Origin of the sequence: Acetobacter sp. AC2005 (genome assembly GCF_037901235.1) — a bacterium.
Classification (GTDB): Bacteria; Pseudomonadota; Alphaproteobacteria; order Acetobacterales; family Acetobacteraceae; genus Acetobacter; species Acetobacter oryzoeni.
Window position 1 is genome coordinate 1 of record NZ_CP149625.1, and the last position, 56570, is coordinate 56570.

Genomic DNA, 56570 nt, shown 5'->3' on the forward strand with positions numbered 1-56570 from the left:
ATGACAATCGGAGTGGACGATGACGAAAGCGCCTTTTCCCGGCTTGAAGACGGCAAGGGGCTTGAGGAATCGTGGCTGCGTATCTGCGCCCGCCTGAAGGGCGAAGTTGGCGAAGTTGAATACCGCACCTGGCTGACCAAAATTGCGCTGGGCCCGATTGATGGCGATGAAATCACCCTGCTTTTACCCACACGCTTTTTGCGCGATTGGGTGCGAAGCCAGTATGGTGACCGCCTGAGTGAACTGTGGAACCAGGAAATACCCAGTATCCGCCGGGTAGAGTTGCAGGTTGCCCGCGCTGGTGATCCTGCCCCCATACCGTTGGAAGATATTCCCACCGCCAGTGCTGCAACACCCGCGCAGGAAGAGGCAACCCCAGCAGCACGCACCGCGCCAGAAGTGCGGAGTGATTTGGTAACCGCACTGGATAGCCGCTTTACGTTTGATACGTTTGTGGTGGGCAAGCCAAACGAATTTGCTTATGCCTGCGCCCGCCGTGTTGCAGAAAAGCCCTCCAGTGTTGGCTTCAACCCGCTGTTTCTTTATGGCGGCGTTGGGCTGGGTAAAACACACCTGATGCACGCCATCGGGGCCGAGCTGATCCAGAGCGGTAACGTGTCTGTGGCCTACATGTCCGCCGAAAAGTTCATGTATCGGTTTATTGCGGCCATTCGCTCTCAGTCCACCATCGAGTTCAAGGAACAACTGCGCTCCGTCGATGTACTGATGATTGACGATTTGCAGTTCCTGATCGGCAAGGACAACACGCAGGAAGAGTTTTTCCATACCTTTAATGCGCTGGTGGATGCCGGGCGGCAGATTGTGGTTTCAGCTGATAAATCTCCATCCGATCTATCGGGGCTGGAAGATCGGCTGCGCACGCGTTTGGGCTGCGGCATGGTGGCAGATATTCACGCCACCACGTTTGAACTGCGTATTTCCATTCTGGAATCAAAAGCTGCTGCGTCTGGCGTTGTGGTGCCCGGTAAGGTTCTAGAGTTTCTGGCACACAAAATCACGTCCAACGTGCGTGAACTGGAAGGCGCGCTTAACCGCCTAATTGCTCATGCCAACCTGTTTGGGCGCCCCGTTACGCTGGAAGCTACGCAGGAAGTGCTGCACGATATCCTTAAAGCACACGACCGGCGTGTGACGATTGAGGAAATCCAGAAAAAAGTGGCAGAGCACTGGAATATCCGCCTCACAGACATGTCATCCGCCCGTAGGGCGCGCAATGTTGCGCGGCCCCGGCAGGTTGCCATGTATCTGGCCAAGCAGCTTACAAGCCGCTCGCTGCCAGAAATTGGGCGCAAGTTCGGTAATCGTGACCACACAACCGTTATGCATGCGGTAAATCGCGTTACGGAACTTATGGGGCTGGATGCAGCTTTTGCAGAAGATGTGGAACTCCTGCGGCGGATGCTGGAAAGCTGAAAACGTAGAGATTCCAAAGGGATTGACTGATAACGCCCACCTGTTACTTTTCGAGGTGGAAAAAGCGGATGCCTCTTGCAAAACAGAGGCCCTGTCTTGCAGGAAAGAGGGTTAGATGAAGTTTTCGGCGGAACGCGCAACACTGCTTAAGGCGTTGGCCCATATCCAGAGTGTTGCGGAAAAGCGTAACACCATACCCATTCTAGCCAATGTTCTTATTCAGGCAGCTAACGGACAGCTCAGCCTGAAAGCCACAGATATGGAAATTGAAGTGGTTGAGGAAGTTCCCGCCAAAATCACGCGGGAAGGGGCTACAACGGCCCCCGCAGCAGTTTTGTATGAAATTGTGCGCAAGTTGCCCGATGGCGTGGATGTAGAACTGGATCAGGCCGATAGCGAAGGCCCACTTCTGCTGCGTGCCGGCCGCTATGCCACCCGCCTGAACGTGCTGAGCGTGGATGATTTTCCATCCATGGGCGCAGGGGATTTCCCGCATCGGTTCAAACTGCCTGCCACCACACTGCATTCGCTCATAGACCGCACACGGTTTGCTATCTCCACCGAAGAAACCCGCTATTACCTGAACGGTATCTTCCTGCATGGCACGGAAGTAGATGGAGAACCGAAACTGCGCGCCGTGGCAACTGACGGGCACCGTCTGGCCCGCGTGGAAGCTGATTTGCCTGCGGGCGCTTCCGGGATGCCGGGCGTTATTGTCCCGCGCAAAACAGTGGCCGAAGTGCGCAAGCTGATTGATGAAGCGCCCGAAGAAGTGGAAATTGCACTTTCTGAAACGCGTATTCAGTTCACGGCAGGGCCTGTTACACTCACATCCAAGCTGATTGACGGCACGTTCCCTGAATATGAACGCGTTATCCCGCGCAACAACACACGCATCCTGCGGGTTGGTAAAAAAGACTTTGCCGATGCCGTGGCCCGTGTTGCTGCCATTAGTCAGGAACGCTCCCGCCCGGTAAAGCTAACGCTCGAGCCTGGCTTGCTCACGCTGTCTGCCAGCAGTGCCGAGCAAGGGGTAGCCAAGGAAGAACTGGACGACAACCGCATTTCCTACGATGCAGAAGGGTTGGAAATCGGCTTTCAGGCCCGCTACCTCAACGACATTACAGATCAGGTAGAAAAAGAGGTGGAATTTGCGTTTGCTGATAGCGCATCCCCCACCATTGTGCGCGATGTAGATAGCCCATCCGCACTGTATGTTCTCATGCCGATGCGCGTGTGATCCGCTTTTTTGCTTTAACACTTACAGCCTGCCAGCATTGCCCAAATGCAGGCAGGCCAGCAGAAGCAGCGTGGCATGCCCCGGCTTCTTAAACTTACGCTTTCCAATTTTCGCAATTACGAACGGCTTGTATGGTCTCCCGATTCAAGCCTGTTGGTGCTAACGGGCGAAAACGGCAGCGGCAAAACCAATTTGCTGGAAGCGGTTTCTCTTCTCTCTCCGGGTAGAGGCCTGCGGGCAGCACCCCTTACACAATTCGGCCGCATGGGTGCAACCAACTGGGGTATTTCGGCGCGCATTGAAACAGAAGATGAGTTTCTTGAACTGAGCACCGGCACACAGGGTGGGCAGGAGAGGCCACGCCGCGTTTTTTTACTAAATGGGCGGCAGATCCGGGGGCAGGAGGCGTGGGAAGACACCCTCGCCACTGTGTGGATCACCCCGCAGATGGACCGGTTGTTTAGTGAGGGCGCATCCGGCAGACGGCGCTTTCTGGACCGTCTGGTTATGGCAGTTACGCCCCACCATGCGCGGGAACTGGCAGCGTATGATCGCGCCATGACACAACGTAACAAACTGCTGCAAACACGCTTTTCCGAACACTCATGGCTATCCGGGCTAGAGGCCTCCATGGCGCGGCATGCTGTGGCTGTTGCCGCGGCTAGGCAAGAGACCGTGCGCCAGATTTGCCATTACGCCCAAAATGGTCTGGGGGCTTTTCCTGCTGCCATTGCAACATTGGAATGCGCTGTAGCCCAAAAACTGGAAACATCTCCAGCACTGGCCGTAGAGGACTGGCTGCGCGAAAAACTCGCTGATCTGCGCGAAGATGATGCGGCACGTGGTCGGGCCACATTTGGCACGCATCGCAGTGATTTTCTGCTGGAAGATCTTTCGTCCAGACAACCCGCTGCACTAGCAAGCACCGGGCAGCAAAAATCCTTGCTTATTGGTGTTGTGCTAGCACATGCCCGGCTTGTAACAGATTATCGTGGGCAGCCCCCCATCTTGCTCTTGGATGAACCTTTGGTGCATCTGGATGCCGCGCGCCGGGCCTCATTACTGGAAATTGTGCAGGATTTTCGCACAACCGTGTTGCTTACCGGCACAGATCAGGCGCCTTTTGCCCCCCTTAAGCAGACTGCCCAGTTTGAAACCCTGAAAAACGGAGCTTTTTTGCTCTCAGGGTCATAAAACATGCTGCTCAATCTGGCCCCAGAGGTTTGATCAGGGTATAAGAATAAAAGGTTTTTTGTTCTTTCCTGTACGGAGCGTACCGTTCTTATGACCGACCTCTCTCAGCCCACGCCATCTGCCGTTTCCGAAGAGTATGATGCCGCGTCGATCTCTGTGCTGAAGGGGCTGGATGCTGTCCGTAAACGGCCCGGCATGTATATTGGTGATACGGATGATGGTTCCGGCCTGCACCACATGGCGTTTGAAATTATTGATAACGCGGTGGATGAGGCTCAGGCTGGTTTTGCATCTCGCTGCGTTGTCACTTTTAATGCAGATGGCAGTGTGAGCGTGCGTGATAACGGGCGCGGCATTCCTACAGATATGCATGCTGAAGAAGGCATTAGCGCCGCTGAAGTGGTGCTGACGCGCCTGCATGCTGGTGGCAAATTCAACCAGAACTCCTACAAGGTTTCTGGCGGTTTGCACGGCGTGGGTGCCGCTGTGGTGAATGCGCTGTCCGAATGGATGGAAGTACGCATCTGGCGTAACGGTAAGGAACATTTCATTCGCTTCCAGCACGGTGAGCGTGATGCCCCGCTGGAAGTGGTTGGCCCTTCTTCCGAACCCTCTGGCACGGAAGTCACTTTCAAACCCAGCAGCGAAACATTCCCCAAAACGGATTTTGATTTCACCATTCTGGAGCGCCGCCTGCGTGAACTGGCCTTCCTGAACTCCGGGCTGGAAATTGTGCTGCGTGATGCACGCGTTACCCCCGTGCGGGAAGAAAAATTCTTTTACGAGGGCGGGCTGGAAGCTTTTGTAAACTGGTTGGATCGGTCTCGTACCTCGCTGTTTGCACCGCCCATTACCGGCAGTCTGGAAAACCCGGATAACGGCATTAAGGTAGAGTTTGCTCTGACATGGAACGATAGCTTCCATGAAACCATGCTGTGCTTCACCAACAACATTCCGCAGCGCGATGGTGGGGCGCATCTGGCAGGTTTCCGTCAGGCGCTTACCCGTGTTGTTGGTAAATATGCAGAAAGCATTGCCAAAAAAGATGCGCTCTCCCTGCAAGGGGAAGATATGCGTGAAGGGTTGACGGCTGTTCTGTCCGTTAAAGTTCCAGACCCCAAGTTCTCATCCCAGACCAAGGACAAGCTGGTTTCTTCCGAAGTGCAGCCCGTTGTGCATGCGGCGGCGGCAGACATTATCAGCCACTGGTTTGAAACCCACCCCAAAGAAGCAAAAATTGTTATCTCCAAGGTGCTGGATGCTGCCTCTGCGCGTGAAGCTGCCCGTAAGGCGCGTGAGCTAACACGCCGCAAGGGTGTGCTGGATGTTTCCTCGCTTCCCGGTAAGCTGGCAGACTGTCAGGCGCGTGACCCCGCCAAAGCTGAACTGTTTATTGTGGAGGGTGATTCCGCAGGCGGCACCGCCAAGCAGGGACGTGACAGACGCTTTCAGGCCATTCTGCCGCTTAAAGGTAAGATCCTGAACGTAGAGCGTGCACGGTTTGACCGTATGCTGGGTTCTGCCGAAATTGGCACGCTTATTACCGCATTGGGCACTGGCATTGGCCGTGGTGAGCCAGAGCAGGGTGGTTTTTCTATTGAGAAACTCCGCTACCACCGCATTGTCATCATGACTGACGCTGACGTGGACGGCTCTCATATCCGCACACTGCTGCTGACCTTCTTCTTCCGCCAGATGCCGGAACTGATTGAGCGCGGTTACCTCTATATCGCCCAGCCACCGCTTTACCGTGCCAAACGCGGGAATGAAGAAACCTATCTGAAAGACGATGCAGCACTTGAGCAGTATCTGCTCAACAAGGCCCTGAGCAACGCCAGCTTTGTTTACACGGATAAACGCGTTGTAAGTGGTGAAGAACTGGCAGCAGACCTTCCGTTCATTCGGCAAGCGGCGCAGGCTATTAACCGTCTTTCCAACCGCATTCCTTCCTGGATTATTGAGCAGGTAGCCTTGGCTGGCGCGCTGACAACGGATGTGGAGCTGCTCCAGCAGCGGATGCCCGCACTGCAGCAGCGCCTTGATGCCGCATCTGCTGAAAATGAAAAAAGCTGGAAAGCCGTTGCCAGCACCGATGGTGTGGAACTGGCCCGCAATGTGCGTGGAGTAGGGGAAGTGTACCGCATTGACCCAGCCATGTTGGCCAGTAACGACGCCCGCTGGCTGACCATGCAGGCAAACCGCCTGCAAAAAGACTTTGCAGAGGGCGTGGCGTTGAAAAACGATACCACCGAGCACCAGCTGAGCGGTCCGGCTGATCTTTACGCTCGACTTCTGGCTCAGGGCCGCCGTGGGCTGACCATCAACCGCTTTAAAGGTCTGGGCGAAATGAATGATGCCCAGCTTTGGGAAACCACGCTGGATCCGGCCATGCGCACACTGCTGCAGGTGCGTGTAGGTGATGTGGAAGAAGCGGGCGATGTTTTCACTACCCTGATGGGCGATATTGTTGAACCGCGCCGTGACTTCATTGTCGGCAACGCACTCAAGGTTGCCAACCTGGACGTCTAATACCCGCACAAACAAGGGAGAGAATTTATCTCTCCCTTGCAGAAGCTACAAAAAAAGCCGCAGCCTGAATAATCAGGTTGCGGCTTTTTGCTGGAAAGCAAGCTGGCTGCTTACCCCTTAATGAGAGCATCAATCTGTTTAAACTGCTCCAGCAAGGCAGGCAGGCTTTTAATTGGCAGCATGTTGGGGCCATCACTCGGTGCTTGGTCCGGGTTCTCATGCGTTTCAATAAACAGAGATGCCACACCAATTGCCAAAGCTGCACGAGAGAGCACAGGGGCAAACTCTCGCTGGCCACCAGATGCGCCGCCCAAACCACCGGGCTGCTGCACAGAATGCGTGGCATCAAACACAACTGGGTAACCGGTTTGAGCCATAATGGGCAGGCCACGCATATCGTTTACCAGCGTATTATAGCCAAAGCTGGTGCCGCGTTCGCACAGCATGATGCGATTATTACCGGTGGAAGCAATTTTGGCTGCCACGTGCTTCATATCCCACGGAGCAAGAAACTGGCCTTTTTTTACATTTACTGCGGCGCCAGTTTTACCAGCAGCTAACAGCAAATCCGTCTGGCGGCACAGAAAAGCGGGAATTTGCAACACATCTACAGCTTCAGCCACAGGGGCACACTGTTCTGGTGCGTGCACGTCTGTCAGCACCGGAATATCCAGCGTGTTGCGCACATTTGCCAGAATATCCAACCCTTCTGCCATGCCAATGCCACGTGCGCTGGAAATGCTGGTACGGTTAGCTTTATCGAACGAGCTTTTATAGATCAGCCCGATACCAGCCTTCTGGCAAATTTCCTTCAGCGCTGTGGCTGTTTCCATGGCATGAGCCGCAGATTCAATCTGGCACGGCCCGGCGATCAACACAAAAGGCTGATCGTTCCCGATGTACAAAGACCCAAGCTGGAAATCTGAACCCAATGCCTGCGTCATGCTTTTTTAGCCTTTTCCAGCGCAGCTCCCACAAAACCGGCAAACAGCGGATGCGGTGCAAACGGGCGAGACTTCAGTTCCGGGTGATACTGCACAGCAATGAACCACGGGTGATCTGGGTATTCCACCACTTCTGGCAAAATGCCATCTGGTGAAAGACCAGAAAACTTCATCCCGGCTTTTTCAAGCTGATCCTTGTAATGAATATTCACTTCATACCGGTGGCGATGCCGCTCACGGATGGAAGTTGCGTTATACACTTCTGCTGCACGGGAGCCTTCAATCAGCTTGGCAGGGTAGGACCCAAGGCGCATGGTGCCGCCCAGTTCTCCGCCTTCGCTCCGGCGCAGGCGTTCGTTACCACGTGCCCATTCCGTCATCAGGCCCACCAGAGGCTCTTCCGTATAGCCAAATTCGGTAGAAGACGCATTGGGCAGGTCTGCCAGATTGCGGGCGCATTCAATAACCGCCATCTGCATGCCAAAGCATATCCCAAGGAATGGAATACCTTTTTCACGCGCAAAGCGAATGGCCTCAATCTTGCCCTGAGAGCCACGCTCACCAAATCCGCCGGGCACCAGAATGGCATCTACATCACCCAGCTTGGCTTCCAGTGATGCAGGATCTTTTTCAAAAACCTCGGCATCCACCCAGTCCAGAACAACCTTGGTGCGGTGGGCAATGCCACCATGCAGCAGGGCTTCGTTCAGAGATTTGTAGCTATCCAGCAGGGCTGTGTATTTGCCAACCACGGCAATACGCACCTCGTTATCCGGGTGGCGGATGGCATCTACAATCTTTTCCCACCCTGTCAGATCAGGTTCTTCTGCATGTGGCAGACCGAAGTAACGGAGCACTTCGGTATCCATACCTTCTGCGTGGTAGGAGAGGGGGCAGGAGTAAATGGTATCCACATCCCGCGCGGCAATAACGGCTTCTGGCCGCACGTTACAGAAGTTGGCAATCTTGCGCCGCTCTGTTGGCGGAATGGGGCGATCACACCGGCACAGCAGAATCTGCGGCTGAATACCCACATTCTGCAATTCCTTAACGGAATGCTGGGTCGGCTTGGTTTTCAGCTCACCCGCAGAAGGGATCCACGGCAGCAGCGTAAGGTGCACAACCATGGTCTGATCCGGACCCAGATCATTGCGCAGCTGACGGATCGCTTCCAGAAACGGCAGGCTTTCAATATCGCCAACTGTGCCGCCAATTTCCACCAATACGAAATCCAGATCATCCGTATTGGCCACAACAATATCTTTAATGGCATCCGTAATATGCGGGATAACCTGCACGGTTGCGCCCAGATAATCACCACGCCGTTCACGCGCGATAACGTCTGAATAAATCTTACCTGTTGTGGTGTTGTCTTCCTTGGAAGCATTCACCCCTGTGAAGCGTTCGTAATGGCCAAGATCAAGATCTGTCTCGGCACCATCCTCAGTCACAAACACTTCCCCATGCTGGTAGGGGCTCATGGTGCCGGGATCAACGTTCAGGTAGGGATCAAGCTTGCGTAGGCGCACTTTGTAGCCACGCGCCTGCAACAGGGCAGCAAGGGCAGCAGATGCAATGCCTTTGCCAAGAGAGGATACCACACCACCGGTGATAAAAACAAAGCGGGTCATGAGCAGACTTCCTACACGGACATGGCCGGGCGGGTAAAGATGGACAAACGCAAACTACCGCATGCCACAGGACATGCGGAGCTGAAGGGATAAAAGGGCTCTCTCCTCACACATGGCGGAAAGGAGAGAGTAACCTGCATTTTACGGATGCGCCGGAGCAGCTGGCTGCGGAGCCGGAGCCGTTGTTGCCGGAGCAGCAGGCGCGGGCGTGGTGGCTACCGGGGGCTGGGCCAGAATATCGTGCCCTTCACCCGTAACAGAGCCTTTGTAAAGCACGGCCAGCAACAGGGAAAGCAGCATGAACACACCAGCCAGCACAGCCGTTGTGCGCGTAAGCAGGTTGGCTGTTCCACGGCCGGACATGAAAGCCCCCATGCCCTGGCTGCTGCCAATTCCAAGGCCACCGCCTTCACTCCGCTGAATTAGCACAACGCCAATCAGAGCTATGGTCACACAGAAATGCAGGATCAGCAGGGCTGTGGTCATGTCAGATTCCAGATCAGAACAGCAAATCAGGCAGCAGATGCTGCGCTGACGATGGAAAGAAACGCGTCCGCCTTAAGGCTGGCGCCGCCAACAAGCGCACCCGCCACTTCAGGAATGGGCAGGATGGTGGCCGCATTCCCGGCGTTTACGGACCCTCCATACAGGATTTTGATGACTTTTCCAGCCTCTCCAAACTGCCGCACCAATTCTTCACGCAGGAATTTCATGGTTTCGGCTATCTGATCGGTGGTGGCAGCAAGACCTGTACCAATTGCCCAGATGGGCTCATACGCCAAAATACCGTTGAAACCATCGGGCAGGGAACCCTTGATCTGCCAACCCAGCGCATCAAAGTGCTCACCGGTTTCGCGCTGATCTTCTGTTTCACCAATACAGACAATAGGGGTAAGCCCGGCTTTGGCAGCGGCCATGGCTTTTTCACGCACCGTTTCGTCCAGCTCACCATGTTCCTGACGGCGTTCTGAATGGCCCAGAACAACATAAGACACGCCCAGATCGGCCAGCATAGGGGCAGAAATATCACCCGTATGCGCGCCAGAAACTTCCTGATGGCAATCCTGCGCACCCAGCTTTACCGATGTGGGCTTAAGCATATCTGTTAGCAGCCCAAGTTGGGTAAAGGGCGGGCATACCACAACATCTGCGCTGTTGGCGGGCAGGCCGCTGGTAATAGCCTTGACCAGTTCCTGCGAATCACGGCTTAGGCCATTCATTTTCCAGTTGCCGACAATAATCTGTCTGGTCATGCCCTGCTCCTTGCCTGTAGCGCGCCATGCCAACGGGCACGCGCGTTTTACAATATGGTTCTTCCATGAAGGCTAAACCATAGACGCACCCTTTGGGGCAAGAGAGCAGGCGCCTTATTCTTGCCTGTCTGGCGTGCAGGCACGGTTATGTCTGGTCAAGCACCGCAGCTACCCTTATGGTGCCGCGCCTGTGCATACCCTTTTGTGGTATGGTTTTTTTAAAGCATAGCTGTGGATCCATCGGGTCATGATTTCCTATCTACGTCGCGTTTTTGTTGAGTCCTGGCTGGGCCGGGTGACTGCAATTGTCATTTTTCTGGCGTTTGTCGGCTGGGGAATAGGCGATGTTATGGGCTATATGGGGGAAGAAACAGATGTTGTTGCCAAAGTGGGGCAACAGCAGGTTTCTGCCGATGATCTGGCCACAGCCCTGCAATCTGAACTACCAACTATTGCGCGCCAGATGGGGGTGACGGACCCATCGCAAATTCCTCTGGCCATGCAGCGGCAGGTTGCCTACCAGATTCTGCACCGCCTGATTGGGCAGGCAGAACTGCTGAACACTGCACAGAAACTGAAAGTGGCCGTACCTGATTCGGCCGTGCGGGATGAAGTATTCTCGCTCCCTTATTTCAAAGGGGCCAATGGCCAGTTTGACCGCGCCAGCTTTAATCAGAAACTGCGTGACCGCGGGCTGACCGAGCAGCGTTTTCTGGATATGGTGCGAAATGATCTGACAACCCGCACCATTCTGCAGCCTTTGGCTCAGGCTGGCAGCGTTTCCGATACAATGCTTCAGCGTTTTCTCACCTACGGTGCAAAAACGCGCGTGGTAGATTTTGTAAGCATTCCGTTTGACGCACAGCCCACACCCAAAGCGCCAGACGATGCTGTGCTCCAGCGCTATTACAACAACCATCCGTGGATGTTCCGCACGCCGGAGCTGCGCCATGCCAAAATTGTGGTGCTTTCCCCCCAAACAGTGGCAGACAGCATCACCTTGGATGAAGCTGACATCAAACGCATTTATGATGAGCAGAAATCCCGCTACAACGTGCCAGAAACGCGCGATATTCAGCTGATAACCCTGCAAAATCAGGCGCAGGCAACCGCCATTGCCAATGCATGGAAAGTAGGTGGCAACTGGCAGGCTATCCAGAACAGCGCAAAAGATGCTGCAGCGGTAGAAATGCCAAATGCGCGCCCATCCACCATTCCTTCCACCACATTGCGGCAGGCGGTTTTTCAGGCACCTGAAGGGCAGGTGAGTGATCCGCTTAAAACAGAAGGGGGATGGGCTGTTTTTCGCGTCACCAAAATAACGGCTCCGCATACCACGCCGTATGAGGATGCCAAAAAAGACATTCTCTCACAGTATCGGGCCGCTGTTGCGCCATCAGTTGCAGGTGAACGCAAACGCAAACTGCAAGATGCCCTTGCAGGTAAAGGGCTGGATGCCATTCCGGCTGATCTGGGTGCTGTTGCTGCCGCAGGCACACTGGATGCACAGGGCCTGACTGCAGATAAGGAACCCGCACCGCTGCCTGCATCGGGCAAGCTGCGTGAAGCCATTATCCACCAGATTTTCACACAAAAACCCGGCGCTCGCGCAACGCTTGTTGATGGGCCAGACAACAGCAGCTTTGCTGTGGAAGTAGATACCGCAACGCCAGCAGCGCCACGCACCTTTGAACAGGCACACGCAGACGTTCTGGCCGCATGGCAGGCCGAAGCCCGCAAACATGCCGCAAATGAGCAGGCAACAAACCTGTATCTGGCAGCCAAAAACAAGCAGGCTTTGGCAGCAACAAACGCACCGGGCGCACAGATGACGCGGGATGCGGCATTCTCCTACGCCAAGCCCAACAAAAACATACCAGACGCACTGATGGACTATCTGCCGCGCATGCAGCCGGGGCAGGCAGTTATGGCGGAAGATGATGGCCACTTCCTTGTGGCGATTGTTACAAAACTGTTCGTACCCAACCCGCCAGCGCCTGCCGATGGCGTGCAGCGCCTGAAAGATTCTCTGGCGCAGGCCGATAGTGATGATCTGGTTGCCAGTTACGTTGAAGCATTAAGCAAACGCACGCCGCCCCACATTAATGAACGCGCCGTTATGGCCACACTATCTGCAGCCGGATTTGGAGGAGCAGCCACGCCATGAGCATTACCGCACGCATTGCGCCTTCACCCTCTCGGCAGGAATGTGAGGCCGCTTGGGCACAAGGTCTGCCTTCTGTCGTGTTCTCTGTAGAAGCCGCGGATCTGCTTACGCCGGTTTCGGCCTATCTGCGCCTTGCACGCTTTGATGGTGGCACAGGCAAAAATACGCTGCTGCTAGAAAGTGTAGAAGGCGGCACATCCCGCGGGCGGTATTCTGTTATCGCCCTCAAACCGGATATCATCTGGACCTGCCATAACGGGCAGATCACCTTGGATGAGAACCCGGAAAACCCGGATAGCGCCCCGCGCATTCTTACAGAAAAGCCGCTGGAAAGCCTACGTGCGCTCATCCACGCCACGCGTCTGGAGCTGCCCGAGGGTGTGCCCCCTATGGTGGCGGGCCTGTTTGGGTATCTGGGTTATGACATGGTGCGCCAGATGGAGCATCTGCCAGATGCCCCACCGGATGACCTGAACCTACCTGAATCCATTCTGATGCGTCCCGGTCTTTTTGCTGTGTTTGACACGGTGAGTGACGAACTCATTCTGGCCGCACCCGTTCGCCCGCAAAAAGATGAAACCGCAGGGCAAGCTTGGGATAAAGCGCAGGACCTGCTCCGCCGTGCGCGGGAATGTCTGGCAGGGGCGCTTCCGCCTTTACCCAAACCGCCAGAAAACCTGCCCGAACCTGCCGAGCCGCGTTCCTCATTCAGCAAGGATGAGTTCTGTCAGGCTGTTGAACGTATTCAGGATTATATTGCCGCCGGCGATGCCTTTCAGGTTGTGCCCAGCCAGCGTTTTTCCACACCGTTTCCGCTGCCATCTCTGGCGCTGTATCGTACGCTGCGGCGCATCAATCCGGCGCCATTCCTGTTCCATCTGGATTTTGGTGAGTTCTCGCTTGTCGGCTCCTCGCCCGAAATTCTGGTGCGTTTGCAGGATGGCACCATGACGGTACGCCCACTTGCGGGCACGCGCCCACGCGGCAAAACGGCCGAGGAAGATCTGCGGCTTGAAAAAGACCTTCTGGCTGATCAGAAAGAATTAGCAGAACACCTGATGCTGATAGACCTTGGCCGTAATGATGTAGGCCGTGTCAGCATTCCCGGCACGGTGAAAGTAACGGAACGATTCGTCATTGAGCGTTTCAGCCACGTCATGCACATCTCTTCTAACGTGCAGGGCACGCTCAAGCCGGAACTGGAAGCGCTGGATGCTCTTGTGGCCGCTTTTCCCGCAGGCACACTTACGGGCGCGCCTAAAATCCGTGCCATGGAAATTATTGATGAAGTCGAGCGCACCCGCCGCGCCACCTATGCCGGGTGCATTGGCTATTTTGGTGCTGGCGGCAACATGGATACCTGTATCGGGCTGCGTATGGCCGTTGTAAAAGACGGGCAAATGCATGTGCAGGCAGGCTGTGGCGTGGTGGCAGACAGTGTGCCCGAAACAGAATATGAAGAAACACGCCATAAAGCGCGCGCCGTATTCCGCGCCGCAGAAGCTGCGCTGGAACAGGCAAGGGCAGGGCGCTCCTAATGCCGCTTCTGTTTCATTCTTATTTGACCCCAACAGCACATAAGGTCATCATTCGGCCATGATCCTTCTGATCGACAATTATGATAGCTTCACCTTCAACCTCGTTCACTACTTGGGTGAACTGGGTGTGCAGTGTGACGTACGCCGCAATGATACCCTGAGTGTGGAAGATGCGCTGGCCCTTAAGCCAGAAGCCATCGTGCTTTCTCCCGGCCCATGCTCCCCCAATGAAGCAGGGATCTGCTGTGATCTGATATCTGCCGCGGCCGGTAAGGTGCCGGTTTTTGGGGTGTGCTTGGGGCATCAGGCCATTGGGCAGGTATTTGGCGCAGAAGTAGTGCGTGCACCTACGCCCATGCACGGCAAGGTGAGCCCCGTTTTCCATAACGGGCAAGATGTTTTTGCAGGGCTACCCAACCCATTCAATGCCACACGCTACCATAGCCTCACGCTTGAACCCGCCAGCATTCCTGATGCTCTGGAAGTTACGGCGTGGACGGAAGACGGCGTGATTATGGGTGTGCGCCACCGGCAATATCCTATTTCGGGCGTGCAGTTCCATCCAGAAAGCATTGCCTCGGAATACGGTCATGATCTGATGAAAAACTTTCTTTCCATCGCTGCTGCCTGGAAAGAAAAACAGGCCGTTGCCTGATGTCTGCTCCCACTCAGGACACCACGCCTCAACAGGCTGGTGAACAGTTTTTTTCCTCCATTCTGGCACGTGTCGCTGAAGGACAGACACTCAGCGCAGCCGAAGCAGAAGCCGCTTTTGGCGTGATTATGGATGGCCTGATTGCGCCAGAGCGTATTGCGGCTTTTCTTATGGCCTTACGCGTGCGTGGAGAAACACAGGAAGAACTGCTGGGCGGTGTAACAGCCTTGCGCGCCCGTATGCACAGCGTACCCGCCATGCCAGCCGATACAATAGACGTATGCGGCACGGGCGGAGACAATTACGGCACGCTGAATGTATCCACCGCCGTGGCGTTTGTAATGGGTGCGCTGGGCGTGCCTGTTGCCAAGCATGGCAACAGGGCTATTTCCTCCCGATCAGGCGCTTCCGATGTGCTGGCCGCGCTGAGTGTACCGCTTTCTGCACAGGCTGAAGTGCTGGCGGAACAGATGCAGGCGCATAAGGCTGTCTTTTTATCTGCCCCGCACCATCACCCCGCCATGCGTTTTGCTGCCCCGGTACGTAAAGCCTTGGGTGTGCGTACGCTGTTTAACTTGATGGGCCCTTTGGTAAATCCAGCAGGTGTTAAGCGGCAACTGGTGGGCGTGTTCTCACCCGCATGGCTAGAGCCGATGGTCAATGTGCTCAAAAATTTGGGCTCCCAGAAAGTCTGGGCCGTGTGCGGGCTGCCATCAGACGGGCAGGGCGGCATTGATGAAATCACGCTGGCAGGCCCCACGCAGGTTATGGCGCTGGAAGATGGTGCCATCTGCCCGTTTTCCATTACGCCGGAAATGGCTGGCCTTGCCTATGCCCCCGTTAGCGCCATATTGGGGGGAGATGCCCAATATAACGCACAAGCTCTGGAAGCTTTGTTGCATGGCGCACCGGGGGCATATCGTGATACAGTGGTTTTGAACGCCGCCTGCGCACTCCACGTGGCAGGGCGGCTAACGCTCCTGCGGGACGGACGCATTGATCCGCAGGCCTTGCGGGAAAGTGTGGCTCTGGCTGCACGCCCACTGGATGATGGCACGGCTCTGGCAGTGCTGAATGGTTTGCGTGCTTCCACCCCGGATGCACGCGCCTGAGACATGACTGGATAATCATGAACGATACACCACTCGCGTCCTCGGCAGGTTCTGCTCCGGACATTCTTGCCAGCAAGATTGACGAACTGCCGGATGTTCTCTCCCGCATCTGCGCACGCACCAAGCTGGAAGTTGAACATCGCTCCACCCTGATGTCCCTTAAGGAAATCACGGCCAAAGCGCAGGAAACCAAAGAGGCCCCACGCGGGTTTGGTCGGGCCCTGAAGGAAAAAGCTGCGGACCGTGCCGTTGGCCTGATTGCAGAAATCAAGAAGGCTTCTCCTTCTGCCGGTATCCTGCGTGAAACCTATGATCCCGCAGAAATTGCCGCAGAATACGAGCAAGCCGGCGCAGCCTGTATTTCCGTGCTGACGGAAAGCTCCTGCTTCCATGGTGATAATGAAGATCTGGGCAAGGTGCGGGCGGCATGCTCCCTTCCTGTTCTGCGCAAGGATTTTATCCTTGATCCATGGCAGGTTTATGAAAGCCGCATGATCGGGGCAGATTGCATTCTGCTGATTATGTCCATCCTGTCCGATGAAATGGCGCTGGAACTGGTTGACCACGCCAAAGGGCTGGACATGGATGTGCTGGTGGAAGTGCATGATGAGGAAGAACTCAACCGCGCCCTTGCGCTGGATACCTTCCTGATCGGTATCAACAACCGCAATCTCAAAACACTTCAGACCAGTCTGGATACCACGCGGGAACTTTCTCCGCTTGTGCCGCCGGATCGGATTATTGTGTCTGAAAGCGGTATCAAAACGCATGAAGATATCGTTCAGCTTTCTGGCATCGGTGTAACGGGCTTTCTGGTAGGTGAATCCCTGCTGCGTAATCCGCACCCGGGCGATGCAGCCAAAAAACTTCTGGGGCTGGCCTAACGTGGCCTCCTCTCCAGCACTCACACATCTGGATGCGGCGGGACATGCGCATATGGTGGATGTTTCCGCCAAGGCTGCCACACGCCGCAAGGCTGTTGCCACCGGGGCTATTATTATGCAGCCCCAAACACTGGAAATGATCCTTTCAGGCGCAGCGCCAAAAGGTGATGTTCTGGCAACAGCCCGTATTGCTGGCATTATGGCCGCAAAAAAAACAGCTGATATTATTCCGCTCTGCCATCCACTTAGCTTGAGCAGTGTAACAGTGGATCTGGCGCCGAACGATAACAGGATCGAGATTACCGCAACTGTTACAACAACCGGCGCAACCGGGGTGGAAATGGAAGCGTTAACCGCCGTGTCTGCTGCAGCCCTTACGCTTTATGATATGTGCAAAGCAGTTGACCGCGGCATGCAGATAGAAAATATAAAGCTCCTTCACAAAAGTGGAGGACGCTCAGGAGACTACAACGCTGCATAATGAATCACGCGAAACACCATGCGGTTTTACTGGGTCTTTAGGAAATACCTGAAGATCTGGAAACGGATGCCGCTGTTACGCACCATTTATTACGAACTGTTTACATATCGCAGAAGGTTCATCACGCATGGGAACGAACGCCAAACAGGTCGGTAAGGCAGGGAATAATGGTCCTTCCTTAACACGAGACCAGTTTCTTAAAGCCTACTATGACATGCTTCTGATCCGCCGCTTTGAAGAAAAAGCCGGGCAACTTTACGGCATGGGTCTGATTGGCGGTTTCTGCCACCTGTATATCGGGCAAGAAGCTGTGGTGGTTGGTATCCAGATGAGCCTGAAAGAAGGCGATAAGCTGATTACATCTTACCGAGACCACGGCCAGATGCTGGTGGCCGGTATGACCCCCCGCGGCGTGATGGCAGAACTGACGGGCCGCTCTACCGGGTATTCCCACGGCAAGGGTGGCTCTATGCACATGTTCTCCCGCGAGAAGAACTTTTACGGTGGCCACGGCATTGTTGGCGCGCAGGTTTCTCTGGGCATCGGGCTGGCATTTGCTAACAAATACCGTGATACGGATGAAGTTTCCGTAGCTTATTTTGGGGATGGCGCAGCCAATCAGGGCCAGGTTTACGAAAGTTTCAATCTGGCTGCTCTGCTCAAGCTCCCCTGTATTTTTGTTATTGAAAACAACCGTTACGGTATGGGCACCGCTGTTGAGCGGGCGTCAGCATCGCACGAACTCTACAAAAATGGCGAGCCGTGGGGCATTCCCGGCAAGCGGGTGGATGGCATGGATGTTGCCGCCGTATATGCCGCAGCAGAAGAAGCCGTAAAGCATTGCCGCGCAGGAAAGGGGCCTTACCTGCTGGAGATGATGACATACCGCTATCGTGGCCATTCCATGTCTGACCCGGCAAAATACCGCACGCGAGATGAGGTGGATGAAGTCCGCAAAACGCGTGATCCCATTGAACACGTTAAACACATCCTGCTGGATTCTGGCGTGACAGAAGCAGAACTGAAAACCATGGAAACCGAGATCAAGGGCATCGTGAACGACTCTGCGGAATTTGCGCAGACCAGCCCGGAACCAGATCCGGCCGAACTTTATACGGATGTTGTTCTGGAGGCTTGAGCATAAACATGGCGACTGAAATTTTAATGCCCGCCCTTTCTCCTACCATGACAGAGGGCAAACTGGCCCGCTGGCTGAAAAAGGAAGGGGACGCCGTAAATAGCGGTGACGTTCTGGCCGAGATTGAAACCGACAAAGCCACAATGGAAGTAGAAGCTATTGAAGAAGGTATTCTAGGCCGTATTCTCACAGCAGAAGGCACTGAAGGTGTGGCTGTGAACACACCTATCGCCATTCTGGTGGAAGAAGGTGAGGCGGTGCCAGATAATATCGACACACCTAAAAGCATTGCGCCTGCAAAAGCCGCGCCCGCAGCACAGCCAGCCGCATCTGCTCCCGTAAGCGCACCAGTATCTGCCCCTGTTGAAGAAGAAAAAGACTGGGGCGAGACGCAAGAAATTACTGTGCGTGAAGCACTGCGCGATGCACTGGCTGCCGAATTGCGGCGTGATCCAGACGTGTTCCTAATGGGTGAAGAAGTTGCTCAGTATCAGGGCGCTTATAAAATCTCCCAAGGCCTGTTGCAGGAATTTGGCGAGAAGCGCGTAATTGACATGCCTATTGCCGAACACGGCTTTACAGGCATGGCCGTGGGCGCTGCCCTTACTGGCCTCAAGCCCGTTGTAGAGTTCATGACCATGAACTTCTCCATGCAGGCTATTGACCATATCATCAATTCCGCAGCCAAAACGCTGTATATGTCTGGCGGCCAGATGGGGTGCCCCATTGTGTTCCGTGGGCCAAACGGCCCTGCATCCCGCGTGGGTGCGCAGCATTCTCAGTGTTACGGTAGCTGGTACGCCCATGTGCCGGGCCTGAAAGTGGTTGTGCCTTGGTCTTCCGCTGATGCCAAAGGCCTGTTGCGCGCCGCTATCCGTGACCCCAACCCCGTTGTGGTGCTGGAAAACGAAATTCTTTACGGGCGCAAATTCCCTTGCCCGATTGATGAAGACTTCATTGTGCCCATCGGCAAGGCCAAGATCGAACGCGCTGGCTCGGATGTCACTATTGTTGCGTTCTCCATTGCTGTTACCACGGCGCTGGATGCTGCGGCTGAGCTGGCCAAGCAAGGCATTGAGGCTGAAGTGATCAACCTGCGCAGCCTGCGCCCGCTGGATACAGATACAATTGTAGAAAGCGTAAAGAAAACCAGCCGTCTGGTTACGGTAGAAGAAGGCTGGCCGTTTGCAGGTATTGGCGCAGAAGTTGCCATGCAGGTGATCGAACACGCGTTTGATTGGCTGGATGCCCCACCGGCCCGTGTAACGGGTGTGGATGTGCCCATGCCGTTTGCCGCCAATCTGGAAAAATTGGCCCTGCCACAGCCTGAAGATGTGGTTAAAGCCGCACTTGGCCTGATGTGAGGGAATGACAGATGGCGACTGAAATTTTAATGCCCGCCCTTTCTCCTACCATGACAGAGGGCAAACTGGCCCGCTGGCTGAAAAAGGAAGGGGACGCCGTAAATAGCGGTGACGTTCTGGCCGAGATTGAAACCGATAAAGCCACAATGGAAGTAGAAGCCATTGAGGAAGGTATTCTGGGCCGTATCCTTATTCAGGAAGGTGCAGAAGGTGTTGCGGTCAACACACCTATCGCCATTCTGGTGGAAGAAGGCGAGGCGGTGCCCGATAACATCGACACACCTCAAAACGCGGCATCTGCTGAGCCAGCCCCTGTGCCGCACCCTATCGCTTCAGCAGCACCAGTAGCAACGCAGGCAGCACCTGCACAACGGGCAGATAAACCTGTTGGCCGGGTTGTGGCATCTCCGCTTGCGCGACGCATTGCACGCCAGAAGAATATTGATCTGGCAGCCATTAAAGGCACTGGCCCAAATGGCCGCATTGTCAAACGGGATGTGGAAGCAGCTCTTAACAAAGCCCCGAGTGCAGGGCAGGTGGCTTCTACCTTGCCTGCATCTGGTGGCAGCAGCGCAGTACCGCACACCACCATGCGCAAGGTTATTGCCCGCCGCCTGAGTGAATCCAAAGCCACCATTCCGCACTTCTATGTTTCCATAGATGTAGAACTGGATGCACTTCTGGCTTTGCGTGCGCAGCTTAATGCCATGTCTCCGGCAGAAGGGGTGAATGCTTTCAAGCTGTCTGTAAACGACATGCTTATTAAGGCTTCTGCCGTTGCCCTCAAGCAGGTGCCGGAAGTGAACGCGTCTTACACCGAAGAGGCCATGATCCTGCACGAAGATGCAGATATCTCGGTTGCCGTTTCTCTCGATGATGGGCTGATCACGCCTATCGTCAAACAGGCAGACCGCAAGAGCCTGAAAGATATCAGTCAGGAAGCCAAGGATCTGATTGCCCGCGCCCGCGCCGGCAAGCTGAAGCCAGAAGAGTTTCAGGGTGGTACGTTCTCCATCTCCAACATGGGGATGTACGGCGTGAAAGACTTTGCCGCCATTGTTAACCCGCCGCAGGCTGCCATTCTGGCTATTGCAGCAGGTAAAAAACAGGCTGTGGTGAAAGGGAATGAACTGGCTATTGCCACAGTCATGACCGTTACCCTCTCGGTGGATCATCGCGTGGTAGATGGCGCTGCGGCAGCCCGTTGGCTTTCTGCTTTCCGTGCAGCGGTTGAATCTCCGCTTTCACTCGTTCTCTAACCGCACGGCTTTCTGAGGATCAGGCATATTATGAGCCAGACTGATTTTGATATCATCGTTATTGGCGGTGGGCCGGGCGGTTATGTGGCGGCACTTCGGGCAGCACAACTCAAGCTTTCCGTTGCTGTGGTGGAAGCCAACCATCTTGGGGGTATCTGCCTGAACTGGGGCTGTATTCCCACCAAGGCATTGCTGCGTGCTTCCGAGATCAACCACCTGCTGCATGATCTGGGCACATATGGCTTTAAAGCTGATGGCGTAAGCTTTGATTTTAAAGCAATTGTTGCACGCTCTCGTGCTGTTTCCAAACAGCTTGCTTCTGGTGTGCAGCACCTGCTGAAAAAGGCCAAAGTTCCTGTTTTTAAAGGCTTTGGCAAGCTGGACGGTGTTGCCACTGGTGGCAAGCGCAAGGTGCTTGTGCAGCCGGAAAGTGGCGCACCGCAAACCCTTACCGCCAAACACGTTATTCTGGCCACAGGCGCACGTGCGCGTGCATTACCGGGGCTGGAAGCAGACGGCAAACTTGTCTGGTCTTACCGGGAAGCCTTGGTGCCAGATGAACTCCCCAAACGGCTGCTCGTCATTGGATCTGGCGCTATCGGCACGGAATTTGCCTCCTTCTATCGCAACATGGGGTCTGAAGTTACGCTGGTGGAAGTTGCGCCGCGTATTCTGCCCGTGGAAGACGAAGAAATCAGCGCCTTGGCCCGCAAGGAATTTGAAAAACAGGGCATGCGCGTTCTTACCAGCGCCAAGGTTGGGGCGCTGAAAAAGGGCAAGAATGATGTGACTGTGCCGGTAGAAGTAGGCGGCAAAACGGAAACCATTACCGTAGACCGCGTTATTTCTGCCGTGGGCATTGTCGGCAATGTTGAAAATATCGGGCTGGAAGGCACCAAGATCAAAGTAGACCGCACACATGTGGTTACCGATGATCTGTGCCGTACGGGTGAACCGGGCGTTTACGCTATTGGTGACTTGGCAGGGGCCCCGTGGCTTGCACACAAAGCCAGCCATGAAGCTGTGATGTGCGTTGAAGCCATTGCTGGCAAAACCGTGCATCCTATTGATGTTACAAAAATTCCGGGCTGCACATATTGCCGGCCTCAGGTGGCTTCTGTTGGGTATACAGAAGCGCGTGCCAAGGAAGCCGGTTACAAAGTGCGCGTTGGCAAATTCCCGCTTATGGCTAACGGCAAAGCGCTTGCCATGGGTGAGCCTGAGGGCATGGTGAAAACCGTATTTGATGCCCAGACAGGCGAACTGTTGGGCGCGCATATGATTGGCGCGGAAGTTACGGAAATGATTCAGGGCTTTGTTATTGCTCGCACGGCAGAGCTGACTGAAGCCGAGCTGATGGAAACCATTTTCCCTCATCCCACCATTTCTGAATCCATGCACGAAGCCGTTCTGGCCGCTTATGGCGGGGCGCTTCACTTCTAGTTTTGGTGTATCATCTCAAGGGTTTGATGTTGCCAAAGCACTATCTGGAGCGTTCCTGCCTTGACGCCACGGCAGGAGCGTTCCAGTTCTGTGGTAACCCTTGGCAAAAGCGGGCAAAGATATGTCTATTCGCGTTGTGATTGATCATCGAACAGGAGGCAGCAGCCCCAACAAGCTGCGTCATCCAGAAAAAGCACACCGGCCAGACAACCCCATAGCCCGCAAACCGGACTGGATACGCGTTAAGGCACCCAACCACCCAGTTTACCACGAAACACGCGCGTTGATGCGCAGCAACAAACTGGTAACCGTGTGTGAGGAAGCTGCGTGCCCCAACATTGGGGAATGCTGGTCTCAGCGCCATGCCACCATGATGATCATGGGGGAAATCTGCACCCGGGCCTGTGCATTCTGCAATGTGACTACCGGCCTGCCGCATGCGTTGGATGAAGATGAACCCACCCGCGTGGCAGAAGCCGTAGCGCGCCTTGGGCTGCGGCATGTTGTGATTACATCCGTAGATCGGGATGATCTGGAAGATGGGGGCGCGCACCATTTTGCCCGCGTTATTCATGCCATCCGTGCAGCGGCACCAGAAACAACCATTGAAATCCTGACACCAGATTTTTTACGCAAAAAGAACGCGTTAGAAGTGGTTGTTGAAGCACGGCCTGATGTTTTCAACCACAATCTGGAAACCGTGCCACGCCTGTATCCGACCATTCGGCCGGGGGCTCGTTATTACCAGTCCTTGCGGTTATTGGATCGGGTCAAACAGCTTGATGCATCCATTTTTACCAAATCCGGGCTGATGCTTGGATTGGGGGAAGAAAAAATGGAACTCGCTCAGGTCATGGATGATCTGCGCGTGGCAGATGTAGATTTTATTACAATGGGCCAGTATCTCCAGCCTACAGTCAAACATGCCCCAGTTGCACGTTTTGTTACCCCGGCAGAGTTTGAGGATTACGGCACAATGGCACGCGTAAAAGGCTTTTTACAGGTTAGCTCCAGCCCGCTTACGCGCTCCTCCTACCATGCCGATGCCGACTTTGCCGCACTGCGTGATGCACGCAATGCCCGCCTGAAGGAGGATCAGTAATGCCACAGCACGCAGAAAAGCGTGTTTTACCTTATCGCCCGGATCAGATTTTTGATCTTGTTGCCGATGTTGGCCAGTATCCCAAGTTTCTGCCTTGGTGTGTTGCCGCCAAAGTGCGCACTCGCACTGCCACAGAACTTGTTGCGGACTTAACCATTGGTTTTGGCCCGTTCCGGGAAAGTTTTACATCGCGCGTGACCTTGGACCGTCCATCATCCATTACCGTTCGGTATGAGCGCGGGCCTTTTAGGTATTTGCGCAATATCTGGAAATTCACTGCAACACCTGAAGGCTGCCTTGTAGAGTTTTTTGTGGATTTTGAGTTCCGTTCGCGCATTTTGCAGGCGGCTATTGGTGTTGTGTTTACAGAAGCCACAAGGCTGATGGTTTCTGCCTTTATTAAACGTGCGCGGGAAGTATATGGGCCGCCACAAACGCCAAGCACCAACACAGCAACAGCCTGTACCAGTGAACACCCCGCTACCTGAAAGCAGCGCGGATATTTTCTTTGGTTTATTCCTTTGTTTCGGTTGAAACCCTGCTTATGATACGCGCAGGCAATTTTCTGTAACCTATTGTGGAATATGGGAATTGCCTGTGAAAAGGCGATTCAACCTTATTGAAGGAATATATCCATATGAAAAAACTTTTTGCGGCAGCTCTGCTGGCATCTTCTGCAACTCTGGCTGTTGTGCCAGCTATGGCTGCTGAAACCGCAACGCATCATGGTATGCATGCGCACCATCACCATGAACATTGCCTAAAAGGCAAATGTGCCGCAGGTGAAAAAGCTGCACAGAACAACGGTGATGCTGAAACAGCAGATCTGAACGCCAAAAGCCTGGCAGCAGCACAGAGCAATCAAGTTCCTGCCATTGCTGGCGCAGCACCTGCCGTAACAGCTCCAGCTGCACCAACTCTTACCGCACCAAGCGTATCTGCTCCTGGCATTCCGGCCCCGGTAGCTGCTGGCACAGGCGTAAAAGCGCCAGCTCTGCCTACAGCGCCTACCGCTACGGCGCCAACAAATGCTCCGCTGCCGGCTCCTGTTCCGGCTCAGTAATCTGAGTGACGTGCTGCTGTCGGACCTGTTTCGGCAGCAGCATTTTATTGGTGTTTTTAGCTCAAACGCTGTAAAATCAGTTCAAACGCATGTAATGCCGCTTGCGCTCTTATATCTTCCCGCCCGCCTGAAAAAATCTGCTTGTCCGAGATAACAGCACCATCTTTCTGGGCTGTGGCAAACCATACAAGCCCTACGGGTTTTTCCTCTGATCCGCCACCCGGCCCAGCAATACCAGAAATAGCGACAGAAATAGTTGCGAGTGGAGAGGCTGCTAACGCACCTTCAGCCATTTTTTCCACGGTTTGTGCACTTACGGCCCCGTGCTTTTCCAATACTTTAGCCGGAACGCCCAGCACCTTTTGCTTCATGATGTTGGAATACGTGACAAACCCGCCTTCCGTAACATCGGAAGAACCGGGAAAATGCGTCAACATGGCCGCAGCCAAACCACCTGTGCAGCTTTCTGCTGTTACCACGTGTCCATCTATCTGCCGTAAACGGGCCAGCACACGCTCAGCTGCTGCCAACACAGAGAGCTCTGAAAAAGATGCATCAGCCGCAGACATGGCCCAAACCTTCCGCTTAGTGTGATGAGCGCCCCACAACCGTGCGCACGCCTTTTACACATAACGCTGCCATAACGCCTGCAACTACATCGTCCCCCATCACACCTGTGGCATCATGCCGTTTATCCAGCACACCAACGGGGCCGGGCTTTGTAATGTCAAACAAACGGAAAAAGGCAAACGAGAGCAGAGGGTACATCCAGAACCATTTTTCACGGGCCTGTTCCTCTGTTTTGGGCAGGCACGCCAGTAGGGCTATCCACATACCGGCCACTTCATCAATCACAATCCAGCTATGATCTTCGCCTTTGCCACTGCGTTTTGTGGCCCACCAACCCACCACGGTGACAACAGCAATACCAGCCACCAAAAGCCGAGGGCGCTTTAACAAAGGCAACCCCACCACCAGTGCCGCCAAGGAACCAACCGTACCCGGCGCGCGGGGTGAAAGCCCACACCCACCAAATGTTGCTATCAGCCGTGCCATATCCATTTTATTAGTTCCCCAATGCCACATAGATGGTCATGTTTTCCCACACACGCTGCACGTAATTCCGCGTTTCGGAATAGGGAATACTCTCAATCCAGTCGATCATCTCTTCGGCCGAAGCGCCGTTCTGGGCTGGGTTGCCAGCTGTGCTCAACCAGCGTGCCAAACGGGTAGGGCCTCCATTATACGCTGCGGCCATATACGGCACCACAGCCCCAAAGCGGGATTGAATATGCTCCAGATAAGCTGTGCCCAAACGCATGTTGTTTTCTGGGTCATGCAGCCCGGCAGCCGTTGCCGCTGAGGCCGGCAGGCCCGTTACACGCAGCATATCTCCTGCAGTGGAAGGCTTAAGCTGCATAAGCCCAATAGCGTTAGAGGGGCTAACGGCATCAAGGTTAAAGTTACTTTCCTGCCGCATCAAACCGAGTGCCACGCCCGCAGGCAACGTGCTGGATGGCGGCGTATAAGGTAGCGGCCAACCAGAGCGCAGCAAAAATACGCCATCTCGGCCCGCATGGCGGGAGACTGTTACCGCAATATCCGGCAAGCCCAACTGCGCAGACAAAGAAGACAGTGCCAGACGCTGCGGCGTACTTGTAACCTGCTGTTCCAACATGTTCATAAAATCTCGCGCATGGGGGCGATCTCCCCACGAAACAAGAATTTGCGCTGCCTGCGCCAGTTCACTGCCAGAAACGTAAACATCTTCTGATGTAGTTGTTTCCGGGTCACGCTCAGCTTTTAGGCGCGTGCGGGTTTCTTCTGGCACATTTGCGGGGTCCAGCAGCACATTGTTGCGGCCTTCCAGTGCTGCGGCTGCCATTTGCCCATAAAATGTACCGGGCAGGGCCGCTGCCTGCTGCCAATTTGCGTGGGCCGAAGCGGAATCTCCTGCCGCAGCACGCGCCCGCCCAAGCCAATAAAAGCCGCGGCTACGCGTAATAAGGGCTGAAGACTGCGCAAGCGGGCGGAAAAAAGTTTCTGCTGTTGCCGGATCATGCTGCAGGCGCAGGGCAATCCAACCGGAAAGAAACTGTGCATCCAGCCTGTTGGTTGGTGTGGTCGCAGTATCATTTGCCACAGCAAAAGCATCTGCAGCACGACCTGCCTGAATCAATTCCCGCGCCAGCGTATCTCGTTCCCGCCAGAATGAGGCACCATGTGTGCTGCGTTCGGCATCTACACCAGCGCTTTTCCATAGCGCCACGGCTTCATCATAACGCTGCTGTTTGCGCAGCCAGCGCGCATGATCAAGAATAAGATAAGGGTCAGACCGCTGGTTAGCGGGTAGGGCGGCTAGCAGTGTTTCTGCGGCCGGATCATCGGCACGGAAAGCCAGGCGGGCCTGCGCCAGCGGCTGCTTTTGGGCCGAAAGAGTGGGCAGGGTTTGCTTGGCTGCCGCGACCAGCCCATTTTTTTCTTCACGATCAAACCGCAACCAAGAACGTTCTGGCGTGATGGCAGATGCAAAGTTGCTTTGCAGGGCTGCGGCGGCGGAGCTGGTATCATTCCCATTTACCCAAGCCTGTGCGGCTTCTGCATTCAAGCGTTTGCTTAAATCCGCCGAGGCCGGAACCTGCGTGGCACATTGCGCAAGGGCTGGGCCATATGTCAGATTTTGTGTGGCGCACAGCCGGGCCAGCACTGCCGGATCTGTTTCCTTGGCCAATGCCAGTTGCATGCGTGATGTCAGCAACTGCCAACGGGGCCATACCGGACGTGTTTGCAGGAAATCAGCATAAGCCTGCGCACTGTTCTGCGAGGATTTCACCAACCCCAGCCAGACCGTCAACCGGCTAGCCACATCACTTGTAGGGGGTGTGCCTTGGGCGGCCTGCTGCTCCGTTGGCCATGCCAAACGGTTTTCAGAGGCTCCCTGCTGTTCTGGCGAGGAGGACGAGCAGGCGCTCAGCCCCATGCACGCCAGAGAAACAGCCGCCACAAGGCGGTATCGGTACGAAATCGCAAAACGTCTCATACCGCAGAATCAGCGCGTTTCCCGCGCCTTGGCAAGTGCTTTCCGCACCAGCCTCCAATCAGTGGGGCAAATGCCCCCAAACTTCGCCGCCACCTTTCACAATCAGCTCAATGGCAACGGCCAGAACAATCAGCAGGCCAACCCAGGAAATCCATTTATATTTATCCAGCAGCCGCGCAATAACAGACGCCGCCAGCCCCATAAGCAGCACGGAAAGCGCCAGACCGGCTATAAGAATACCCGGATGCTCCCGCGCGGCACCGGCAACAGCCAGCACGTTGTCCAAGCTCATGGACAAATCAGCTATCAGGATACGGAAAATCGCTTTTCCCAAGCTGGCTGGTGGAGCAGGGCCTGCATCAGCATCGGCATGGCTTTCCCGCATTTCGCGGTACATGCGCCAGCATACCCAAAGCAGCAAAAAGCCGCCAGCCAGCGTAAGGCCCACTATTTCCAGCAGCCGCACCGCCACCAACGCCAGCAAAATACGGATAACAGCCGCCAGCCCTACACCGGCAAAAATGGCTTTCCGCCGCTGCGCGCCAGAAAGAGACCGCACCGCCATACCAATAACAACGGCGTTATCCCCCGCCAGTGTCACATCAATCAGCACAACCTGCAAAAAGGCGACAAATGCTGTCAGGCTGAAGGAATCCAGAAAGCCGTTCACGTGAGCTCCGATTCGAAAAACAGGGCGCAAAATGCGCCCGAAAAGGCGGCAGTTTCGGGAAGGAACACAAAAAGTCAAAGTTTTCCGCTTTGCGGGCAGACGAAAGGCACGAAATCCGCTAGAGAGACGCCACCTGTTGGCTTTATTGTTTTGGTTAAGGAATTCTGCGTTATGGTGCCGCGTTATACTCGCCCCGTCATGGCCGCCATCTGGTCTCCCACAAACCGCTATCGCATCTGGTTTGAAATTGAAGCGCTGGCGTGTGAAGCCATGGCTGAATATGGCACCGTGCCAAAGGAAGCCGCCAAGGTTGTGCGCGAAAAAGGCGATGCCGCAATGGCTGCCTTCTCTGATGCCGATCTGGCCCGCATTGATGAAATTGAAGCCGAAACCCGGCACGACGTCATTGCCTTCCTGACATGGCTGGCAGAAAAGGTTGGCCCGGAAAGCCGCTTTGTGCATTTGGGCATGACATCATCCGATGTGCTGGATACCTGTTTGGCCGTGCAGCTTGTGCAGGCAACAGACCTGCTGCTGAAAGATCTGGATGGTGTTCTGGATGCGCTGAAAACACGCGCTTTCGAACACAAACATACCCTCACCATTGGCCGCAGCCACGGTATTCATGCCGAACCCACATCTTTCGGGCTGAAGCTGGCTGGCCATTACGCAGAATTCGCCCGCAACAAAGAACGGCTTGAAACTGCGCGCGCTGAAATTGCTACCTGTGCCATTTCTGGTGCTGTGGGCACCTATGCGCATCTGGACCCGCGCGTTGAATCCTATGTGGCAGAACGTCTGGGCCTGAAGCCGGAAACCGTTTCCACGCAGGTTATCCCGCGTGATCGGCATGCCGCTTACTTCTGTGCTCTGGCTGTGATTGCCAGCGGCATTGAACGTCTGGCCATTGAAGTGCGCCATCTCCAGCGTTCTGAAGTGCGTGAAGCCGAAGAATTCTTCCATAAGGGCCAGAAGGGCTCTTCCGCCATGCCGCACAAGCGCAACCCGGTGCTGACAGAAAACCTGACAGGTCTGGCCCGTTTGGTACGTGCGGCCGTTATTCCGGCGCTGGAAGACGTAGCCCTGTGGCATGAACGCGATATCAGCCATTCTTCTGTAGAACGGAACATCTGCCCAGATGCCACTATCGGGCTGGATTTTGCCCTTGTGCGCCTGTCTGGCATGATCTCCAAAATGCTGGTATATCCAGACCGCATGGCCGCCAACATTGAAAGCCTTGGCGGTGTTGTACATTCCGGCGAAGTGCTGCTGGCACTGGCCAAAGCTGGTCTTTCACGCGAGGATGCCTACCGGATCGTGCAGCGTAACGCCATGGAAACATGGACCAAACTGGGCACGCCGGAATGCAAGACCTTCCGTGAAAATCTGGATGCAGATCCGGAAATTTCTGGCCGTATCTCCCCCGACGTTCTGGATGCGGCAATGGATAGCCGCCAGCACCTGAAGGCGCTGGATACGCAGTACGAAAAAATCTTTGGTGAAACAGGGCCCCGCCAGTAAGCAGGCTCCCCTGTCATAGCAGGATATATCTTCCTACCCAGAAGCCTGCTATGAACCATATCCTAGCATGTAAGGGGCCATACTGGCTGGCCCCTTGAACAACAGCCAGTTCTGCCCGAACTGGCTTTACCCTTTTTCGACAGGTAAGGATCATCATGGCCCGTCGGCGTCAGCTTTATGAAGGTAAAGCCAAAATCCTTTTTGAAGGCCCCGAACCTGGCACCCTTGTGCAATATTTCAAGGACGATGCCACAGCAGGGAACGGCGCAAAAAGCGGCGTAATTACCGGGAAAGGCGTTCTGAACAACCGTATCAGTGAATTTCTGATGCTGCGGTTGCAGGAAATCGGCATTCCCACGCACTTTATCCGCCGCATCAACATGCGTGAGCAGTTGGTCAAGGAAGTGGAAATTATTCCGCTAGAAGTGGTTGTGCGCAATATTGCCGCTGGCAGCATTTCCAAGCGCTTTGATATTCCCGAAGGGGAGCGCCTGCCGCGCCCGATTGTGGAATTCTATTACAAGAATGACGCGCTGGGTGATCCTCTGGTTTCAGAAGACCACATCATCGCCTTCGGCTGGGCCTGCCCGCACGATATGGAAGAAATTACCGGCATGGCCATGCGGGTAAATGATTTTCTGTGCGGCCTGTTCAGCGGTATCGGCATCCAGTTGGTAGACTTCAAACTGGAGTTTGGCCGTATCTGGGAAGGCGAAGATATGCAGATTGTGCTGGCAGATGAAATCTCGCCAGATAACTGCCGCCTGTGGGATATGCACACAAACGAAAAACTGGATAAAGACCGGTTCCGCCGCGATATGGGCAACGTAAAAGAAGCCTATCAGGAAGTGGCGCGCCGCATGGGCATCCTGCCAGAAAACGGGGCAGGCGGAGATATGAAGGGGCCGGAAACGGTCCAGTAACCACGCTGGTGGCAACGGGAGCTTGAAAATGAAGGTACGTGTAACCGTCATGCTGAAGGACGGTGTTCTGGATCCGCAGGGCAAGGCCATTAGCCACGCATTGCAGACACTTGGCTTTGAAGGCGTGCAGGATGTGCGCGTGGGCAAGGTGATTGAGCTGGATCTGCCCGGCGCAAAAGCCGCGGAAGCCCAGAAAAAGGCCGATGCCATGGCGCGTGATCTGCTGGCCAATCTGGTAATTGAAGATTACTCTGTAGAGGTGGTGGAATGAAGCGCACCCTCCTTGTAACTTTGGCTTTGGCATGCGCGGCACCGGGCTTTGCCCATGCCCAGCGCATTGCGCCCATGAAGGCAGGCAACTTTGCCCGCCTTTGCACGCGCGCCACCAGCGCTGGCATTTGCGATGCCTATATTGGCGGCCTGACGGATGGTGTCTCTCTTTCCAAGATCAATGATCGGAACGAGGGTGATCCATCTGCACCTGCTGGTTTTTGTGTGCCTACCACAGAAACCATGCCCGTTATGCGTTCCAAGGTTCTCGCCTGGCTGAAAGCGCATTCTGAAACACTGGACAAGCCGGTTGGTGAAAGCGTTTTTGCCGCCCTGCATGCCTCTTATCCGTGCAGTGTGAAAAAATGAAAGCAGCAATTATCGTATTCCCCGGCACGAACCGGGAGCGCGATATGGCCATTGCCCTCAAGCGTGTTACAGGGCAGGCCCCGCGCATGATCTGGCACCATGAAACAGATCTGGGAGATACCGATCTGGTCGTGCTGCCAGGTGGTTTTAGCTATGGCGATTATCTGCGCTGTGGTGCCATGGCCGCGCATTCTCCCATTATGGGGGCTATCAAAGCGTTTGCCCAAAAGGGCGGCCATATTCTGGGTGTATGCAACGGCTTCCAGATTTTAACGGAAACAGGGCTTCTGCCCGGTGCACTGTTGCGCAACGCCAACCTGCGCTTTCTCTCTCAGGATTGCTACCTGAAGGTGGAAGCAGAAAACACGCCTTTCACCCATAAGTGGAAAAAGGGCGATGTTTTCCGCACCCCGCTGGCGCATGGTGATGGCAATTACACGGCAGACATCGCCACGCTGGAACGGCTTGAAGGCGAAGGCCTTGTGGCGTTCCGCTATGCCGATGCCAAGGGCAACGTGCAGGCGGATGATGCCGCCAGCAACCCCAATGGCAGCGTTAACAGCATTGCGGGCATCCTAAGCGAAAACAAACGCATTTGCGGCATGATGCCTCATCCGGAAGATCTGGTTGATCCTCTGATGGGTGGTGAAGATGGTCTGCCGTTGTTCCAAGGTCTGGTGGAGGCTGTAGTCCGGTGAATAAGCCTGTAACCGTTGATGAATCTCTCGCCCGTGAATTCGGGCTGACATCTGAGGAATACGGCCGCGTGCTGTCCATTATGGGTCGCACCCCCAGCCTGACAGAACTGGGCGTGTTCTCTGTGATGTGGTCGGAACACTGCTCCTACAAATCTTCCCGCAAGTGGCTGCGCACGCTGCCCACCAAGGCGCCGTGGGTTATTCATGGTCCCGGTGAAAATGCTGGTGTGGTGGATATTGGGCAGGGCTATGCCGCCATCTTCAAGATGGAAAGCCATAACCACCCCTCCTTTATCGAGCCCTATCAGGGTGCGGCCACGGGTGTTGGCGGTATTCTGCGCGATGTGTTCACCATGGGCGCACGCCCCATTGCCAACCTGAACGCCCTGCGTTTTGGCAGCCCGGAAAACCCCGTAACCCGCCGCGTGATTGATGGCGTGGTGCGTGGCATTGGCGGCTATGGCAACTGCGTGGGCGTGCCCACCGTAGGCGGGGAAATCAACTTCCACCCGGCCTATGATGGCAACCCGCTGGTAAATGCCATGACGGTTGGTTTGGCCCGTAAGGACCGTATCTTCCTTTCCGCTGCGGCAGGCGTTGGCAACCCGGTTGTTTACGTGGGCTCCCGCACAGGGCGTGATGGTATCCATGGTGCCACCATGTCTTCCGCCGAGTTTGATGAAGATGCACTTTCCAAGCGCCCCACGGTGCAGGTGGGTGACCCCTTCATTGAAAAGCTGCTGATTGAAGCCTGTCTGGAACTGATGGCAACAGATGCCATTGTGGCTATTCAGGACATGGGCGCTGCAGGGCTGACATCTTCTTCCGTGGAAATGGCAGGCAAGGGCGGCGTAGGTATCGAGCTTGATCTGGATGCCGTGCCACAGCGTGAGCCGAATATGACGGCTTATGAAATGATGCTGTCTGAAAGCCAGGAACGCATGCTGATGGTGCTGCGCCCTGACCGGACAGACGTGGCCCGCAAGATCTTTGAAAAATGGGAACTGGATTTTGCCATTATCGGGCATCTGACAGATACCGGCCACATCGTCGTCAAGCACAAAGGGCAGTTGGAAGCCGATATTCCGCTGGACCCATTGGCAGAACAGGCCCCCATTTACGATCGCCCAGCAACACCACCCAAGGCGCCGGCTCCGCTGGAAGGCGTGCATGCACCGCTTTCTTTGGATGCCACATTGCTGAAGCTGGTTGGTTCGCCAGATCTGGCCTCCCGCGCATGGGTATGGAACCAATATGACAGCACCGTAGGGGGGCAGACAGTCCGCCGCCCGGGTGCTGCTGATGCTGCTATTGTGAAGGTGGAAGATACAGACATTGGTCTGGCCATCACCACAGATTGCACCCCGCGCTACTGTCAAGCAGACCCAAAAACGGGTGGTGCACAGGCTGTTGCAGAAGCATGGCGTAACCTTACAGCTACTGGCGCACGCCCACTGGCCGTAACGGATAACCTGAACTTCGCCAACCCGGAAAAGCCCGAAATCATGGGCCAGTTTGTGGCCGCGGTTGAAGGGATGGGGGAAGCCTGTACAGCGCTGGATTTCCCGGTCGTGAGCGGCAACGTGTCTCTTTATAACGAAACACGAAACCCAGATGGCTCCACCACCGCCATTCTGCCCACACCTGCCATTGGCGCTTTGGGCGTTCTGGATGATGTGAACAAGGCTGTTGGCCTTGGCATGCAGCCAGAATCTGACGTGGTGCTGATTGGTGAAACCAAGGGTGAACTCGGCCAGACCATCTGGCTGCGTGAAATCCTTGGTCAGGAAGCTGGTGCACCACCGCCGGTCGATCTGGCTGCTGAAAAACGCAATGGTGACTTTGTGCGCAGCGCCATTCTGGATGGCACCATTACCGCATGTCATGACATTGCTGACGGTGGCATTATGGTTGCCGCCGCAGAAATGGTGATGGCAAGCGGCATTGGATGTGAGCTGGAAAGCCCAGATTCCGGCATCCGGCCAGAAGCCTTCTGGTTTGGTGAAGATCAGGCCCGCTATCTGGCTTGTGTGGCAAACGGCAAAGCCCTGTGCGAACGCGCTCAGGCAGCTGGTGTGCCAGCACGCATTATTGCCCGCTCAGGCGGAAATGATTTGATTCTGCCCAGCGGCGTCACCATATCCGCAGCACGCCTAAAAACGGCCCATGAAGCGTTTTTCCCGACGCTGATGGGCAACTAACAAACAAGCGGGAAGGAAGCAGACCGATGGCAATGTCCGCCACAGAACTCGAAACCTATATCCGGCAGGCTTTTCCAGATGCCCAGATCAAGATTGATGATCTGGCAGGGGATGGTGATCATTATGCCTGTTCCGTGGTGAGCGAAGCCTTCCGGGGCCTTTCACGCGTGCGGCAGCATCAGCTTGTCTATCAGGCCCTGCAGGGCCACATGGGCGGCAAGCTGCATGCGCTGGCGCTTACAACTTCTGCTCCCTAATCACTTAGCTTTAAGGATATCAGACCATGACAGATACAGCACAGCAGCGCATCAAGCAGGACATTGAAGCCAACCCCGTCATGCTGTTCATGAAAGGGGATGCCGATTTCCCTCAGTGCGGTTTTTCTGCTCGCGTTGTGCAGATTCTCCAGCACCTTGGCGTGCCTTTCAAAACCGAAAACGTGCTGGCTGATCCGGCCATCCGTCAGGGCATTAAGGATTTCTCAAACTGGCCGACAATTCCCCAGCTTTACGTAAAAGGGGAATTCATTGGTGGGTGCGATATTGTCACCGAAATGTATCAGTCTGGTGAACTGCAAAACCTGTTCAAGGAAAAAAACATTCCTTGTAACGCCCCAGCCTGATTTTTGGGTTGTCAAGTGGGGGTGGGACTGTATAGTTCCTAAAGAAAAGAGAAACAGGTTGGGATCAGATTAATGAAACGAGTTGCGGTTGTACGTGGCGCTCTTGCTCTTACAGCACTTGGCGTAGGGTTAGTCACCACTTCTTCCTCTGCTCGGGCAGAACGCATTATTTCTGATCTGGAAGCCAGCAAGCTGACTTTCGCGGCGCTTACAGCAGCGCCGCCGCCGGTTGTGCATCATGTCCGGCATGTTGCTGTGGCCAAGTCCTCACACCGTGTTGTTCTGGCTGCAGCCCAGCATGGCAAGGCCCATAGCATGGTGCGGCTTGTAAGCTACCACCCAGCGCATGCGGTTTCTGCACATAGTGTCAAACGCCGCCATCGCACCTGATTTTTTCTCTTTTACACCCACGCATGTTTTAAAGGCGCTCCTGTTGCAGAAGCGCCTTTTTTACATTTGGCGGATAACATCCTCCAACCGCTCCATCCTGCCTGCATCATCAAACACAAATAGATCAAAACGCATTTCTTCATATTGCCAATAAGGGTGCTTTTGCAGCAGACATTCCGCCGCACGGAACAAGCGCCGCTGTTGTGCTGGCTGTAAACTTACCAAGGCTTCTTCTATAGAACGCCGTTTTTTTACTTCCACAAAACACAGAACTGCTGCTTTACTGGCCACAATATCAATTTCACCGCGGTGGGTGCGGGCTCGGCGCAAAAGCACGGTCCATCCGTCCTGTTCCAGCCAGTCACAGGCTTGCTGTTCGGCTGCCACACCTTGCGTGTAGGCAACACTGCCGCGTCTTTGTTTCTGCAAAAATGCTGGCCCCTGTTTTGCAGCTACTTTGTTCGGTATCTTATAGCCCAGCCCATTTTGTGTGAGCATTTTACCTATCATGTTGCCAGACTTGTCCATTTCACCTTTTACGCTTGTGCTTACAGTTATCAGGTTTGTGCTGGTTGTTTCTGTCGGATTGCACATTCTGCTTACAAAACGCAACACGGCATCTGCTATCGGGTGGATAGGCGCGTGTGTGTTTATGCCTATACTGGGTACAACCCTTTATCTGATGTTCGGCATCAACCGCGTAACCCGCTTGGCCAAAAAGCTGGTTGGAGATCGCTCCCCCCGCCGGTTGGAAATAGATCAACCTTCATCTTGGAACAGGGAGCTGGAAGGGCAGTTTGCGCCATTAGCCCTTATGGTGGGTAAGCTGAGCAGTCGCGCTCTGGTCGGTGGTAATTCCATCATTCCATTGCATGATGGAGATGGCGCATACCCGCATATGCTGGATGCCATAGAAAAAGCCAGCAAAAGTATTCTGCTGTGTTCCTATATTTTCAGAGATGACAAAGTTGGTGGCCTGTTTGCAGATAAACTGGTTGCTGCCCATAAACGTGGCGTGCAGGTGCGTGTGCTGGTTGATGGCATAGGTAGCGGTTATTTTCTTTCTCCCCTTTACCATCGGTTGCGGCGGGCAGGGGTGCCGTGTGCGCGCTTTATGCATTCTTTGCTGCCGTGGCGGATGCCTTTCATCAATTTGCGCGATCACCGCAAAATTCTGGTGGTAGATGGGCGTATTGGCTTTTTAGGCGGGCTGAATATTGCGGATGAAAACATGGTTTCCCGCAAACCCAAGCACCCGGTATCGGACACGCATTTTAAAGTGGAAGGTCCGGTTGTCCGCCAGTTGGCCGAAGCCGCTGCGTGGGATTGGTATTTTACCACGCAGGAGCGCCTGCATGGTGATCTGTATTTTCAGGAACACAAAAGCACAGGCGAATCACTGGCACGTATTGTCACGGCTGGGCCGGATACAGATCTGGAAAAAATAGAATACACCATGTTGCAGGCCATTACGCTGGCCCGCAAAAACGTAAGGTTGATGACGCCTTATTTTCTGCCGGGGCAACGCCTGATGTCCGAGCTGGGGCTGGCGGCCCTTCGCGGTGTGCAGGTTGATCTTGTTATCCCTCACCAGAGCAATCATCTCCCGCTGGATTGGGCGTGTGCTGCCAATATTGCACCTTTGCTCAATGCCGGGGTGCGTGTCTGGCTGGCAAATCCACCCTTTAACCATTCCAAGTTAATGGTGGTGGATAGAGCTTGGTCTTGTGTGGGAAGTTCCAATCTTGATATTCGCAGCCTCAGGCTGAATTTTGAAATCAATATGGAAATCTACGATACCGTATTGGCCGAAATGCTGGATGATTTTATCATCAAACACCGTAACAAACGGCTCACACATTATGATCTGGATAACCGTAACAAGATCATCCAGATCCGAGATGCGTTTGCCAGATTGTTTATGCCCTATTTGTAAAAATTACAGCCCAATCAAAGGCCGTAAAGTGACCGCAATAGGCCGGTGATCCGAGGCAAAAACCGGCAGAACACGTGCGCTTAAACACTGCATGCCTTCCACCAGGCACCGGTCAATTCTAATAGGCAGCAAATCTACCATCCGATGCGTGGGGGCCTTAGGCCCAACATCCTTAAAACCGGGCACCAATGTTGGGCCCAACAGGTTGAAATCCCCCAAAATGGCACATGGGGGAGAAAGCAGGGTAGCCAAACGCCGCAACTGCTTACGGTTTAACATCTGCCCATGAGACAGATGCACATTGGCCAGAGAAAACTTATCATACTCAATAATCTGGGCATGGCGCTTAAACAGCGGGCCAGAAGGAATGGTGCAGGCTCTGGGCGCGCGTGCGAATGGAATACGGCTCCAACATGCCACACCATGAATACGCCCCGGCTGCGGGTTACGCGCATAGTGGCCACCAATTACATCTGGCAGCACGTCTATTTCTACCGTGGCCTCCTGCATCAGCAGCACATCGGGCTTTTCGGCCTCAATAAGGGCGGCAATATCATGCACGGTTGCCCCCGTGCGGCGCAACAGGTTCCAGCTAATAACCCGCACGCCCTCCATATCGCAGGCAACAAAGGAATGGGCTGACTTGCGACGCGCAAACTCAACCAGCCGAGAGAGTGGACGCCTCATGATGTCAGAGTCCTTTTTTCATCCTGCGTAAGAGGTTGCGCGGCTTCATCTGCTGCAAATTCAGTTGTGAGCGTAAAGCCAATAGCCAGCAGAATAGGCCCCAGAAAAATGCCTACACCGCCAAAAGCCAGAAGGCCGCCAATAACGCCCAGCACTGTCAGCAAATAGGGAAGCTTACTGCCCCGCGCAATAAACAGCGGGCGGATAAGATGATCTGCCCCCGAGATAACCAAAACACCATAAAGCAGCAGTAAAATGCCTTTTCCCGGATGGTGCATACCAAACAGCCATAGGGCGGCAGGTATCCACACCAACGGAGCACCTATGGGAAAAACCGCCAGAAATGCCGCCAGCACACCTAAAATAACAGCTTCTCCAACCCCTAACAGCCACAGGCCCAAACCTGTGAGAATACCCTGTATGATCGCGGTGCCTAAAATGCCATATACTGTCCCGCGTACTGTACTGCCGACAATATGCAGGTGCCGCCCGGCCTGATGGCCTGCAATACGCACCATAACGGCTTGCACCGTATCCCATAACATGGGGCCGCTGAGCCAAAAAAAGAAGGCAATAAACAGCGCCATAACCAGATGCAGGGCGCCATTGGCCATGCGCATCAACACTTCAAGGAGAGATTGAATGATCTCACCCGCATAGGGGCGCAGTTCATCCCCCACAGAGCTGATGTTACGGCTCCAGCGCTCCCAATGGTGGCTGATATCTGGCCCAAACGCCGGCAGTGATGCAATCCAATGGGGCAGGGGTGGCAGTTCATGAATAGTTCCAACAAACGCCATAACCTGACGCGCCCAGCGTGGGCCGGATGATACACAGGCAGATGCCAGAAATGCCAGCGGCAACACCACGCCAACGGCGCATAGCAATGTCATGGTCAAACTGGCAGCGTTTGGCCCCATGCGGCGGCGCAAATGCTGGAACAATGGCCACGTTGTATAAGCCAGCACGCCCGCCCACAGCAGAGCGGAAGAAAAGGGTGCAAGCACCAGAACGCACCCATACGTAATGCCGCCCAAAAGCAGCAGCCGCATGATGCGTTCGGTAGAAGCGGGCTGACCAGTTGCCATTCAGCTATTAAATCATGAAATCTGGATTTTGTCTGGTGTGAAAACAAAACTTCTCCATGCACACTCAACATGCCGCACCATGATGTTTTGTTTGCCAGCCAGACGGGGCTGTGTGATCTTTGCGGTAGAATATTCAGAATAACAATGGGTCAGACAGCCGATATGTCACCTCTTATTTCCACACAAAAACTGGCCGAAATGCTTGGCTCCTCCGGCGTGCATGTGCTGGATGCAACTGCCCTCCTGCCCGGAGAAACCTTTAACCCGCAGCAAAGTTTTGCCGCAGCGCATATTCCCGGTAGCCGGTATTTTGATATCGAACTGTTTTCTGACCCAGAAAGCGCGTTGCCACATACTGCCCCCTCCGCCGCGCGGTTTAGCCACCTGTTTGGCAGGCTGGGCATAACGGCACAGGATACCGTGGTTTTTTATGATCAGGGCAATGTGGCATCGGCTTGCCGCGGGTGGTGGTTAACGCGCCTGTTTGGGCATGAACACAGCTTTATTCTGGATGGCGGATTGCCCGCATGGGTGCGTGATGGACACCCAACAGAAGCAGCAGCCCCAACCGCGGCGTTACCGGCACCTTATCAGCCACGCACATGTTATACGCATATTGTGGGGCTGGGGGACATGCTGGATATTGTAAAACACGGCTCACGCCCCATTCTGGATGCCCGCAGCGCTGCCCGTTTTTATGGGGAAACTCCAGAACCTCGGCCCCATGTCGCTTCAGGCCACATGCCGGGTGTGCGCAATATGCCTTATAAAAACTTGCTGAATACAAAAGGGCAGTTTTTACCTCCTGAACAGTTGCATACTCTATTTGCGCAAGCAGGCATTACGGAAACTGATACCCCCGTAACCACCTGCGGCTCCGGCATGACCGCCGCCGTGCTGACAGCAGGTTTGGCTATTGCCGGGCTTAATATGGGTGCCTTGTATGATGGATCCTGGGCCGAATGGGGCAGCTTCCCCAATGCGCCCGTAACAGTGGAACGCACAGCATGACAGACGAAAACAGAGTTTCCGCCGGCTGGCTTAAACTTGCATCTTCCCTCAGCCATGTTGCCCGCCCACAAGCAACAGAGGCAGGTACTTATGTAAACCTGCCACTGGAACGTGGCTCTACCGTTGTGTTTCCATCCTTGGATGCCATGCAGCAGACCGGCCGCAAACGGTATGAGCATGTCAGCATTTATGGGGCCATGGGCTCGCCCACCCAGCATGAACTGGAAAAAGCCATTGCTACCATAGAAGGCGGCTCGGACACGCAAGTGGTCTGTTCTGGTCTGGCAGCTTGCACCACGCCGCTTCTGGCTTTCCTCAAAGCCGGAGATCATTGCCTGCTGGCAGATAACGTATATGGCCCAACGCGGCGCTTTGCAGAAAATATGCTCAAACGCTTTGGGGTGGAAATTTCTTATTTTCCACCCTGTGCGGATGCCGCAACCATAACGGCCCTTATGCGCCCCAATACGCGTGTGGTGTTTACAGAAAGCCCCGGTAGCCACACGTTTGAGGTGCAGGATGTTGCCATGCTGGCAGAAGTTGCCCACGCGCATGGTGCCTTGTTGTTTTTAGATAATACATGGGGCTTTGGCATTTTTACGCCATTTAAACACGGCGTGGATGTGTCTATTCAGGCACTTACAAAATACCCGGCTGGCCATTCTGATGTGATTGCTGGTGCCATTACTGTTGCCGATACACGCCTGTGGCATACATTGCGTGATGCCGCCATTCAGATGGGACAGGTAGCTGGGCCGGATGAGTGCTGGCTTACGTTACGCGGCCTGCGCACCATGGGTGTGCGGTTGGCTCAGCAGGCAAAATCTGCCCTGCACATTGCCAAATGGCTGCAAACGCGGCCGGAAGTGGCCCGCGTATTACACCCCGCATTACCAGAATGCCCCGGCCACACATATTGGAAGCGTGATTTTACCGGAGCAGGCAGCCTGTTTGGTGTTGTGTTGAAGGCCGATTACACAGTACAGGACATGCAGCGCATGATTGATGCCCTGAAGATGTATGGCATTGGCGCATCTTGGGGAGGATATGAAAGCCTTATTCTTCCTACCACGGGTGGCATTACCCGCAGCGGTGAATCCCCTGTACAGGCTGGCCCAGCTTTTCGCCTTCAGATTGGTCTGGAAAACCCGGATGATCTGATTGCTGATCTGGAACAGGGCTTGCAGGTTCTTAAAAGCACCTGACCAATTTTCTACCAGCCGGGGTTAGTTAGCAGAGCTCCGGCTGCGATAGGTGGCTGCTTCTGCCACATGCTGGGGCTGAATATCTAGATCTCCCGCCAGATCAGCAATGCTGCGTGCTACGCGTAACATGCGTGTATAGCCGCGAGCAGAAAACCGAAATCTGGCCGCTATGGCTTGCGCCATGTTCTGCGCTTCTGCTGATACGCATAAATCTTCCAACGCGGCTTCTGCGTTCTTGCGCGCACCTTGTCGCTCTGCCTGCATCTGGCGCGCGCACCGCACACGCTCTGCCACTGTTGCGCTGTTTTCTCCCGGTGGGCCTGCCATATAGCCCAAGGGTTCATAGGGCTGCATGGCAAGATGCATGTCTATTCTGTCCAGCAATGGGCCAGAAAGACGGTTCATGTAATCCTCACCACAGCGCGGGGCTTTTCTACATTCTCGGCTAGCATCGCCCAGATACCCACAACGGCACGGGTTCATGGCCGCAATAAGCTGAAAGCGGGCAGGGTAGGTTACATGCACGGCAGCACGCGCAATGCTGATCTGGCCGGTTTCTAACGGTTGCCGTAGCGCCTCCAAAGCGGAGCGGGAAAATTCTGGCAATTCATCTAAAAACAACACACCCCGATGCGCCAGACTGATTTCACCCGGCCGCGCACGGGCACCTCCGCCCACTAAAGCGGGCAGACTGGCCGAATGGTGCGGGTCACGAAAAGGGGGGCGCCTTATGGGCCGGCCACCAAGCAATAAACCCGCCGCACTATAAATACGCGAAACATCCAGACTCTCTGCCACAGAAAGATCTGGCAACAAGCTCGGCAAACGCGCAGCCAGCATGGATTTACCCGCACCCGGCGGCCCACTGAGCAATAGGGAATGCCCACCTGCCGCTGCAATTTCCAGCGCACGGCGGCCTGTTTCCATCCCGCGTATATCCGCCAGATCGGGTTCAGACACCGGTTCATCTTCCTGCGCAGAAAACGCTGGAGGAGACAAAACCTGCAATCCGTTAAAATGATTGATAAGTGCTAGCAAATCTGGTGCGGCCAGAATGGAAATATCCCCACCACACAAGGCTTCCTGCCCTTGTGCCGCAGGGCATACCAAACCCAAATTCATGGACGCTGCTTCCAGAGAAGCAGAAAGCACACCCGCAACCGGGTTGAGCCGCCCATCTAGGGAAAGTTCGCCCAAAGCGGCATACCGCGCCACTTCCTCACCCGGTATCACCCCCATGGCCGTTAGCAACGCCAAGGCTATGGGAAGATCGAAATGCGATCCTTCCTTGGGAATGTCCGCGGGAACAAGATTAACCAGAATACGCTTGGCAGGCAGGGCAAGCCCGATGGAAGTGAGCGCCGCACGCACACGCTCACGCGCTTCTGCTACGGCTTTATCCGGCAGGCCAACCATTAAAAAGGCAGGCAAACCGCTGGAAATCTGCACTTCCACCCAAACGGGGCGGGCTTCTATGCCGCAAAAGGCAAAGCTACGGATGCGGGAATTGAGTATTCCCGCCCCGATAGACACGCTTATTTACCTTTGTAAATCAGGCGTGCGCGGATTGTGCCTTCCAGACCGCGCAGAGCCTGAAGAAGACGATCATCCAGTTCCGTGTTGCCGCCGGTATCGGCTTCAATCACCACGTAACCGATTTCTCCATCCGTCTGCAGGAACTGCGCCGTAACGTTGCAATCTGCGTTCATGAAGATTTCGTTCAGGCGCATCATCATGCCCGGCACATTGCGGTGCGCGTGCATAAAGCGCGTGCCACGTGGGCTTTGCGGCAGCTGAACGCCGGGGAAGTTCACGGAACCGAATGTGGACCCCACATCGGAATATTCCACCAGCTTGCGCGCCACTTCCACGCCAATGCGTTCCTGCGCTTCCACGGTAGAGCCACCAACATGTGGGGAGAGGATAACGTTATCCAGCCCCTGCACGGGTGTTTCCAGCTTGTCGTTCGGGCCTTTGGGTTCCTTGGGGTACACGTCAATAGCTGCACCCAGCAGATGGCCGCTTTTCAGTGCTTCTGCCAGCGCATCCAGATCAACCACGTTGCCACGTGCGTTGTTGATGAGGAAAGAGCCTTTCTTCATCGCCTTGATCTGGGCTTCACCCATCAGGTTCTTGGTTGTGGGCAACTGCGGAACATGCAGGCTAACAACATCGCTTTGTGCCAGCAGGTCTTCCAGCGTTTCTACTGGCAGCGCATTCCCGTGGCCCAGCTTGTCCACCACATCATAATACACAACGCGCATGCCAAAGGCTTCTGCCAGCACGGAAAGCTGGGAACCAATAGAACCATAGCCGACAATACCCAGCGTTTTACCGCGTACTTCCCAGCTATTATGGGCGGATTTGGACCACTTACCTTCATGGCATTCCACAGAGCGTGGGAAAATACGGCGCATGAGCATGACAATTTCGCCCATCACCAGTTCCGCCACGGAACGTGTGTTGCTGTAAGGTGCGTTAAAAACGGGAATACCGTTCATACGCGCAGCTTCAAGATCAACCTGATTGGTGCCGATGCAGAAGCAGCCAATGGCCATAAGCCGGTCTGCGCCATCCAGCACTTCCTTGGTCAGCTGCGTGCGGGAACGGATGCCAACAATATGCACACCTTCCAGCGCCTCTTTGAGGGCATCGCCCTCCAGCGCGCCTTTATGACGCACAACGTTTTCATAACCGCTGGCTTTAAGAAGGGCGACGGCACTATCGTGGATACCCTCCAGCAGCAGAATGCGGATCTTGTCCTTGGGGAGAGACAGGTGCGTGCTTGTGCTCATGTGGAACCGACCAAATAGCTGTTGTGCCGAGCGGCAGACCTATCTCAAAAACTACAAAATTGATAGGGCCGCCGCATGAGAGATAAAGAAAAGATACCGAAATCTAGCGATCTGCCTGCAAGGTTGCCACGGCCTGCTGATGTAAAGATGCCGAACCAGCCGCCAGCACTGTACGGTCTCCATCCATCCGCAAGGGTGTGCCATCCCATGCTGTTATCACGCCACCTGCGCCTTCAATAACGGGCACAAGGGCAGCCCAATCCCACGGATTCATGTCACATTCCGCAATCAGATCAATCTGCCCCAGAGCCAGCAGGCCATAGGCGTAGCAATCTCCACCCCATGTCATGCGCTTGGCGCAGGCTTTCAGGGTTTTCCAGCCGGTGTGCGGGGCCAGTTCCAGCATTTCGGGGGATGTGCAGGACATTTCCGCAGCTTCCAGCGCCACGTTCTGGCGTGTAGCAGGCCGACCGCCCAGCGGTGATGAAAACTGCGTAGGCTGGCCTTTCACACCCAGCCAGCGTTCATTCAGCACCGGCTGATCCAACAGCCCCAGTACCGGCACACCATGATGGCAAAGGGCAATAAGCGTTCCAAACATGGGGCGACCCGTTACAAAAGCCCGCGTGCCATCCACCGGGTCCAGCAACCATTGCCACGGAGCCTCTGCGTTTTCATGGCCGAACTCTTCACCGAATACACCGTGATCGGGCAGGCGTTCAGCCAGAATGGCACGCATCACCCGTTCTGCGCTGCGGTCTGCAATGGTTACGGGGCTTGCATCCTTTTTATCATCTACCGCCACATCTCGTCGGAACCACGGACGCACAACCGTGCGGGCGGCATCTGCCATCATGGTGGCAACATCAGTAAAAAGACCGAGTTCTTCCGAATGTGTCATGGTGTGCATCCTGCCTGCGCGGGCGCAGCCTGCCCGCCGAGAGTGTGAAGAAATGCAATAACATCCGCCCGTTGGGCGGGATCTGGTATACCGGTGAGAGACATACGCGTGCCGGGCGCAAAGCGGGCAGGAGCCATAAGCCAATCTGCCAGCATCTGGTCTGTCCAGTGCTGGCCTGCATGCTGCCGCAACGCTGCAGAATAGGTGTACCCTGTGCATGAGGCCACACCACGCCCGGCAACACCGGCCAGCGGTGGCCCGGCATTTTCCGCAGCCCCTCCAGCCAAGGCGTGGCACTGCGCGCAAACCTGCCTTACGGTTGCACCACCACGCTGCGCATTGGCCTGCACCATTAACGGAGCAATAGGTACGGGCTCTAACCCCGGCAGAGAAAAAGCAGGGCGGACAGGGGCTGTATCTGGCACGGCACTACGTGCGGCAAACACACATGTTGCCAGCACTGCCGCACTGAGTACGGTGGAAACCGCTATTCTGTTCAGAAACCTGCCATCCATGCCCGGGAGGCACCTCGTTTTCTGCCGGTTGCGTTTACCGTGCAGCTTTCATAAACTGCGCGCCGCTTTCAACCGGCTATAGGACGAGCCGCCTTTCGGAGCAAGCTGATGGTTTCTTCTCTTGTTGTCATACCTGCCCGGCTTGCTTCCACTCGCCTGCCAGGAAAACCGCTGGCAGACATTGCTGGCCGCCCCATGGTGCTGCGTGTGTGGGATGCAGCCATAGCCGCCAATATTGGCCCGGTTGTGGTGGCCGCGGCGGATCAGGAAATTTATGATGCCGTAACCGCAGCAGGTGGCACCGCGATTCTAACAGACCCCAACTTACCTTCCGGGTCAGACAGAGTATGGCAGGCCACCCAAGCGTTTGATCCTGACGGCAAATATGACGTGCTGCTGAACCTGCAGGGAGACCTGCCAACATTTGAGCCACAGGCCTTACGTGCAGTTATGGATGTTATGGCCAACCCAGCGTATGATGTTGGCACACTGGTTGCGCCCGTAACATCGGATGCTGAAAAAAACGCACCCTCTGTGGTGAAAGTGGCCTGTGATTTTTCAGAGGATACGCAAACAGCGCCCGCGCTTTATTTTTCCCGCCAGCCTATTCCGTGGGGCAATGGGCCACTATGGCACCATATTGGTGTGTATGGATGGCGCCGGGCTGCGTTGGAGCGGTTTGTAGCTCTGCCACCATCTGGCTTGGAAAAGCGTGAAAGTCTGGAACAGCTTCGGGCACTGGAAGCTGGCATGCGTATTGGCTGCACACGCCTTGCATCAGCGCCATTTGGGGTGGATACACCAGAAGATCTGGAACGCGCACGCCGTGCATTTGGAGCATAATTGAGGCATGACACAAAAGGTTATCGCCTTTCAGGGCACACCGGGCGCGTATTCAGATCTGGCCTGCCGTAACGCCAAACCGGGGTGGAAAACCCTGCCATGCCGTACTTTTGCTGATGCTATTGATGCTGTGCATCAGGGCCGGGCAGATCTGGCCATGCTGGCGTGCGAAAACAGCTTGGCCGGGCGCGTGCCAGATATTCACTCCCTGTTGCCAGCTTCTGGCCTGCAAATTGTGGGAGAGCACTTTCAACGGGTGGAACACTGCCTGCTGGTTGTGCCCGGCACCCGTATGGAACAGGTGCGGCGCGTGCATACGCACCCTGTAGCCTTGGGGCAGATCAGAAACCTGATCCGTGATTACAATCTGGAACCCGTGGCCGAGTTTGATACGGCGGGTGCCGCGGAGTTGGTAGCTTTATGGAAAAAGCCGGCAGAAGCCGCTGTGGCTTCTGCTCTGGCAGCAGAACTCTATGGGCTGGAAATTCTTAAAAAGAACGTGGAAGACGCAGACCACAATACCACGCGTTTTTACATTGCTTCCCGCACAGCAGATCGTCCGCCGGTAGAAACCCCTAATGTGATGACGACGTTGATCTTCAGTGTCAAAAACCAACCCGGCGCGTTGTATAAAGTGTTGGGCGGGTTTGCCACCAACGGCGTCAACATGACCCGGCTGGAAAGCTACATGTCTGGTGAAACCTTTGCCGCCACCCGTTTTTTGCTGGATGTTGATGGACATCCAGATGATATACGGTTGAGCAAAGCACTGGCAGAACTTGATTTTTTTGCACAGAACACCACAATTCTAGGTGTCTACCCTCAATCGCCCTTCCGCCAGCATACCCCTGCCGAAGAGCAGGACACGCCGCGCAGTGTGCCGGCACATGCCATTTCAGGATAAGTGACTGCCCATGTCTGATACCTTTTTCTCCGGGTCTATTACCGCGCTGATTACCCCCATGAACCGGGACGGCAGTCTGGATTTTGCCTCGTTCGAAAAACTGGTGGACTGGCAGATCCGTGAGGGTACGTCTGCCTTGTGTGCTGTTGGCACAACAGGGGAAAGCCCAACCCTTTCTCATGCTGAGCACCACGCGGTAGTGGAGCGTACCATTAAGGTATCGGCCGGGCGGGTTCCTGTTATTGCAGGCGCAGGTTCAAACAGCACATCCGAAGCCATAGATCTGGCGCAGTATGCTGAAAAAGCCGGGGCAAATGCTGTGTTGGTGGTAGCGCCATATTACAACAAGCCCACGCAGGAAGGGCTTTACCGGCATTACATGGCTATTGCAGATGCCATTTCCATTCCGGTTATTCTTTACAATATTCCGGGCCGTTCCATTGTTGATATCAGCGTGGAAACAATGGCGCGTCTGGCGCGGCACCCCAATATTATTGGCGTAAAAGATGCCACAGCAAACCTTTTGCGCCCATTACAGGTGCGCCGCGCAGTAGAAAAACGCTTTAACCAGCTTTCTGGGGAAGATGGTACTGCCGTAGCTTTTCTGGCTGCAGGTGGTGATGGCTGCATTAGCGTAACTGCCAATGTGGCGCCTGCCTTGTGTGCCAATGTGCAAAAGGCGTGGCAGGAAGGCCGCACGCAGGATGCCATTGCCATTCAGGATAAGCTTCTACCGTTGCATGATACGCTGTTTTGCGAGAGCAATCCGGCCCCGGCCAAATACGCAGCCAGCCTGCTAGGGCTTGCGGGAGAAACCTGCCGTCTGCCGCTTGCACCGCTAACCGAACCTTCTCGTGAGAAAGTACGCGCTGCCCTTGTTGATGTCGGGCTACTGAACTGATGAGCTCCAAATCTGGAAAATCTGCCAAAAGCTCCATGATCTCTCATGGCATGGTGGCGCAAAACCGTAAGGCGCGCTTCAATTACAATATTCTGGAAACCATTGAAGCCGGACTTGTGCTGAAGGGTGCTGAGGTTAAGAGCCTACGCCTTGGCCGTGCCACCATTAACGAAGCCTTTGCTGGCGAACGGGATGGAGCGCTCTGGCTGTTTAACAGCTATATTCCTGAATATCAGGGCGGTGTTCTCTCTCGCTTTGATACGCGCGCGCCGCGCAAGCTGCTGATGCACCGTAAGGAAATGCGCAAGTTTATAGGTGCCATTGCCAAGCAGGGCGCAACACTTGTGCCTTTAAATGTGCATTTTAATGATAGAGGCTTGGCAAAAGTTACGCTCGGCTTGGGCGTTGGCAAGAAAAGCCATGACAAGCGGCAGAGTATTGCAGACAGAGATTGGCAGCGTGATAAAGCGCGCCTGATCCGGAATAAGGGGAAGGGGGACTACTAACCTCTCTTTCCCGTTTGCCTGTTTAAATATTTAATCAGCCAAGCATAAAAAAAACCCCGGCAAAACCGGGGTTTTTTCTTGAAACCTAATTCTAAAATCAGGATCAGGCCGGAGAAACTTCAGCAGCTTCCGGGCCTTTCTGACCCTGAACCACCTTTACGTTTACACCCTGACCTTCGTTCAGTGCGCTCAGGCCAGACCGTTCAAGAGCAGAAGCGTGAACGAAAATGTCCTTGCCACCGCTTTCCGGTGTGATGAAGCCAAAGCCTTTGACAGAGTTGTACCATTTTACGGTACCACGTGTGTCTTCAGCCATGGACAGATCCGGGGCAGGGCGGCCAGCCGGACGGCTGCCAAAACCGGGGCGCGGTGCACGGGGGCGTTCTGGCTGAGCGGTGCTTTCGTCAACGGAAATAACTTCCGCAACCTGGCGACCTTTCGGGCCCTGGCCAATCCGTACAACCAGTGTCGCACCGGGGCTTACACCCTGATGGCCTGCCTGAGAGAGTGCATTGGCGTGCAGGAATACATCACCGGTGCCATCTGCCAGTTCAACAAAGCCGAAGCCTTTTTCGCTGTTGAACCATTTAACAGTTGCACCAACTTCCGGCCCGGAAGCCACAACCTGCGGACCACCAGCGCCACGGCGCGGTGCAAATCCACCACGGTCACCGCCACCAAATGCTGGGCGCTCACCAAAGGAAGGCATGGACATGTAATCGTCATCAAATCCGCCGCGGCGAGGAAAACGAGAGCTGCGGTCGGTCCTGTTACTTTTCAACGGTCTTGATCCTGGAGTACGGAGAAGGCTGAAGCTTCTCCCGATATTGAAAAACGGGCAGTTTGCCGGAATGGGTTGACACGTTTACGTATTTTGAAGAAAACGCCACCGTTCCCGTTCCTGAAAGCTGCAAATGCGCCCACTGTTTCCGTAGCACAGCCAACAGCGTGCGACTATAGGAAAGCATGAAATTGGCGGGAGTTTCACACACTTTTCTTAATCTCACAGTTATGTGATACCTCCGCCCCCATAACCGCCTGATGCTGGCATGATAGCCACAGCAAGACAGGATAAGGGGAAACGGGCTTTCTTGTGCGGGTATTATCCATTAAGAACAGCCTAGAATCATGCCCGCACATGGCCAAATGGAAGAAAAAGCATGCCCGTAGTTTTAAAACGGCTTCGCGCACGGCGCCTTGCCCTTGCGTCTCTTATGCTGGCAGGGGCATCCGTGTGTTCTCTTTCTTCCGCCAAAGCGACTCCTGCCTCTGATAACAAAGGCACATGGACCCTTCAGGGTGAAAACGATGCCATCACCACCCTGAAAGGTACGTCGGACCAATACTATACCAGCGGCCTGCGCTTTAACTGGACATCTGGCACCAACACGCTGCCCACACCCATTGCTGCCATTAACAAGGCCATTTGGGGGGAAGGGGTGCAGCGTATCAGCATAGGCTTGCAGCAGCTTATCTTTACGCCGCGCAACACGCAGGTTTCCAGCCCGTGGGCTCCGGGGCAGGCGCAAACTGCTCGTATTAATGATAGGCCCTATTCCAGCCTGCTGCTGGGCACCGTGAACCTTATTAATGATACGGATAGAACCCGCAGCGTATTTGGCATTCAGTTTGGTATTATGGGGCCGGGCGGCTTGGGCGAGCAGCTCCAGAACGGATTCCATGGCCTGATTGGCGATACCAAAAACCAGGGCTGGTCTCATCAGCTTAAAAACCAGCCCATTTTTCAGGTGCAGGGTGGACGTATCTGGCGCTTGCCTTTGGCGCATGTGTTTGGCGTAGAATTTGATATGCTGCCATCCGCCGCTGCAGCCATTGGTGATTACCAGATTTATGGCCGTATTGGGGATGTGTTCCGTATCGGGCAGGGGCTGGATAGTGATTTCGGCACACCTACCATTCAGGCCTCCGGCACAGATGGCACAGATGCCTATAAATCTCGGCGTCCTTTTTCATGGTACATCTTTGGTGGCGTAACGGGTGAGGCCGTTGGGTATGATGCCTCATTGCAAGGCAACACCATGCGCAGCAATTCCCTGCATGTGATTAAAAAATGGGATGTAGGTGAAATTCACGCCGGTTTGGCCTTTATGTTCTGCGGTTTGCGCATTTCCTACAGCCAGGTCTGGCAGACACAGCAGTTCACCACAGCCAAGTCTGGCCTGTTTAACTATGGCTCATTAATGGTTTCGGCAAAGTTCTGATTCTTTTTTCTGCACCACAGAAAGGCGTTTGCACAAAAAACAGGCATAAAAATTGTGCAATTTGCGTGTATTTGTGTTTTTTTCGTCACGAGGTCTCGAACCTGCCTGCTTTTGAGGCGTTAACATTCGTTTTCTCATAGCGTAGCGCGCTGCGGCTCTTTTACACTCCAAACATCAAGACCGAACCGGGATTGTAAGGGGGATAAAAGAAACCATGACGCGCACAACAACATCTTCTCAGCAACACACCTGCCAGATCATCCCATTCCAGATGGAGATCACATCCCGCCAGCAGGCTTACCTTACCCGTTGGGTTCAGGCTGCTCAGCCCATGGGCATTTGCGATGCGGATGTTTTTGTATCTGAACAGAAGCAGGCCGGCGTTTCCGCTGGTTATGTTGTGGTATGGGTGCGCGAAACGCCAGATCCGGCTTACCAGATTTACTGCCACGGCAACCGCTGGATTGTTATGGATGCTATCCGTGACAATAAACTGGGCAGCTTTAACACCTTTGCAGATGCCCTGAACATGATCCGCCCCGTCATGCCGCGCGAACAGGGTATTGTTGCCGCTTAAACGCCCCAGTTTAAGGTATTATTCCGGTTGGCCGCCTTCTTCCCTTACAAGGGAAGGGCGGCTTTTTTTTGCCCTTTGCCTTGCACCAAATCATTACGAAATCCTGTTATTTCCATTTCAGGGATTGCCTCATGGGTTTCTCCTGCTGCAAGGACTACGCAGACCATCACCAGTTCGAGCAGATCTGAAAGGATCCTGAGATGACAAGCCTGACCCTCGCATACCCCGAAACCACCGTGCATGAGGCTACGGCAGCAGCAATCATCCGCGTTCTGGAAGCCAATGATGTAGAGCCGGATATTGTCACTGGCCCGAAAGACGTGCTGACAGACATGCTCAAAAAGGGTGAGGTTGATTTTTACGTGTCTGCATGGCTACCGGATGAAGATGCGGGCATGCTGGCCCCCGGTATTTTGCCTCTTGGCAATTTGTTTCGCCCAGCCGCCCATTGCTGCATTTCTGCAGAAGATACACCGCTGACATCTCTGGATGATGTGGCACAGGCTGGGCTAGAACTTTCCCGCACCATTATCACGCCTGCATCCCTGCAAAAACACATGGAAAACGTGTTGCAGCAGTATGAGCTGGATACTGCAGGATTCAGCCTGAAAGTGCTGCCGGATGAAGAAGCTCTGGCAGAGCTGAACGCTGCCCTCAAGCGGGAAGAACTGGTGCTGATGCCGCTGTTTCAGCCTTGCTTCCTGTTCCATATTGGCGGTTTCCGTATTCTGAACGACCCCAAGAATGCACTGGGGGGCGAACAGGATGCACGCATTCTGATCCGTGCAGAAACCAAGGATGAAATGGAGCAGGACCTTCTGGACGAACTGGATGAACTGATGCTGAGCGCCAAAATTATCAGCGCCATGGATTACGCCATGCGTGTTGAAGGCATGACAGCCGATGAAGCGGCAGAAGCTTGGCAGCGCGGCAAACTGCTGCCCCGCTAAGGAAAGGCCGCGCCAGCATGACAGATCAATCCCCCGCCGATACGCGCGATTCCAGCCTTGCCGCCCAGTATGAGGCGTATCCATACCCGGAAAGAAACCCGCAGGATGAGGCCAAGCGCCTTTTAATAGGCAGCCCCAGCCATCTGCGGGAAATTGACTACTGGGTTTTTGGTGCCAAACGGCCGCAAAGCCAGCCTTTGCGGGCACTGGTGGCGGGATGCGGCACGGGGGATGGTGCCATCATGCTGGCAACCCACCTACAACGCGCCAGGCGCCCCGGTGAGGTTGTGTGTGTGGATCGCTCCCAAAAAGCGCTCTCCATTGCACAGGCACGGGCAGAGGCGCGGGAGCTGGCAAATATCCGCTTCATTCAGGGCTCTCTGACAGAGCTGGATGGGCTGGATCTGGGCCTTTTTGATTATATTGATTGCTGTGGTGTACTGCATCATCTGCCTGATCCTGATGCCGCATTAGCCATGCTGGAAAAGCACCTCGCGCCCGGTGGTGGAATGGGGCTAATGGTCTATGCCCCTTATGGGCGCACAGGCGTTTACATGGTGCAGGATGCACTGGAAAAAATTGCCCCACATTCCGAAACGCCTCAAGCGCGGCTGGATATGGCGCGCCGCGTCATGCGCACGCTGCCGGCTACTGCGTGGTTGCGGCAGAATGGCAACTTTGGAGATCATCTCTCTGGCGGCGATGCAGGATTGTATGATCTGCTGCTGAACCCGAGAGATCGTGCTTATACCGTTACCGAGTTTTTGAATTTTCTCGACAAAGCCGGTCTGGAACCATCCTGCCTGATGGAACCGGCGCGGTATGATCCAACCCTGTTTTTGCCAGACCCACGCCTGCGTGCACGCATCAGCGGCCTACCATGGCAGCAGCAGGCCGCCATAGCGGAAGATCTGGCGGGCAATATGGCCACGCACGTTGCCTATGTTGTACGCAAAGGCGCGCGCGTTACACCTCCAGACCCGCTAGATTTTGCGGCTGTGCCAGTAATGCGTGAAATACCGGGGGTAGAGTTGGCCAAACAGATGCGGCCAGATCACACACTACCTTTTGCGTTTGGCACGTTGATTGTGCCCATTCCCTTGCCGCCACAAATGCGCGGCATTCTGCCATTAATTGATGGTGAACGCACTGTTGGCACCTTGGTAGAGGCCGTGGCCCCACGTGGTATTTCGGAAAGCAAGTTCCGCAAAGTGTGGGCTGAAGGCTTTACCACTCTGGAGCGGCTTAACCGCGTGCTGTTACGTCCTCCAGCCTGATTGCACCCATTGCGGGGAGGAGATTTGAAGTGTCAGCACTGCCCGTAATTATTTTTGGTGCAGCCCTCAATCCAGATGGCAGCCCTTCTGTAGCGCTCCTAAACCGGGTGCATTCAGCACTTGTGTTTGGCGCTGCGCATGGGCCCGTTGTGTATATTCCCACAGGTGGCGTGCCACAAAATGGCCAGACAGAAGCAGATGTTATGGCTTCCTGCCTGTTAAAGGCCGGCGTTGCTCCAGACACTATTTTGCCCGAACCTACGGCGGGAGATACGTTTGATTCCGCCATTGCCTGCACACGTTTGTTGCGTCAGGCAGAGTATTCTACGGCTCAGCCCATAGCTGTTGTTTCCAGCCCCTTGCATCTGCCGCGCTGCGTTTTGCTTATGCGCCTTGCTGGCTGGAAAGCGCAGGCTGTGCCTTTTTTACGTGCACAGCCGCATGTGCCCAACATGCGCAAAAAACTCCTGCGTATCGCGCATGAATGCCTTGCCCTGCCGTGGGATGCACTGCTTGTTCTGGGCTGGCGTATTGTGCGGCGCTAAACTGCGCCGTATTCTGCCGCCCGATTTCCTGCCGGTCTGCGTTTTGCGTGGCTTCCTTTTTACAGGCCGCCATAAAACGCAAAACATAACAAAGCAGCCCGTGCAGTTCATGATCTTGCCAAAACTGGTGGCTTCCATCCGTCTGGCAAGGAAAAATTTGGAACAGTGAGTATCATGGCCGTTTACGCATTTGTTTTTCCCGGACAGGGCAGCCAGTCTGTTGGTATGGGGCAGGAACTTGCAGAAGCTTTTCCTGCGGCACGTTCTGTTTTTGAAGAAGTTGATGACGCCCTGGGCGAAAAACTCTCCAAAATCATTTTTGAAGGCCCGATGGAAAGCCTGACCAGCACAGAAAACGCCCAGCCTGCACTTATGGCGGTTTCCATGGCTGTTCTGCGCGTTCTGGAACAGGATGGCGGCTTGGATCTTGCCGGCAAAGTTACGCTGCTGGCCGGGCATTCTCTGGGTGAATATTCTGCTCTGGCTGCTGGGCGCGCCTTTGGTGTGGCAGAAGCAGCACGCCTGCTGCGGCTGCGCGGGCAGGCCATGCAGAAAGCTGTTCCTGCAGGGGAAGGCGGTATGGCAGCCCTTATTGGCGTTACATTGGCACAGGCAGAAGACATCTGCTCCAAAGCCTCTGCCAAAGGCGATGTGGAAATTGCCAACGATAACGGTGGCGGCCAGATTGTTATTTCCGGCAAGAGCGCAGGCATTGATGAAGCCATTGCCATCGCCAAGGAAATGAAGATCAAGCGCGCGCTCAAGCTGCCGGTTTCCGCTCCGTTCCATTCTTCGCTCATGAAACCAGCAGAAGATGTGATGGCCGAAGCACTGGCCAAAGCCGAAATTGCCGCCCCAATTGTGCCCGTAATTGCCAACGTAACAGCCGAGCGCGAAACCGATGCCGATACGATTCGGCAAAATCTGGTGCGTCAGGTTACTGGCCGTGTGCGTTGGCGCGAAAGTGTGGCCGCTATGGTGGGCATGGGCGTAGATACGTTTGTAGAAATTGGCGCAGGCAAAGTGCTTTCCGGCCTTGTGCGCCGCATTGATTCTGAAGTGACTGGCCTTTCTGTGGGAACGCCCGCCGATATCGAATCTTTCCTGAAAACTTTGTAAAAACAGCGGGTAAATACATATCATGTTCAAACTGGACGGAAAAACAGCACTGGTTACAGGCGCAAGCGGTGGCATTGGTAGCGCCATTGCGCGCCTGCTGCACGCACAGGGTGCAAAAGTGGTGCTGTCTGGCACGCGTGAAGCCGTGTTGCAGAAACAGGCAGAAGAACTGGGGGAAGGGCGCGCATTCTACGTGGCTGCCAACCTTTCTGACCCGGCAGAAGCCGATGGGCTGATTGCCAAGGCAGAAGAAGCTGCTGGAGCACCCATTGATATTCTGGTGAACAACGCAGGCCTAACGCGCGATATGCTGGCCCTGCGCATGAAAGATGAAGACTGGGATCAGGTTCTGAATGTTGATCTGTCTTCTCCTTTCCGGCTGTGCCGCGCAGCGCTTAAGGGCATGCTGCGCCGCCGGGCAGGGCGTATTATCAACATTTCCTCGGTAATCGGCTCTACCGGCAATGCTGGGCAGGCCAACTATGCCGCTGCAAAAGCTGGCATTGTAGGCATGAGCAAATCCTTGGCGCAGGAAGCCGGGCCGCGTGGCGTAACAGTAAACGTGGTGGCTCCGGGCTTTATTGTGACCCCTATGACAGACGTTCTGCCAGACGCACAAAAAGAAAAACTTCTGGGCGCGATTCCGCTGGGGCGTCTGGGCCAGCCAGAAGATGTGGCTTCTGCCGTGCTGTATCTGGCATCAGACCAAGCTGCATGGGTTACGGGCACCACGCTGCATGTAAACGGCGGTATGGCAATGGTTTAAGGGGTAACGCCCTTAAACTTGGCCTCTGCATTTGTCTGCGCAGAAGAGAGGGTGCAAAATCCTTTCAGATGTGGCAGACAGACTATACAAACACGCACATGGCCAAGGGGCCGGAAGAAAGTCTTTTCCGGTTTGCCTTGGCTTGTGATGGAAAAACGTGCTAAGCGCCCGCAACCCCTGTTGCTGGGGAAGAATAACGGAAGCAGTGCTGTTTTCTATTCTTCTACCAATAGGGGTTGTGGTAGAGCAGGCACCAGAACAACCTGCCCGCATGTAAAACCGGGCCTATGGGATACAAAGACAGATGAGCGAAATCGCTGATAAGGTTAAGAAAATCGTGGTCGAGCATCTCGGCGTCGAGGAAAGCAAGGTCACACCGGATGCATCGTTCATCGATGACCTGGGCGCTGACAGCCTTGATACCGTTGAGCTGGTGATGGCGTTTGAAGAAGCCTTCAATGTCGAAATCCCGGAAGATGCAGCGGAAAAAATCACCACCGTTAAAGATGCTATCGATTACATCGAAAAGCAGAAAGCTGCCTGATTTTCAGGTACTTTTGCGTTTAACGGAAACTGTAGGTCCCTCTGCTATTTGAGGGACCATATACGTGCAGAACAGGGAGCGGGCTGGTTTGTTGCAGTCGGCCGGAGTAAATTCTGGACGGAGACGGGTAGTCGTCACCGGAA

The 56570-nt window shown here is 54.8% G+C and carries 58 protein-coding genes (1 of these 58 running past the window's edge); 42 read left to right on the plus strand and 16 right to left on the minus strand.

Annotated elements, in window-relative coordinates:
* The 4 genes from dnaA to gyrB all read left to right on the plus strand — a co-directional run bounded on the left by dnaA (window position 1) and on the right by gyrB (window position 6397).
* Window positions 1–1434 (plus strand): chromosomal replication initiator protein DnaA, encoded by a 1434-nt coding sequence (gene dnaA / locus QQM41_RS00005; RefSeq protein WP_339077390.1) that lies wholly within the window; start codon window positions 1–3, stop codon window positions 1432–1434.
* 115 nt (window positions 1435–1549) lie between these two features.
* Complete coding sequence (dnaN, locus tag QQM41_RS00010; RefSeq protein WP_339077391.1) at window positions 1550–2674, plus strand: DNA polymerase III subunit beta; 1125 nt, start codon at window positions 1550–1552, stop codon at window positions 2672–2674.
* 45 nt (window positions 2675–2719) lie between these two features.
* Window positions 2720–3868: a DNA replication/repair protein RecF gene (gene recF / locus QQM41_RS00015; protein ID WP_339077392.1), complete on the plus strand. Its 1149-nt coding sequence runs from the start codon at window positions 2720–2722 to the stop codon at window positions 3866–3868.
* 90 nt (window positions 3869–3958) lie between these two features.
* On the plus strand, window positions 3959–6397 hold the full coding sequence (gene gyrB, locus QQM41_RS00020) for a DNA topoisomerase (ATP-hydrolyzing) subunit B (protein ID WP_339077393.1): 2439 nt from the start codon (window positions 3959–3961) through the stop codon (window positions 6395–6397).
* 110 nt (window positions 6398–6507) lie between these two features.
* Here gyrB and kdsA read toward each other — a convergent pair whose 3' ends face one another.
* From kdsA to tpiA, 4 genes are all read right to left on the minus strand, one after another.
* Entirely contained in the window at window positions 6508–7341 is an 834-nt protein-coding gene (gene kdsA / locus QQM41_RS00025; RefSeq protein ID WP_050819755.1) for a 3-deoxy-8-phosphooctulonate synthase, read from the minus strand.
* Window positions 7338–8972: a CTP synthase gene (locus tag QQM41_RS00030; RefSeq protein ID WP_050819754.1), complete on the minus strand. Its 1635-nt coding sequence runs from the start codon at window positions 8970–8972 to the stop codon at window positions 7338–7340. Before QQM41_RS00030 ends, kdsA begins: the two co-directional genes overlap by 4 nt.
* A gap of 141 nt (window positions 8973–9113) precedes the next feature.
* A complete protein-coding gene (gene secG, locus QQM41_RS00035) occupies window positions 9114–9458 on the minus strand; it encodes a preprotein translocase subunit SecG (protein WP_339077394.1) in 345 nt (114 codons plus the stop codon).
* A 26-nt stretch (window positions 9459–9484) separates the two neighbouring features.
* A complete protein-coding gene (gene tpiA, locus QQM41_RS00040; protein WP_339077395.1) occupies window positions 9485–10225 on the minus strand; it encodes a triose-phosphate isomerase in 741 nt (246 codons plus the stop codon).
* A 247-nt stretch (window positions 10226–10472) separates the two neighbouring features.
* Between tpiA and QQM41_RS00045 the strand changes: the two genes are divergently transcribed.
* The 13 genes from QQM41_RS00045 (at window position 10473) to QQM41_RS00105 (ending at window position 24431) form a co-directional block, all read left to right on the plus strand.
* Entirely contained in the window at window positions 10473–12392 is a 1920-nt protein-coding gene (locus QQM41_RS00045) for a SurA N-terminal domain-containing protein (protein ID WP_339077396.1), read from the plus strand.
* Window positions 12389–13930 (plus strand): anthranilate synthase component I, encoded by a 1542-nt coding sequence (gene trpE / locus QQM41_RS00050; RefSeq protein WP_339077397.1) that lies wholly within the window; start codon window positions 12389–12391, stop codon window positions 13928–13930. The genes QQM41_RS00045 and trpE overlap by 4 nt, the downstream gene beginning before the upstream one ends.
* Before the next feature lie 58 nt (window positions 13931–13988).
* Window positions 13989–14585, plus strand: coding sequence for an aminodeoxychorismate/anthranilate synthase component II (locus tag QQM41_RS00055; RefSeq protein ID WP_003625532.1), 597 nt, complete (start codon window positions 13989–13991; stop codon window positions 14583–14585).
* A complete protein-coding gene (gene trpD, locus QQM41_RS00060; protein WP_339077398.1) occupies window positions 14585–15697 on the plus strand; it encodes an anthranilate phosphoribosyltransferase in 1113 nt (370 codons plus the stop codon). The genes QQM41_RS00055 and trpD overlap by 1 nt, the downstream gene beginning before the upstream one ends.
* A gap of 17 nt (window positions 15698–15714) precedes the next feature.
* Window positions 15715–16581 (plus strand): indole-3-glycerol phosphate synthase TrpC, encoded by an 867-nt coding sequence (trpC, locus tag QQM41_RS00065; RefSeq protein WP_339077399.1) that lies wholly within the window; start codon window positions 15715–15717, stop codon window positions 16579–16581.
* Window positions 16550–17062 carry a cyclic pyranopterin monophosphate synthase MoaC gene (gene moaC, locus QQM41_RS00070; protein ID WP_050819748.1) on the plus strand — a complete coding sequence of 171 codons (513 nt, stop codon included), beginning with the start codon at window positions 16550–16552 and terminating at the stop codon, window positions 17060–17062. The genes trpC and moaC overlap by 32 nt, the downstream gene beginning before the upstream one ends.
* A 127-nt stretch (window positions 17063–17189) precedes the next feature.
* The gene (gene pdhA, locus QQM41_RS00075; protein WP_128105277.1) at window positions 17190–18200 is read left to right on the plus strand and encodes a pyruvate dehydrogenase (acetyl-transferring) E1 component subunit alpha; all 1011 of its coding nucleotides are present in this window, start codon (window positions 17190–17192) and stop codon (window positions 18198–18200) included.
* Between the two features lie 8 nt (window positions 18201–18208).
* Window positions 18209–19564 carry a pyruvate dehydrogenase complex E1 component subunit beta gene (locus QQM41_RS00080; protein WP_339077400.1) on the plus strand — a complete coding sequence of 452 codons (1356 nt, stop codon included), beginning with the start codon at window positions 18209–18211 and terminating at the stop codon, window positions 19562–19564.
* An 11-nt stretch (window positions 19565–19575) separates the two neighbouring features.
* Window positions 19576–20823 carry a pyruvate dehydrogenase complex dihydrolipoamide acetyltransferase gene (locus QQM41_RS00085; RefSeq protein ID WP_339077401.1) on the plus strand — a complete coding sequence of 416 codons (1248 nt, stop codon included), beginning with the start codon at window positions 19576–19578 and terminating at the stop codon, window positions 20821–20823.
* Between the two features lie 30 nt (window positions 20824–20853).
* Window positions 20854–22266 (plus strand): dihydrolipoyl dehydrogenase, encoded by a 1413-nt coding sequence (lpdA, locus tag QQM41_RS00090; RefSeq protein ID WP_339077402.1) that lies wholly within the window; start codon window positions 20854–20856, stop codon window positions 22264–22266.
* Window positions 22267–22387: 121 nt separating this feature from the next.
* Complete coding sequence (gene lipA, locus QQM41_RS00095) at window positions 22388–23368, plus strand: lipoyl synthase (RefSeq protein ID WP_128105273.1); 981 nt, start codon at window positions 22388–22390, stop codon at window positions 23366–23368.
* Complete coding sequence (locus QQM41_RS00100; RefSeq protein ID WP_128105272.1) at window positions 23368–23856, plus strand: type II toxin-antitoxin system RatA family toxin; 489 nt, start codon at window positions 23368–23370, stop codon at window positions 23854–23856. The genes lipA and QQM41_RS00100 overlap by 1 nt, the downstream gene beginning before the upstream one ends.
* Before the next feature lie 149 nt (window positions 23857–24005).
* A complete protein-coding gene (locus QQM41_RS00105; protein WP_339077403.1) occupies window positions 24006–24431 on the plus strand; it encodes a hypothetical protein in 426 nt (141 codons plus the stop codon).
* Between the two features lie 56 nt (window positions 24432–24487).
* On the opposite strand, the gene QQM41_RS00110 is transcribed toward QQM41_RS00105, so the two are convergent.
* Genes QQM41_RS00110 through QQM41_RS00125 form a run of 4 tightly spaced genes read right to left on the minus strand, consistent with a single transcriptional unit; the run spans window position 24488 to window position 28141 of the window.
* Complete coding sequence (locus tag QQM41_RS00110; protein ID WP_339077404.1) at window positions 24488–25000, minus strand: nicotinamide-nucleotide amidohydrolase family protein; 513 nt, start codon at window positions 24998–25000, stop codon at window positions 24488–24490.
* 16 nt (window positions 25001–25016) lie between these two features.
* Window positions 25017–25493 (minus strand): phosphatidylglycerophosphatase A, encoded by a 477-nt coding sequence (locus QQM41_RS00115; RefSeq protein ID WP_339077405.1) that lies wholly within the window; start codon window positions 25491–25493, stop codon window positions 25017–25019.
* Between the two features lie 4 nt (window positions 25494–25497).
* Entirely contained in the window at window positions 25498–27471 is a 1974-nt protein-coding gene (locus tag QQM41_RS00120) for a lytic transglycosylase domain-containing protein (RefSeq protein ID WP_339077406.1), read from the minus strand.
* Window positions 27472–27529: 58 nt separating this feature from the next.
* Complete coding sequence (locus QQM41_RS00125; RefSeq protein ID WP_128105267.1) at window positions 27530–28141, minus strand: TerC family protein; 612 nt, start codon at window positions 28139–28141, stop codon at window positions 27530–27532.
* Window positions 28142–28312: 171 nt separating this feature from the next.
* On the opposite strand from QQM41_RS00125, the gene purB reads away from it, so the two are divergent.
* From purB to QQM41_RS00170, 9 genes are all read left to right on the plus strand, one after another.
* Window positions 28313–29662 (plus strand): adenylosuccinate lyase, encoded by a 1350-nt coding sequence (purB, locus tag QQM41_RS00130; RefSeq protein WP_012812894.1) that lies wholly within the window; start codon window positions 28313–28315, stop codon window positions 29660–29662.
* A gap of 155 nt (window positions 29663–29817) precedes the next feature.
* Window positions 29818–30585 (plus strand): phosphoribosylaminoimidazolesuccinocarboxamide synthase, encoded by a 768-nt coding sequence (gene purC / locus QQM41_RS00135; protein ID WP_003630621.1) that lies wholly within the window; start codon window positions 29818–29820, stop codon window positions 30583–30585.
* Between the two features lie 28 nt (window positions 30586–30613).
* Window positions 30614–30856, plus strand: coding sequence for a phosphoribosylformylglycinamidine synthase subunit PurS (purS, locus tag QQM41_RS00140; protein ID WP_339077407.1), 243 nt, complete (start codon window positions 30614–30616; stop codon window positions 30854–30856).
* On the plus strand, window positions 30853–31224 hold the full coding sequence (locus tag QQM41_RS00145) for a Rap1a/Tai family immunity protein (RefSeq protein ID WP_003630617.1): 372 nt from the start codon (window positions 30853–30855) through the stop codon (window positions 31222–31224). The genes purS and QQM41_RS00145 overlap by 4 nt, the downstream gene beginning before the upstream one ends.
* Entirely contained in the window at window positions 31221–31922 is a 702-nt protein-coding gene (purQ, locus tag QQM41_RS00150) for a phosphoribosylformylglycinamidine synthase subunit PurQ (RefSeq protein WP_050819738.1), read from the plus strand. The genes QQM41_RS00145 and purQ overlap by 4 nt, the downstream gene beginning before the upstream one ends.
* Complete coding sequence (gene purL, locus QQM41_RS00155; RefSeq protein ID WP_087651346.1) at window positions 31919–34123, plus strand: phosphoribosylformylglycinamidine synthase subunit PurL; 2205 nt, start codon at window positions 31919–31921, stop codon at window positions 34121–34123. The genes purQ and purL overlap by 4 nt, the downstream gene beginning before the upstream one ends.
* Window positions 34124–34149: 26 nt before the next feature.
* Window positions 34150–34380, plus strand: coding sequence for a BolA/IbaG family iron-sulfur metabolism protein (locus QQM41_RS00160; RefSeq protein WP_006115272.1), 231 nt, complete (start codon window positions 34150–34152; stop codon window positions 34378–34380).
* Between the two features lie 26 nt (window positions 34381–34406).
* Window positions 34407–34745, plus strand: a complete 339-nt coding sequence (gene grxD / locus QQM41_RS00165; RefSeq protein WP_003630611.1) for a Grx4 family monothiol glutaredoxin — start codon at window positions 34407–34409, stop codon at window positions 34743–34745.
* 72 nt (window positions 34746–34817) lie between these two features.
* Window positions 34818–35135, plus strand: a complete 318-nt coding sequence (locus QQM41_RS00170; protein WP_050819736.1) for a hypothetical protein — start codon at window positions 34818–34820, stop codon at window positions 35133–35135.
* Window positions 35136–35195: 60 nt separating this feature from the next.
* Here the strand turns inward: QQM41_RS00170 and QQM41_RS00175 are convergent, their stop codons facing one another.
* Window positions 35196–35645 (minus strand): YraN family protein, encoded by a 450-nt coding sequence (locus tag QQM41_RS00175; RefSeq protein ID WP_339078129.1) that lies wholly within the window; start codon window positions 35643–35645, stop codon window positions 35196–35198.
* On the opposite strand from QQM41_RS00175, the gene cls reads away from it, so the two are divergent.
* A complete protein-coding gene (gene cls, locus QQM41_RS00180) occupies window positions 35644–37071 on the plus strand; it encodes a cardiolipin synthase (RefSeq protein ID WP_339077408.1) in 1428 nt (475 codons plus the stop codon). The two genes, QQM41_RS00175 and cls, sit on opposite strands and share 2 nt — an antisense overlap.
* Window positions 37072–37074: 3 nt before the next feature.
* Here the strand turns inward: cls and QQM41_RS00185 are convergent, their stop codons facing one another.
* Window positions 37075–37758 (minus strand): endonuclease/exonuclease/phosphatase family protein, encoded by a 684-nt coding sequence (locus QQM41_RS00185; RefSeq protein ID WP_050819733.1) that lies wholly within the window; start codon window positions 37756–37758, stop codon window positions 37075–37077.
* A complete protein-coding gene (locus tag QQM41_RS00190) occupies window positions 37755–38846 on the minus strand; it encodes an AI-2E family transporter (RefSeq protein WP_050819732.1) in 1092 nt (363 codons plus the stop codon). Before QQM41_RS00190 ends, QQM41_RS00185 begins: the two co-directional genes overlap by 4 nt.
* A gap of 69 nt (window positions 38847–38915) precedes the next feature.
* On the opposite strand from QQM41_RS00190, the gene QQM41_RS00195 reads away from it, so the two are divergent.
* Complete coding sequence (locus tag QQM41_RS00195; protein WP_339077409.1) at window positions 38916–39857, plus strand: sulfurtransferase; 942 nt, start codon at window positions 38916–38918, stop codon at window positions 39855–39857.
* Window positions 39854–41062, plus strand: coding sequence for a cystathionine beta-lyase (gene metC, locus QQM41_RS00200; protein ID WP_339077410.1), 1209 nt, complete (start codon window positions 39854–39856; stop codon window positions 41060–41062). Before QQM41_RS00195 ends, metC begins: the two co-directional genes overlap by 4 nt.
* A 21-nt stretch (window positions 41063–41083) precedes the next feature.
* On the opposite strand, the gene QQM41_RS00205 is transcribed toward metC, so the two are convergent.
* The 4 genes from QQM41_RS00205 to QQM41_RS00220 all read right to left on the minus strand — a co-directional run bounded on the left by QQM41_RS00205 (window position 41084) and on the right by QQM41_RS00220 (window position 45273).
* Window positions 41084–42595, minus strand: coding sequence for a YifB family Mg chelatase-like AAA ATPase (locus QQM41_RS00205; protein WP_339077411.1), 1512 nt, complete (start codon window positions 42593–42595; stop codon window positions 41084–41086).
* Between the two features lie 2 nt (window positions 42596–42597).
* A complete protein-coding gene (serA, locus tag QQM41_RS00210; protein ID WP_050819730.1) occupies window positions 42598–43857 on the minus strand; it encodes a phosphoglycerate dehydrogenase in 1260 nt (419 codons plus the stop codon).
* 103 nt (window positions 43858–43960) lie between these two features.
* Entirely contained in the window at window positions 43961–44758 is a 798-nt protein-coding gene (locus QQM41_RS00215; RefSeq protein ID WP_196332548.1) for an inositol monophosphatase family protein, read from the minus strand.
* Window positions 44755–45273, minus strand: a complete 519-nt coding sequence (locus QQM41_RS00220) for a c-type cytochrome (RefSeq protein ID WP_339077412.1) — start codon at window positions 45271–45273, stop codon at window positions 44755–44757. Before QQM41_RS00220 ends, QQM41_RS00215 begins: the two co-directional genes overlap by 4 nt.
* Before the next feature lie 108 nt (window positions 45274–45381).
* On the opposite strand from QQM41_RS00220, the gene QQM41_RS00225 reads away from it, so the two are divergent.
* The 4 genes from QQM41_RS00225 to smpB are packed head-to-tail and all read left to right on the plus strand — an operon-like array spanning window position 45382 to window position 48427.
* Complete coding sequence (locus QQM41_RS00225) at window positions 45382–46116, plus strand: 3-deoxy-manno-octulosonate cytidylyltransferase (protein WP_339077413.1); 735 nt, start codon at window positions 45382–45384, stop codon at window positions 46114–46116.
* Window positions 46117–46123: 7 nt separating this feature from the next.
* Window positions 46124–47020 carry a prephenate dehydratase gene (locus QQM41_RS00230; RefSeq protein WP_339077414.1) on the plus strand — a complete coding sequence of 299 codons (897 nt, stop codon included), beginning with the start codon at window positions 46124–46126 and terminating at the stop codon, window positions 47018–47020.
* Between the two features lie 10 nt (window positions 47021–47030).
* Window positions 47031–47921, plus strand: a complete 891-nt coding sequence (gene dapA, locus QQM41_RS00235; RefSeq protein WP_128105256.1) for a 4-hydroxy-tetrahydrodipicolinate synthase — start codon at window positions 47031–47033, stop codon at window positions 47919–47921.
* The gene (gene smpB, locus QQM41_RS00240) at window positions 47921–48427 is read left to right on the plus strand and encodes an SsrA-binding protein SmpB (protein ID WP_003628823.1); all 507 of its coding nucleotides are present in this window, start codon (window positions 47921–47923) and stop codon (window positions 48425–48427) included. The genes dapA and smpB overlap by 1 nt, the downstream gene beginning before the upstream one ends.
* 103 nt (window positions 48428–48530) lie before the next feature.
* Here the strand turns inward: smpB and QQM41_RS00245 are convergent, their stop codons facing one another.
* Entirely contained in the window at window positions 48531–49208 is a 678-nt protein-coding gene (locus QQM41_RS00245) for a cold-shock protein (protein ID WP_006115255.1), read from the minus strand.
* A 379-nt stretch (window positions 49209–49587) separates the two neighbouring features.
* Between QQM41_RS00245 and QQM41_RS00250 the strand changes: the two genes are divergently transcribed.
* From QQM41_RS00250 to fabF, 9 genes are all read left to right on the plus strand, one after another.
* Window positions 49588–50649, plus strand: coding sequence for a lipid A deacylase LpxR family protein (locus QQM41_RS00250; RefSeq protein WP_004449120.1), 1062 nt, complete (start codon window positions 49588–49590; stop codon window positions 50647–50649).
* A 214-nt stretch (window positions 50650–50863) separates the two neighbouring features.
* A complete protein-coding gene (locus QQM41_RS00255) occupies window positions 50864–51226 on the plus strand; it encodes a hypothetical protein (protein ID WP_050819724.1) in 363 nt (120 codons plus the stop codon).
* Window positions 51227–51426: 200 nt separating this feature from the next.
* On the plus strand, window positions 51427–52176 hold the full coding sequence (locus tag QQM41_RS00260; protein WP_339077415.1) for a glycine betaine ABC transporter substrate-binding protein: 750 nt from the start codon (window positions 51427–51429) through the stop codon (window positions 52174–52176).
* Between the two features lie 17 nt (window positions 52177–52193).
* Complete coding sequence (locus QQM41_RS00265; RefSeq protein ID WP_339077416.1) at window positions 52194–53453, plus strand: class I SAM-dependent methyltransferase; 1260 nt, start codon at window positions 52194–52196, stop codon at window positions 53451–53453.
* A 29-nt stretch (window positions 53454–53482) separates the two neighbouring features.
* Window positions 53483–53998 carry a YdcF family protein gene (locus QQM41_RS00270; protein ID WP_339077417.1) on the plus strand — a complete coding sequence of 172 codons (516 nt, stop codon included), beginning with the start codon at window positions 53483–53485 and terminating at the stop codon, window positions 53996–53998.
* Window positions 53999–54172: 174 nt separating this feature from the next.
* Complete coding sequence (fabD, locus tag QQM41_RS00275) at window positions 54173–55117, plus strand: ACP S-malonyltransferase (protein ID WP_128105252.1); 945 nt, start codon at window positions 54173–54175, stop codon at window positions 55115–55117.
* A gap of 22 nt (window positions 55118–55139) precedes the next feature.
* On the plus strand, window positions 55140–55883 hold the full coding sequence (fabG, locus tag QQM41_RS00280) for a 3-oxoacyl-[acyl-carrier-protein] reductase (protein ID WP_339077418.1): 744 nt from the start codon (window positions 55140–55142) through the stop codon (window positions 55881–55883).
* A gap of 304 nt (window positions 55884–56187) precedes the next feature.
* The gene (locus QQM41_RS00285) at window positions 56188–56427 is read left to right on the plus strand and encodes an acyl carrier protein (RefSeq protein ID WP_003628807.1); all 240 of its coding nucleotides are present in this window, start codon (window positions 56188–56190) and stop codon (window positions 56425–56427) included.
* A gap of 64 nt (window positions 56428–56491) precedes the next feature.
* Window positions 56492–56570, plus strand: partial view of a beta-ketoacyl-ACP synthase II gene (gene fabF / locus QQM41_RS00290; protein WP_006115244.1) — the start only. Its footprint extends 1232 nt past the window's final position; only the first 79 of its 1311 coding nucleotides appear in the window; its start codon is at window positions 56492–56494; its stop codon lies off the right edge, out of view.

What these genes read in the sequence shown, in the direction of transcription:
- dnaA (WP_339077390.1), top strand. Translation starts at nt 1, where the DNA reads ATGACAATCGGAGTGGACGATGACGAAAGCGCCTTTTCCCGGCTTGAA.
- dnaN (WP_339077391.1), top strand. Translation starts at nt 1,550, where the DNA reads ATGAAGTTTTCGGCGGAACGCGCAACACTGCTTAAGGCGTTGGCCCAT.
- recF (WP_339077392.1), top strand. Translation starts at nt 2,720, where the DNA reads ATGCAGGCAGGCCAGCAGAAGCAGCGTGGCATGCCCCGGCTTCTTAAA.
- gyrB (WP_339077393.1), top strand. Translation starts at nt 3,959, where the DNA reads ATGACCGACCTCTCTCAGCCCACGCCATCTGCCGTTTCCGAAGAGTAT.
- kdsA (WP_050819755.1), bottom strand. Translation starts at nt 7,341, where the DNA reads ATGACGCAGGCATTGGGTTCAGATTTCCAGCTTGGGTCTTTGTACATC.
- QQM41_RS00030 (WP_050819754.1), bottom strand. Translation starts at nt 8,972, where the DNA reads ATGACCCGCTTTGTTTTTATCACCGGTGGTGTGGTATCCTCTCTTGGC.
- secG (WP_339077394.1), bottom strand. Translation starts at nt 9,458, where the DNA reads ATGACCACAGCCCTGCTGATCCTGCATTTCTGTGTGACCATAGCTCTG.
- tpiA (WP_339077395.1), bottom strand. Translation starts at nt 10,225, where the DNA reads ATGACCAGACAGATTATTGTCGGCAACTGGAAAATGAATGGCCTAAGC.
- QQM41_RS00045 (WP_339077396.1), top strand. Translation starts at nt 10,473, where the DNA reads ATGATTTCCTATCTACGTCGCGTTTTTGTTGAGTCCTGGCTGGGCCGG.
- trpE (WP_339077397.1), top strand. Translation starts at nt 12,389, where the DNA reads ATGAGCATTACCGCACGCATTGCGCCTTCACCCTCTCGGCAGGAATGT.
- QQM41_RS00055 (WP_003625532.1), top strand. Translation starts at nt 13,989, where the DNA reads ATGATCCTTCTGATCGACAATTATGATAGCTTCACCTTCAACCTCGTT.
- trpD (WP_339077398.1), top strand. Translation starts at nt 14,585, where the DNA reads ATGTCTGCTCCCACTCAGGACACCACGCCTCAACAGGCTGGTGAACAG.
- trpC (WP_339077399.1), top strand. Translation starts at nt 15,715, where the DNA reads ATGAACGATACACCACTCGCGTCCTCGGCAGGTTCTGCTCCGGACATT.
- moaC (WP_050819748.1), top strand. Translation starts at nt 16,550, where the DNA reads ATGCAGCCAAAAAACTTCTGGGGCTGGCCTAACGTGGCCTCCTCTCCA.
- pdhA (WP_128105277.1), top strand. Translation starts at nt 17,190, where the DNA reads ATGGGAACGAACGCCAAACAGGTCGGTAAGGCAGGGAATAATGGTCCT.
- QQM41_RS00080 (WP_339077400.1), top strand. Translation starts at nt 18,209, where the DNA reads ATGGCGACTGAAATTTTAATGCCCGCCCTTTCTCCTACCATGACAGAG.
- QQM41_RS00085 (WP_339077401.1), top strand. Translation starts at nt 19,576, where the DNA reads ATGGCGACTGAAATTTTAATGCCCGCCCTTTCTCCTACCATGACAGAG.
- lpdA (WP_339077402.1), top strand. Translation starts at nt 20,854, where the DNA reads ATGAGCCAGACTGATTTTGATATCATCGTTATTGGCGGTGGGCCGGGC.
- lipA (WP_128105273.1), top strand. Translation starts at nt 22,388, where the DNA reads ATGTCTATTCGCGTTGTGATTGATCATCGAACAGGAGGCAGCAGCCCC.
- QQM41_RS00100 (WP_128105272.1), top strand. Translation starts at nt 23,368, where the DNA reads ATGCCACAGCACGCAGAAAAGCGTGTTTTACCTTATCGCCCGGATCAG.
- QQM41_RS00105 (WP_339077403.1), top strand. Translation starts at nt 24,006, where the DNA reads ATGAAAAAACTTTTTGCGGCAGCTCTGCTGGCATCTTCTGCAACTCTG.
- QQM41_RS00110 (WP_339077404.1), bottom strand. Translation starts at nt 25,000, where the DNA reads ATGTCTGCGGCTGATGCATCTTTTTCAGAGCTCTCTGTGTTGGCAGCA.
- QQM41_RS00115 (WP_339077405.1), bottom strand. Translation starts at nt 25,493, where the DNA reads ATGGATATGGCACGGCTGATAGCAACATTTGGTGGGTGTGGGCTTTCA.
- QQM41_RS00120 (WP_339077406.1), bottom strand. Translation starts at nt 27,471, where the DNA reads ATGAGACGTTTTGCGATTTCGTACCGATACCGCCTTGTGGCGGCTGTT.
- purB (WP_012812894.1), top strand. Translation starts at nt 28,313, where the DNA reads ATGGTGCCGCGTTATACTCGCCCCGTCATGGCCGCCATCTGGTCTCCC.
- purC (WP_003630621.1), top strand. Translation starts at nt 29,818, where the DNA reads ATGGCCCGTCGGCGTCAGCTTTATGAAGGTAAAGCCAAAATCCTTTTT.
- purS (WP_339077407.1), top strand. Translation starts at nt 30,614, where the DNA reads ATGAAGGTACGTGTAACCGTCATGCTGAAGGACGGTGTTCTGGATCCG.
- QQM41_RS00145 (WP_003630617.1), top strand. Translation starts at nt 30,853, where the DNA reads ATGAAGCGCACCCTCCTTGTAACTTTGGCTTTGGCATGCGCGGCACCG.
- purQ (WP_050819738.1), top strand. Translation starts at nt 31,221, where the DNA reads ATGAAAGCAGCAATTATCGTATTCCCCGGCACGAACCGGGAGCGCGAT.
- QQM41_RS00160 (WP_006115272.1), top strand. Translation starts at nt 34,150, where the DNA reads ATGGCAATGTCCGCCACAGAACTCGAAACCTATATCCGGCAGGCTTTT.
- grxD (WP_003630611.1), top strand. Translation starts at nt 34,407, where the DNA reads ATGACAGATACAGCACAGCAGCGCATCAAGCAGGACATTGAAGCCAAC.
- QQM41_RS00170 (WP_050819736.1), top strand. Translation starts at nt 34,818, where the DNA reads ATGAAACGAGTTGCGGTTGTACGTGGCGCTCTTGCTCTTACAGCACTT.
- cls (WP_339077408.1), top strand. Translation starts at nt 35,644, where the DNA reads ATGTTGCCAGACTTGTCCATTTCACCTTTTACGCTTGTGCTTACAGTT.
- QQM41_RS00175 (WP_339078129.1), bottom strand. Translation starts at nt 35,645, where the DNA reads ATGATAGGTAAAATGCTCACACAAAATGGGCTGGGCTATAAGATACCG.
- QQM41_RS00185 (WP_050819733.1), bottom strand. Translation starts at nt 37,758, where the DNA reads ATGAGGCGTCCACTCTCTCGGCTGGTTGAGTTTGCGCGTCGCAAGTCA.
- QQM41_RS00190 (WP_050819732.1), bottom strand. Translation starts at nt 38,846, where the DNA reads ATGGCAACTGGTCAGCCCGCTTCTACCGAACGCATCATGCGGCTGCTG.
- QQM41_RS00195 (WP_339077409.1), top strand. Translation starts at nt 38,916, where the DNA reads ATGCCGCACCATGATGTTTTGTTTGCCAGCCAGACGGGGCTGTGTGAT.
- metC (WP_339077410.1), top strand. Translation starts at nt 39,854, where the DNA reads ATGACAGACGAAAACAGAGTTTCCGCCGGCTGGCTTAAACTTGCATCT.
- serA (WP_050819730.1), bottom strand. Translation starts at nt 43,857, where the DNA reads ATGAGCACAAGCACGCACCTGTCTCTCCCCAAGGACAAGATCCGCATT.
- QQM41_RS00215 (WP_196332548.1), bottom strand. Translation starts at nt 44,758, where the DNA reads ATGACACATTCGGAAGAACTCGGTCTTTTTACTGATGTTGCCACCATG.
- QQM41_RS00220 (WP_339077412.1), bottom strand. Translation starts at nt 45,273, where the DNA reads ATGGATGGCAGGTTTCTGAACAGAATAGCGGTTTCCACCGTACTCAGT.
- QQM41_RS00225 (WP_339077413.1), top strand. Translation starts at nt 45,382, where the DNA reads ATGGTTTCTTCTCTTGTTGTCATACCTGCCCGGCTTGCTTCCACTCGC.
- QQM41_RS00230 (WP_339077414.1), top strand. Translation starts at nt 46,124, where the DNA reads ATGACACAAAAGGTTATCGCCTTTCAGGGCACACCGGGCGCGTATTCA.
- dapA (WP_128105256.1), top strand. Translation starts at nt 47,031, where the DNA reads ATGTCTGATACCTTTTTCTCCGGGTCTATTACCGCGCTGATTACCCCC.
- smpB (WP_003628823.1), top strand. Translation starts at nt 47,921, where the DNA reads ATGAGCTCCAAATCTGGAAAATCTGCCAAAAGCTCCATGATCTCTCAT.
- QQM41_RS00250 (WP_004449120.1), top strand. Translation starts at nt 49,588, where the DNA reads ATGCCCGTAGTTTTAAAACGGCTTCGCGCACGGCGCCTTGCCCTTGCG.
- QQM41_RS00255 (WP_050819724.1), top strand. Translation starts at nt 50,864, where the DNA reads ATGACGCGCACAACAACATCTTCTCAGCAACACACCTGCCAGATCATC.
- QQM41_RS00260 (WP_339077415.1), top strand. Translation starts at nt 51,427, where the DNA reads ATGACAAGCCTGACCCTCGCATACCCCGAAACCACCGTGCATGAGGCT.
- QQM41_RS00265 (WP_339077416.1), top strand. Translation starts at nt 52,194, where the DNA reads ATGACAGATCAATCCCCCGCCGATACGCGCGATTCCAGCCTTGCCGCC.
- fabD (WP_128105252.1), top strand. Translation starts at nt 54,173, where the DNA reads ATGGCCGTTTACGCATTTGTTTTTCCCGGACAGGGCAGCCAGTCTGTT.
- fabG (WP_339077418.1), top strand. Translation starts at nt 55,140, where the DNA reads ATGTTCAAACTGGACGGAAAAACAGCACTGGTTACAGGCGCAAGCGGT.
- QQM41_RS00285 (WP_003628807.1), top strand. Translation starts at nt 56,188, where the DNA reads ATGAGCGAAATCGCTGATAAGGTTAAGAAAATCGTGGTCGAGCATCTC.